We start from the raw sequence: 44,027 nt of genomic DNA on the forward strand, positions 1-44,027 counted from the left end.
AGGCCAGGCCGGATCCGGCCACCAGGTCCGACCCCGTCGCCGCCGTGCTCCTCTGCGCCGCCCTGCTCGCCCTGCTGTGGGCCGTGGTCGGGGCCCCCGCCGCCGGCTGGGGTGACACCCGGACGGTGGCGACCCTGCTGGGCGCGGCAGTGTTGGGCGCCGGCTTCTGCCTGTGGGAGCAGCGGGCGGCCGAACCGATGGTGCCCCTGTCGCTCTTCCGCTCGCCCACGTTCACGGCGGGGGTCGTCCTCATGACCCTGGTGTCCTTCATCCTGTTCGGGGTGCCGCTGGTCCTGGTGTTCTTCCTCCAGAACGTCCTCGGCATGTCCCCGATGGAGTCGGGCGTCGAGGTGCTGTGGCTGACCCTGGGGATGACCCTCGCCGGAACCGTCGCCGGACTGGTGATGCGGCGCACCGGTCCGCGCATCCCCGCCGTCCTGGGGATGGCGGCGACCACCGCGGGCGTGCTGGGCGTGTGGCACGCGGATGCCACGAGCACGATGTCGGCGCAACTGCGGCTGTCGTTCGCACTGCTGGGCCTCGGTTTCAGCTCCGTCATCGTGGCCTCGACCCACCTCATCGTCGGCGGTGCGCCGCTGCGCCACTCAGGTCTCGCCGGCGGGATCCAGCAGACCGCCATGCAGATCGGCGGCAGCCTCGGCAGTGCCGTGCTGGGGGCGGTCGTCGCGGCCCGCGTGGATCGCCTGCTGCCCGAACGGCTCTCCGACGACGGAGTTCCGCTGTCCGGAGCGGCACTCGCCGACGCGGTGCGCTCCGTGTCGACGGGACTCACGCCTGACTCCTTCCAGACCGCCGAGCTGATCCGCCTCGGCCATCAAACCTATGCGGACGGCATGGACCTGGCACTGCTCGGCGCCGCCGCACTGGCCGCCCTGGGCACCGCCGTCGGCGCAGTGCCGCTCCTGCGCCGCACCGTCCCGGCCCCGGACGCCGCCCGCGGCCCGGCCACGCCCGAACCCGACGCCTTCGAGAATTCCGACGACAGGGGGACTTCATGACGCCCGACACCACCACCAGCCCCACGACCACGGGAGCCGCCCGGCTGCGGGAGCTCTTCGCGAGGCCGGGGGTCATCCGCCTGGCCGGCGCCCACAACCCCCTCGGGGCCCGCCTGGCGGAGCGGGCAGGGTTCGACGGCGTGTGGTCGAGCGGACTGGAGATATCCGCGTCGCAGGGGCTGCCCGACTGCGATCTGCTCACCATGTCGGACCTGCTGGCGGTCGCCGGCGCGATGGCCGGCGCCGTGAACGTCCCGCTGGTCGCGGACTGCGACGCGGGGTACGGCAACGCCCTCAACGTCATGCACATGGTCCGGCGGTACGAACGTGCGGGCATCGCCGCCGTCAGCATCGAGGACAAGGTCTTCCCCAAGGTCAACAGCTTCCTCCCCGGACGCCAGAACCTCACCCCCGTGGACGAGTTCTGCGGGAAGATCGAGGCGGCGAAAAGCGCCCAGCGCGACAGCGACCTCATGGTCATCGCCCGCATCGAGGCCCTCATCGCCGGACGCGGCATGGACGAGGCGCTGGCGCGGGGCGAGGCGTACGCGGAAGCCGGGGCGGACGCCGTCCTCATCCACGCCAAGGGCGACTCCCCCGAACCCGTGCTGGAATTCCTGCGGCGCCGGCGCCCGGACGTCCCGGTGGTCGTGGTTCCCACCACCTACCACACCATCAGCGCGGACGAACTGGGAGCGGCCGGCGCGAAGATGGTCATCTACGCCAACCACGGCCTGCGGGCGGCCATCAACGCGGTCACCCAGGTCTTCGACTCGATTCTCCGGGAAGGCCGCAGCACGGCCGTCGAGGAGCGGATCGCCCCGCTCTCCACGGTCTTCTCCCTTCAGGGACTGGCCGAGCTGAAGAAGGACGAGGAGCGCTTCGTCCGCGACGACGTGCCCGTTGCCGGGCAGGTGGCGTCATGACGCAGGCCCTCACCACCGGGCTGGACGCCGAGAAGGTCGTCGCGGCCTTCCGCACGGCGGGTTTCGGGCCGTTCACCGGAGTCCCCTGCTCCTACCTCGGCCCTGTGATCAGCTGCCTGGAGAGCCGGCACCCCGAGGACTACGTCATCGCGGCCAACGAGGGCGAGGCCGTGGCCGTCGCCGCCGGAGCCCGGCTGGCCGGGCGGCGTCCCGTCGTCATCCTCCAGAACTCGGGCCTCGGCAACGCCGTCAACCCGCTGACCTCGCTCTGCCACACGCTGCGGCTGCCCGTGCTGCTCCTCGTGACCTGGCGCGGCGAACCCGGCACTCCGGACGAGCCCCAGCACGAACTGATGGGCCGGATCACGCCCGAGTTGCTCACCGCCATGGACGTGCGGAACGAACTCCTCCCGGACACCGGGGAGATGCTGGTGGAGCGCCTGCGGGCCGCCGCGGCCCACATGGACGCCACCGGTCTGCCCTTCGCCTTCATCGTGCCCAAGGGCGCCATCGCCCCCCTCCACCGCACCCCACGGCAGCCGTCCGGCGACGGCGGTCCCCTGCTGCGCAGCGAGGCGATCGGCCACGTGATGCGGGTCGTCGGTGACCGGGCGCTGGTCGTCGCCACGACCGGCAAGACCGCCCGGGAACTGGAGCGGGACCGGGACCGGGCCGGGAACCTGTACGTCGTCGGCTCGATGGGCTGCGCCTCCAGCGTGGCGCTCGGCGTCGCGCTGCACGCGCCGTCGAAGCAGGTGGTCGTGCTGGACGGTGACGGCGCGGCACTCATGCGCCTGGAGGCGATGGCGACGATCGGACGGACGGCCCCGCCGAACCTGCTGCACATCGTCTTCGACAACGGCGCGTACGAATCGACGGGCGGTCAGCCCACGGGTTCGACCCATGTGGACTTCGCCGGGGTGGCCACGGCCTGCGGCTACCGCCACACGGCCGAGGCGAGCACCGCCGAGGGCCTCGCCGAGGCCCTGTCAGGGCAGCACGCCGGAGGCGGACCGTCGCTGCTGCGGGTGCACGTCACGCCCTACTCCGACCCCGGCCTCGGCCGCCCCGCCCTGCCCCCGCCGGCCTCGGCCGCACGCTTCTCCGCGGAGGTCACCGCATGACGGCCCGCTTCGCCACCGACCCGAACGGCTCCGCGTCCCGCCGGACCGTCCTGATGAACCCGGGGCCCGTGAACACCGACGAGACCGTCCGGGCCGCGCTCGGCGGGCCCGACATGTGCCATCGCGAGCCGGAGTTCGGCGCGCTGATGACCAGGGTGCGCGGGAAGATCACCACCGTGTGCGGGGGCGGCGAAGACCACACGTCGGTGGTCCTGACCGGCTCGGGCACCTCAGCCCTCGAAGCCACCGTCGTGTCCGCCGTGCCCGGCGACGGGGCGCTGCTGGTCGTGGACAACGGCCACTACGGAAAGCGGCTCCACGACATCGCCCGTGCCCACGGCATCCGCTGCGTGCGCCTCGGCCTCGGCTGGGGCACCCCGGTCGACACGGCCCGCGTCGGCCGGGAACTCGCCGCGGATCCAGGCCTCACCCATGTCGCGGTCGTGCACCACGAGACGAGCACCGGCATGCTCAACGACGTGGCCGCGCTCGCCTCGGTGGCCCGCGCCCACGGCCGCAAGATCATCGTCGACGCCGTCAGCAGCGTGGGCGCGGAGTCCCTCGACGTCGCGCGCGACGGAATCGACTGGCTCGCCGGCACGGCCAACAAGTGTCTGGAGGGCATGCCGGGTCTCGCGTTCGTCTGCGCCTCCCGGGACGCCTTCGAAGACCTCGCGAGCCACCCCCCGCGGAGCTACTACCTCGACCTGCACAGGCACTACGCGACGCAGGAAAAGGCCCGGACACCCGCCTTCACCCCCGCGGTCCCACTGTTCTACGCCTTCGAGACGGCACTGGACCTGGCCCTCGCCGAGGGCGTGGCGGCCCGCGGCCGGCGTTACGGCGGACTCGCCGGCAGGTTGCGGGCCGGGCTCACGGAGCTCGGGCTGCACATCCCGCTCGAACCACGGCACCGGGCCGTGAGCCTCACGGTCGTCCGCCTCCCCGAAGGCGTGCGCTACGCGGATCTGCACCGGTCCCTCAAGGACGAGGGCTTCGTGGTGTACGCGGCTCAGGAGGAGTTGTCGGCCGGTTTCTTCCGGCTCTCCACCATGGGCACCATGGATGAGCGAGACATCGACCGGTTCCTCGCCGTCCTCGGCCGGATCCTGCCCCGGCTCCAGGCACGAACGGCCGACGGGGAAGCCGCGTGAACCCGGCGCACGGCACGGTGCCGGCTGTCCACCGGCTGGCCGTCGTGGGCGGCGGCCCCCGGGCCACGTACGCGCTGGAACGCCTGTCGGCACAGATCGGCCGGCTGGGCCGCGACGAGCGTCTGGAAGTTCGGGTCTTCGAGCGTTCCGGGGAGTTCGGATCCGGCGAGGCCCACAGCCCGTCGCAGCCCAGGACCAGCTATCTGAACCGGATCAGCAGCCAAGTGTCCTTCGCCGCGGACGAGTCCGTGAAGGACGCCGGGCCGCTGCGGCCCGCCCCGCTGCGGCCCACGCTCCACGCGTGGTGCCGACGGCGTTTCACCGAAACCGGCCACGCCGACCTCGACCTCGCCCCCGGGGACTGGCCCAGGCGCTACGTCCACGGAATGGCGTTGCAGGACATGTTCCGCACCTTCGTGCGCGAGTTGCGCGCCCATCCCGGCGTCGACGTGCGACTGCACCACACCGAGGTGGTGGACATCGCGCCGGACGCCGGTGGATTCACGGTGCGCACCGCCGACGGCGAGGCCTTCCCCGCGGACCAGGTCCTCCTGGTGACCGGGCACACCCACCACGATCCGCGGCGCACGGCGCGCACACGCGGCCTGGCGGACTTCGCCGACCGTGCCGGGTGCGCGTACGTCCCGTACGCCTACCCGCTGGACAGGGCGCTGCCGCTGCGGATCACCGGGCCCGGCCGGGTCGTCGGCATCGCCGGCATGGGGCTGACGGCGATCGACGAGATCCTGTACCTGACCGAGGGTCGGGGCGGGAGCTTCGTCCCCGCCCAGGGCGGCGGGCTGCGCTACCTGCCCAGCGGTGCCGAGCCGGCGAAACTCCTTGCCTTCAGCGAGACGGGCGTGTTCACCTTCGCCCGCCCCGACAACCGCAAGGACGCCGACCCCGACCGCCTGGAGCACCGTGGTGTGTTCCTCACCGGTGAAGCGGTCGACCGGCTGAGGGCGAGCGTCGGCTCCCCGCGCGGCGACGGCGGGCCCGGTCAGCTCGACTTCGAGCGGGACATCCTGCCCCTGGTCGTGCTGGAGATGGCATGGCTCCACTACGCCACGCTGTTCGGCCGGCGGGCGGGTGACTTCCTGCGCGACCGGGCGAGCGCGGTGTACCACGCGTTCCTCGTCGGCGGGTCGCCCCACGGCGAACAACCCGGCGACCCGACGCGGCTCCTGGGCCCGCTCGAAGCGGCAGTCGGCGAGATCACCACGGTGCTCGAAGCGATCCTGGACGGCGGTGACCGGCCGACGGACGCGGTGCCGCGCACACCCGGCTGGTCGGCCGAGGAGGCGATGGTGCGCTGGATCGAGGTCGTCTTCGGCACCGGGCCGGGCGTCCGGACGCGGGCGGCGTGGCACCGGGGTCCGGACGCCCTGCGCCGTGCCGTGGCGGCGTGGACGTCGCCGTGGCGTCTCGATGAACGGCCGTCCGGCAACCGCTTCGATTGGGAGCGCACCGTCAGGCCGCTGGCCGCGACGGACCTCGGTACGCCCGGGCGCTACCGGGAGGCGGTGCTCGACTTCATGGACCGCGACCAACGGTGGGCCACCCAGGGCAATCTGGACAACCCCCACAAGGCCGCCGCGGACGGCGTCTGGCGGGACCTGCGCTCAGTGATCTCCCGGGCGGTGGACGACGGCGGGCTGACACCCGCCTCCCAGCGCGTCTTCCTCACCCGCTACGTCCGGCTGCACAACCGCCTCGCCAACGGCGCGGCACCCGAGGTGATGGAGCGGATCCGCGCCCTCGTCCGGCATGGCCTGCTCGACGTCGGCACCGGCCCCGGTGCCGAGCTGCACCCGGACGAGGAGACGGGACGATTCCGCGTGGACGGTCCGGCCACTGGCGCGTCCTGCCAGGTGGACACCCTTCTCGATGCCCGGGTGCACGCCTTCGACCCGCACCGGGATGCCTCGCCCCTGTTCCGCAATCTGCTGGACCACGGAACGGTACGGCTGTGGCGCAACGTCTCCGGGACTGGTGACGTGTTCGAGCCGGGCGGACTCGACCTCACGGACCGTCTCCAACCCGTCCGGCGTGACGGGGCAGCCGAGGAACGCATCACCATCCTGGGTCCCCCGGCCGAGGGACAGAAGTCGTTCCTGCTCTCCGCGCTCCGGCCCGACGCCGACCACTACGTGATGCAGGACACCGTGACCTGGCTGAACGGCTTCTGGCAACTCCTGGAGCGAAGCCGCGCCACAGAGCCTGTCAGCCGCGAGGCACGCGGATGACCCACCGCAGCAGGTCCTGCAGCGCGTCGAGGACCTGGTAGAGGCTCAGGCTGTCGTGCGGACTTTGGGGTCGTAACGCCGCATGGTGAGGAAGGCCTGCAGGGCCGGCGGTCGACATCATCGAATGTTGACAATTCCACGTCACGGACGCGTCAGCCGTGCCACGGTGGGGCATACACCCATTCCAACTCCTGTCCCCCCACCGGCGTTCCAGGGAGTCCCCTCATGCTGCGCGGCATCGACGTAAGCGCGTATCAGTCGTCTACATACGACACGGACGGCATCTCCTTCGTCTTCATCAAGGCGACGGAGGGCCGCTCCTACGTCAACCCCAAACTCACCGCCCAGACCAAGCGCGCCCGCGATGCCGGCCTCGTCGTCGGGTTCTACCACTTCCTGTGGCCCGGCAACCTCTCGGCCCAGGCGGAGTACTTCGTCAGCAAGGCCCCCGAGAGAGCGGGCGACATCCTCGCCGTCGACTGGGAGACGACGAGCGCGGGGACGCATGCGAGCAACGCGGAGAAGGATCTCTTCATCCGGAAGGTGAAGGAGAAGCGGCCGAACAACCCGGTCATTCTCTATGCAAACCGGCACTATTGGCTCAACGTCGACACGACGTCATACGCCGGCGACGGCCTCTGGATCGCCGACTACGTGACCGCGGGCAAGCCCCGCATCAAGGCCAAGTGGCGCTTTCACCAGTACACCGACGACCCGGTGGACAAGAACGTCGCGGACTTCTCCAGCAAGGCCGCCCTGCGTGAATGGGCCGCGAACGCATAGGCTCCCACCTGCGGCGAAGCAGTCGCCGTACAGACAAGGGGAGTGTCTCGGCATGAGTGGGACCGTCGCTGCGGTCAGCAGCAACAGCACGTACTCGTTCACCAAGCCCAACCGCGACAGCATCACGCTGATCGCCGGGCTCGGAGTGGAGGGTGATGTGCACGCGGGGGTGACCGTGAAGCATCGGTCCCGGGTGCAGCGGGATCCTTCGCAGCCCAACCTCCGGCAAGTGCACTTCATACACGAGGAGTTGTTCGACGAGGTGCGGGCGGCCGGGTTCGAGGTGGCCAGCGGGGAGCTCGGGGAGAACGTCACGACGCGCGGGATCGATCTGCTCGGCCTGCCGCAGGGCACCCGGCTGCGGCTCGGGGACGAGGCGGTCGTGGAGGTGACCGGGCTGCGGAACCCCTGTGCGCAGATCGACGGGTTTCAGAAGGGGCTGCTCAAGCAGGTCGTCGGGCGGGACGGCGACGGGAGCCTGCGGTTCAAGGCGGGGATCATGAGTGTGGTCCTCGTCGGGGGTGTGGTGCGCCCCGGGGACGCGGTCAAGGTCGAGCTGCCGGACGGGCCCCACGTGCCCCTCGAGATCGTGTGAGCCGAGGCCGGAGTGCCGGGGACATGGACGTTCTCATCCGCTTCGATTCCTCCGACGGGGCCGGGTTCCGTGTGCTGCTGCGCGGGTCGGCATGACTGATCCCGGCGGAGGGCGGCCCGGTGGCTCCGGAAGCCGGGGACGTGGTTCTCCTCCCGCACGAGCGCGGGCACGCCCTGGCCGGCGGGCTCGACGCGCCGCTGGAGGAGGTACGGCCGCTTCCCGACGACACACAGTGACGTCCGAGCCCGGCTGAGGCTCCTCCAGCTCCGCGCCCAGCAGCTCGACCTCGCTGCTGGACACCCTGCTGCTCTACATCCTGCGTGCCCGGTGGCTGCGCGAGCGGCACGGCTCGGGGCATCCGACGGGCTGGGCGGCTGCTGCGCGAGGACGCCACTCCCCTGCGCGTGATCGCCCAGCGCCGAAGGGGCGCCCGTTCCGGTTCTCCGGTGAACGGGCGCCCCTGTCGTGGGCGTCACTTGTTCAGGAAGGCCCAGAACTCGTCGAACGACAGGAGCTTGTCGCCGTTCAGGTCGCGGCTCTTGATGATCGCCTCGGCGACCGACTCGGTCACGTTCCAGTCGCCTCCCTGGGCCAGGGCGGCCTTGAACTCAGCGGCGGTGATGGTGCCGTCACCGTCCGCATCGATGCGCTCGAACTGCTTGCGTGCTTCCTCGATGTCGATATGCGCCACCGATCCGCCCCTTTTCGTCGTACCTTGATGTCTTACTGACTGGGCTCAGATTAACGGCCTGTCCTGGCCCGCAGCGCATCGACCACCCAGGCGTGCTCCGCCGTGGAACCCTTCGTCCACGAAGTCCTCCGTGATCCGCCTGCGCGATCCGTCCGGTGGCCCGGGCCGGCTCGCTCGAGGAGGGCGGATGGAGACCTTGCGGGACATCCTCGACGCGGTCGCCGGCGGTGTCTTCCCACCCGCGGACGGCCGTACGACAGTCGTGCCCCAGCCCTCCCACCGGGACGCCGGCGTCCTCGCTTTCACCGCCCACTCCGTGGTCTTCACCGACGCGGATCCCGACTGGGTGTACGACAAGGTGCGCCAGATGGACTGCGACGCCCTGGCCGCACCGATGAACCCGCGCTTCCTGGCGGCCCTCATGGAGTGGACGGGGCGCACGGCCGAGACCGTCGACGCGGTTCTGGTCGGCACCCCGCTGTCCGGCGAGCCGCCGCTCGCCCTGAAGGAGATCGAGGACGCGGGTCATCCCCGGATCGGCTATGCGCGCCGACGGCGCGACGATGTGCGCGCGTGGACGACGCAGGGCGGGGTGCTGGTGATGGGACGCGGGGTCGCCGGTCGGCTGGAGGTCTCGGTCGAGGTCGACGAGCACGTACGGCGACGGGGACTGGGGCGGGCGCTGGTGACCGCCGCCCGGCATCTCGTCGCGGAGCCGCTGTGGGCGCAGGTCTCGCCGGGGAACGCCCGCAGCATGCGGGCGTTCCAGGCGGCCGGGTACCGGCCGGTGGGCGCGGAGCTGCTGCTGCACGCCCGGTAGGGGCGTCAGTGCCAGGCCTCGTAGTGCGGGTTGCTCTGGCAGCCGCTCATGATCTCGACCTTGGTCGTCTTGTTCACCGGGCAGACGCCGATGATGTACTTGCGGGCGATGCCGCCCGGGAAGGCGACCTCCACCTGGTCGGCCCACTGGTGGGTGTCGCCGATGGTCTTGTTGACGTCGATGCCGCCGGGGGCGTCGATGTAGTAGTTCCAGCCCGACTTCCACCACTTCTTGTACAGGTCGTGGTCGTACGTCGTGGACACGAACGGGGAGGGCTGGTTGACCAGGACGTACTGTTCCAGGTCGTACTGGCCGTGCTCGACGTCCTTGGGCTTGAAGCCCTCCTGGAAGACGATCTCCGGGCCACGGCCGTCGGCCCGGTAGAGCGTGCCGCAGGTGGTGCGCCACGCCGGGTCGGGGGTGATGCGGTCGACGTCGACGCGGCGGTCGGCGGCGGCCTTGATCTTGTCGTCGTACTGGACGGGACAGGCGGCCGGGGTGGGCGCGGCGGCCTTGGGGAGGGGCGCGGCGGGCAGTGCGGTGACCGAGGTGGGGAGCCCGGTCGCCGAGGTGCGTGCGGTCTCGGGAGCCGTGGCGGCCGTCGTCGCGAGGACGGCCGAGAGGGACAGGACGGCGGCAGCGGCCCGCCGCCGCAGGCGAGTTGTGATCATGGGAGTACCATTCCGGGCCCGTGGGGGCGGGCCATGGAGCGTCACTCGTACGGCGGCGTGTCCACTGACTGCCGGTCAACTGGCGCTCGGCTAGCGGAAGATGCCGGTGTGGCCCAGGGAGTAGCGGCCCGGCTGGGGGTAGACGGCGAGGCCGTGCGGGCCGCTGCCTACGGGGATGCGGGCCAGCTGTTCGCCGGTGCGGGTGTCGATGGCGTACACCTCGGCGTCGTAACGTCCCGACAGCCACAGCACCTTGCCGTCGGCGGAGACGCCGCCCATGTCGGGGCTGCCGCCGTCGGGGAGGTGCCACTTCTTGGTGAGCCTGTTCTTCCGGAAGTCGAAGACGGAGACGGTGCCTTCGCCGCGGTTGGAGACATACATCTCGCGGGAGTCGCGGCTGACGTAGAGGCCGTGGCAGCCCTTGCCGGTGGGCAGGAGGGTGGGCTCGGTGAACTTGTCGCCGTCCAGGACCCACATGCCGTGGGCCATCATGTCGGCGACGTAGAACCGCTTGCCGTCCGGGGAGACCTTCACGTCCTGCGGCATCGCGCCGTCGAAGGGGAGCTTCTGCTGACCGACGACCTTCATCCGCTCCGTGTCCACCTTCAGCAGTTCCCCGCTGAACTCGCAGGAGACGATGAAGTAGCGGCCGTCGAGGGAGAAGTCGGCGTGGTTGACGCCGTAGCAGCTGACCGGCTCGGTCCTGATCCGCTTCATGGTGTGGGGGTCGCGGAAGACGAGTTCGCGGTCGAGGGAGGCCATGACGACGGCGTACTTGCCGTTGGGGGTGAAGTAGAGGTTGTAGGGGTCGTGCACCTCGACCGGCTTGCCCGCCTTTCCCGTCTTCGGGTCGATGGGGGTGAGGGTGTGGCCGCGGTTGTTGTTGACCCAGAGGGTCTTCAGGTCCCAGGAGGGGACGACGTGCTGGGGCTGGCGTCCGACGGGGATGGTCTCCGTGATCTCGTACGTCTTCGGGTCGATGACGGAGACGGTGTCCGACTCGGTGTTGGGGACGTAGACGCGGGACGGGAAGTCCTTGACGACCGGGGAGAGCTTGTTCGGGCGGTCGGCGGCGTAGACGTCCTTCGGGTCGAGGACGGGGGGCATGCCGGGGAGGCCGTCGAGGGGCTTCTTCTTCGGTGGGGCGGGGATGGCGGCCGGGGTGCCGCCGCGGGACTCGACGGCCGCCCTGCCCCTGTCCTTGGCGGACTCCGTGCCGCAGGCGACGAGCGCGAGGAGGGCGAGGCCGGCGAGGAGGGTGCGGGGGATGAGGTTCATCGGCGGTTCTTCCGTGCGGCGGGGCGGTCGGCTGGGCGGAAGGTCAAGGTCATCGGACTATTTAATGAGGATTGCGTGGAAAAACGCATGATTCACCCGATGAGCGGCTCGTCCGGGTCGCCGTCCCGACCAGCGGTCTTCGCCCCCGCCGCCCCTACCCATTCCCGTCCCCCAGGGGCGCTGCCCCTTCCACCCCGCCAGGGGGCTCCGCCCCCTGGACCCCCGCTCCTCAAACGCCGGAGGGGCTGGTTTTTCAGCCCGTCCGGCGTTTGAGGACGAGGCCCTTTCAGGGCCGAAGCGGGGGTCTGGGGGCGGCAGCCCCCAGGGACGGGACGGGTAGGGGCGGCGGGGGCGAGGAAGAGGGGAAGACCCCGGACTGAACGACGCCGGACGGCGGCGAGATGTGCGGCGCCGTAGGCTTTGACGTCAGCCTCTTCCGGGGCCGCCGGGCTAGCGGTCCGTCACCCTCATCTCGAACCACGTCGTCTTGCCCCGCGGCAGCAGATCCACGCCCCAGCGGTCGGCGAGTTTGTCCACCAGGAACAGGCCCCGCCCGCTGACGTCCATCTCCTGGACCGGCATCAGGCAGGGCAGTCCACGGGAGGGGTCCCGGACCTCGATGCGGATCCAGCCTCGCCGGCGGCGCATGCGGAGGCCGAAGACGCGGGCGCCCGTGTGGCGGACGGCGTTGCCGACCAGTTCCGAGACGAGCAAGACCGCGTCCTCCGTCATCTTGGGGGTCAGCCCCCACTGGCGCAGGATCACGACCTGGGCCAGACGGCGTGCGGTGGCGGCGGACTCGGGGCGGGACGGGAGCGGAACCTCCGCCTCCGTGGGATTGCCGAACAGTTCCAGCGCCTTTGAAGCAGCTTCGTCCTCGACCCCCGGCGACCAGCGCGCCGCAATCACACGGCCGTGTCCCCGCGGCTGTTCGACACCCTCCAGCCCCGCCATACCCCCATCATGGCCGCCGACAGCGCCCTCCGGGGGCGTTCCCGTGGAATACACCCCCCGGAACAACCCATTCCGGAGGGCTCTGTTGGCATATGACAGGGGCAGTTCGGAGTCGCCTACAGCCCGTCCTGCCTGCGGCGATGGGTCTGCTGGCGGCAATCGACGGGCTCCCTCGACAAGACACGCTTAAGGTTGCCTTAAGGCTGCCATAAACCGCCCCTTCGAGGGACCCGGATCAGACACGCCGTCAACTGCAAGTGAATTGACGGGTTTTCGGAGTGGAATTCGCCTCCCCCAAGTGCGGCCCCTGCACCCCTGCATCCCCGCACCCGTCAGAGGAACTTCGCCTTGCCCGGACCCTCCTCCACGAAGCTCCGCATGCCCCGCTCCCGGTCCTCCGTCGCGAACAGCCCCGCGAACCAGTTCCGTTCCACCGCGAGGCCCGTCTCGATGTCCGTCTCCAGGCCCGTGTCGATCGACTCCTTCGCCGCGCGGAGCGCGATCGCCGGGCCCTGCGCCAGCTTCGCCGCCCACGCGTGCGCCTCCGCGTAGACCTGGTCCGGCGCCACCACGCGGTCCACCAGGCCCAACTCCCGCGCCTCGCCCGCCTTCACCATACGGCCCGTGAAGATCAGGTCCTTCGCCTTCGACGGACCGATCAGGCGGGACAGCCGCTGGGTGCCGCCCGCGCCGGGGATCAGGCCCAGCAGGATCTCCGGCTGGCCCAGCTTGGCGTTGTCCGCGGCGATCCGGTAGTCCGCGCAGAGTGCCAACTCACAGCCACCGCCGAGCGCGTACCCCGTCACCGCCGCCACCACCGGCTTGGGGATCCGGGCCACCGCCGTGAACGACTCCTGCAGGGCCCGCGCGCGCAGGACCATCGCCGTGTGGTCCATGGCCTGCATCTCCTTGATGTCCGCGCCGGCCGCGAACACCTTCTCCCCGCCGTAGATCACCACGGCCCGTACGTCATCGCGACGGCCCGCCTCCTCGGCGAGCTCCTTGAGCCTGTCCTGCGTGGCGACGTCCAGCGCGTTCATGGGCGGGCGGTCGAGGCGGAGGGTGCCGACGCCTTCGGCGACTTCGAGATTCACGGTCATGCCAGCAGGTTAACGGGGACTAACGGGAACCGGGTCGGTGCGGTCGATCACACTCGGCCGGGGGGCTGGGGGTTGTCCCCCAGGCAAGCACAGCACGGGGACTAACGGGAACCGGGCCGGTGCGGTCGATCACACTCGGCCGGGGGTCTGGGGGTTGTCCCCAGGCAAGCACAGCACGGGGACCAACGGCTGCGGCCCCGGTGCCGTACCTCACATCGGAGGCCGGGCGCCGGGGCCGCAGATCAGCGCAGACCTACGCCTTCCACTTCTCCCACGACATGTTCCACCCGTTCAGGCCGTTCTCGGGAGCGACGGTCGCGTCCTTGGAGTTCTTCACGACCACCACGTCACCGATCATCGAGTGGTTGAAGAACCACGCCGCCGGCGTACCGCCGTCGTACGCCCCCTTGACATCGCGCAGGCCGACGCAGCCATGGCTGGCGTTGTAGTTGCCGAAGGCGTCGCCGCCCCAGTAGTTGCCGTGGATGAAGGTGCCGGAGTCGGTGAGGCGGATGGCGTGGGGGACGTCGTCGATGTCGTACTCGCCGTCGTAGCCGACCGTGTCGCCGTTCATGCGGGTCTCGACGAACTTCTCGGTCATGACCATCTGGCCGTTCCAGGTGTCGTACCCGGGCTTGCCGGTGGTGACGGGGAGGGTCTTGACGACCTTGCCGTCCTGCATGACCTTCATCTTCTTGGTCTTCACGTCGACGACCGAGACCTGGTCGCGGCCGATGGTGAAGGAGACCGTCTTGGTCTGCTCGCCGTAGACACCGGGACGGCCCTCGACTCCGTCGAGGTTGAGGGCGACGGTGACCTTGGTGCCTTCCTTCCAGTACTTCTCGGGACGGAAGTCGAGGCGGTCGTTGCCGAACCAGTGGCCCGCGACCTCGACGGCCGGCTCCGTCTTGATCGTGATCGCCTTCTCGACGTCCTCGGGGTTGGTGATGCCCCGGGTGAAGCGGAGGGAGAACGGCATTCCGACGCCGACCTTGGAGCCGTCCTCGGGCCTGAAGTTGCCGATGAAGGTGTTCTTCGGGGTCAGGGTGGTGAAGTCGGCCTCCTTGGTGGCCTCCAGCCCCTCGGAGTCCTTGGCGACCGCGTGCACGCTGTACTTCGTGGCGGCGGCGAGGTGCGTGGACGGCGTCCAGGTGGCGCCGTCGCCGGATATCTTTCCGGCTATCGCCTTGCCCTTGGTGTCCTTGACCTCGACGGCCGTCAGCCGGCCCTTGGCCGCAGTGACCTTCAGCGCGCCGCTGGTGTCGACGGACTTGGCGCCGTCCCCCGGGGCTATGGTCACGACGGCCTGCGACTTCTTGGCCTCCGCGGTGGAGGAGTCGTCGCCCTTCCCGCCACCGGCCCCCGAGCCCGCTCCGCCGCCCCCGCCGCACGCGGCGACGCCGAGCAGCAGAACGGCAGCCAGTGCCGACAGCCCCTTGGTCCTGCGCCCCCGCGCGTCAACCGACGCCCCCGATATCGGCCGCACGTTCAAGTTGTTCTCCCCTCCCCGGGTCCCGGCCTCCGTCGGCCTGGTCGGACCCGCTCCCCCGCGCGTTCACCACGCGCACCGGCGCATATTAACCACAAGGTCACCTGCGTCGGCCCGCGCGATTGTCACCGTTCCGTTCCAACATCGGCGGATAGCCGGTTGATCGGGTGACTCACCCCCCTGTCCGGCAACTCACTCCTCTGTCCAGTTACTTCACCGCACTCCCCGCCTTCCACTCCTTCCAGCCCATATTCCATCCTCCGAGGCCATTGTCGGGAGCGACCTTTTTGTCGTTGCTGCGGACGACTTCGACGACGTCCCCGATCAGGCTGCGGTCGAAGAACCAGCCCGCGGGCGTCTCGGAGCCGCCGCCCTTGACGTCCCGGAGTCCCACGCAGCCGTGGCTGACGTTGGTGTGGCCGAAGATGTCGCTGTCCGCCCAGTAGTTGCCGTGCAGGAAGGTGCCGGAGTCGGTGAGGCGCATGGCGTGCGGGACGTCGGGGATGTCGTACTCGCCCTTGCCGTCCTTCTTCCTGAAGCCGACCGTGGCGCCGTTCATCCGGGTCAGTTCGAGCATCTCGGTGACGACCATCTTCCCGTTGTAGGTGGTCATCTTCGGTGCTCCGGCCGTGATCGGCACGGTGGCGAGCAGCTCACCGTCGCGCCGGACCTGCATGGTGTGGCGGACCGCGTCGACGAGGGAGACCTGGTGGCGGCCGACGGTGAAGGAGAACGTCTTGTCCTGCAACCCGTACACCCCGGGCGCCCCTTCGAGGTCCCGCAGACGCAGCGCGACGGTGACCCGGGTGCCGGGCTTCCAGTAGTGCCGGGGGCGGAAGTCGAGGCGGGACCGGCCGAACCAGTGCGGGCGGATCTCCACGGCCGGCTCGGCGGTGACCCGGACGGCGCGTTCGACGGCGGCGCGGTGCTCGATCTCCCGGTTGAACTCCAGGGAGACGATCATTCCGGTGCCGACGGTGGAGCGGTGTTCGGGGGTGACGTATCCGATGAACCGCTTGTCGGGGACGTACGTGGTGAAGGTCGTGTGGCGTGCGCTGCGGCGCCCGTGCCCGTCGAGGGCCACGGCGTCGACCGTGTACCGGGCGGCCAGCGCGAGCCCGGGGTCGTCGGGCTCCCAGCGCAGGCCGTCCTCGGTGATGTGTCCGGGGACCGGGGATTCCTCCGCGTCCTGGGACTTGACGACCTTCACCGACTCCAGGCGCCCGCTGAGCACACGGACGAGCAGCCCGTCGTCCGGGCGTGCGCCCTTGGTGCCGTCGTCGGGAGTGACCCGGATGACGTCCTCGGGGGCCGGCCCTTTGCCCAGCATCTGGTCGATGCCGGCGCCGTCCGAAGTGCAGCCGGCCGCCCCGGCCAGCAGTCCTGCCCATGTCAGTACGGCGGCCAACACGGCCCCCGCGCGCCGCGCGCGCCCTTGTACGTGCCTCACGAAGACCCCAACGACCGGGGTGGCCCTGGGGAAACGTGAGTGCGAGCGTCGCGGTGGGCAGAACATGTGGGAGGACGACGCGACGGGGAGCCGCGGACCGGGACACCGTGGGCTCTGTTTCCCCATGCGTGTGGTCCCTGAGCCGTGGGAGGCCGACAGGTGTCGAGCGCAGCCGAGCAGGAGGCGGTGACCGCCGCGGTCGCCGCTGAGGAGGGGCGCCCGGCCGCCGTCGTGAACGGCGCGCAGCGCAAGGCCCCCGCGGTGCCCGTGTGGCCGGGTGCGCCCATGCCGCTGGGCGCCCGCTTCCGGGTCGGCCCGGACGGGGTGGCGGGCACCAACTTCGCGCTGTGGGCGGGCGGGGCCGAGGCGGTCGAGCTGTGCCTGTTCGACGAGCGGGGGAAAGAGACGCGGGCCAAGCTGACCGAACTGACGCACGAGATCTGGCACGGGTTCGTGCCGGGTGTGATGCCGGGTCAGCGCTACGGCTACCGGGTGCACGGCCGCTGGGACCCGTGGACCGGCGGCCGCTGGAACCCGGCGAAGCTGCTCCTCGACCCGTACGCGCGCGCGGTGGACGGCGACTTCAGCCTGCCGCCCGAGGTGTACGGCCATGTCCGCGACTGGCCCCAGCAGCACGTCGCGGACACCGTGCGCGACGACCGTGACTCGGCGCCGTACGTCCCGAAGGGCGTGGTCGTCCACGACGACGCCCCGGACGACGAGTGGATGGACGACCGCCGGCCGAAGACGCCGTGGGCCGACTCGGTGATCTACGAGGTGCATGTACGGGGCTTCACCAAGCTGCACCCGGGGATTCCGGAGGAACTGCGCGGGACGTACGCCGGTCTCGCGCATCCCGCGGCGATCGAGCACCTAGTCGAGCTGGGTGTGACGGCCGTGGAGCTGCTCCCGGTCCATCAGTTCGCCCACGAGGACCATCTGCTGCGCAAGGGCCTGCGCAACTACTGGGGCTACAACTCCATCGGCTACTTCGCCCCGCACGCCGCCTACTCCGCCTCCGGTACGACCGGTCAGCAGGTCGGCGAGTTCAAGCGCATGGTCCACGCGCTGCACGCGGCCGGGATCGAGGTCATCCTCGACGTCGTCTACAACCACACGGCGGAGGCGGGCGAGCTGGGCCCGACGCTGTCGCTGAAGGGCATCGACAACCGGGGGTACTACCGGTTGCAGTCGGACGCACGCCGGTACGCGGACTACACGGGCTGCGGCAACACGCTGCACGTCGTCCAGCCGCACGTCCTGCGGCTCATCACCGACTCGCTGCGCTACTGGGTGACGGAGATGGGCGTGGACGGCTTCCGCTTCGACCTGGCGGCGGCGCTGGCCCGCTCCATGCACGACGTCGACATGTTGTCGCCGTTCCTGGCGGTGATCGCGCAGGATCCGGTGTTGCGGCGGGTGAAGCTGATCGCCGAGCCGTGGGACGTGGGGTCGGGCGGCTATCAGGTGGGCGCCTTCCCGCCGCTGTGGACGGAGTGGAACGACCGCTACCGCAACGCCATACGGGACTACTGGCGGGGCGCGCTGCCGGACGTCCGGGATCTGGGGTACCGGCTGTCAGGGTCCAGCGACCTGTACGCGTGGGGAGGCCGCCGCCCGTACGCCTCGGTCAACTTCGTGACCGCGCACGACGGTTTCACACTGCGGGACCTGGTGTCGTACGAGCGCAAGCACAACGAGGCGAACGGCGAGGGCAACCGGGACGGCTCGAACGACAACCGGTCGTGGAACTGCGGCACCGAGGGAGAGACGGACGACGAGCGTGTACGGGCCCTCAGGCGCCGCCAGCTGCGGAACCTGCTGACCACCTTGTTGCTGTCGACGGGCGTGCCGATGCTGGTCGCGGGCGACGAACTGGGGCGGACGCAGCGCGGCAACAACAACGCGTACTGCCAGGACAACGAGATCAGCTGGCTGGACTGGGGGCTGCTGGAGGAGCCCGGCTGGAAGGCGCTGTTCGACCTGACGTCCCGGCTGATCGAGCTGCGGCACCGGCACCCGGTGCTGCGCCGCCGTGCCTTCTTCTCCGGGCGGGCGCACTCGGCCGACGGGCTGCGGGACCTGGCCTGGTTCACCGCGCGGGGCACGGAGATGACCGAAGGGGACTGGTACGCGCCGGCCGCCACGCTCGGCATGTATCTGTCCGGGCGGGACATCCCGGGCCGCGACGAGCGCGGGGCGCCGATCCTCGACGACAGCTTCCTGGCCGTACTGCACGCCGGGGACGAGCCGGTGAGCTTCGAGCTGCCGGGGCCGCCGTGGGCGGAGCGGTACGAGGTGGTCGTCGACACGTCGCGGGAGGAGCAGGGGGAGGCGCCGGGCGTGCGGCACGACGCGGGGGCGGCGATCACGGTGCCGGCGCGGGCGGTGCTGTTGCTGAGGGTGGCCGGCTGACGGGCGTCCTGGCCGGACCGCTCAGCCGAGGATGCCCCGCTCGTACGCCGTCGCGACCGCCGCCGCCCGGTCGTTGACGCCCAACTTGGCGTACAGATGGGTGAGGTGGGTCTTGACGGTCGCCTCGCTGATGAAGAGCTCGCGGGCGATCTCGCGGTTGGACGTGCCCTTGGCGACCAGGGCCAGGACCTCGCGCTCGCGGGCGGAGAGGGGCTCGTTGCCGGTGGCCCGGGGCGCGCGTACGGCGGAGACCAGGCGCGAGGCGACGGCCGGGGAGAGAACCGTGCGCCCCTGGGCCGCGGCGCGGACCGCGGTGAACAACTCGTCGCGGTGGGCGTCTTTGAGCAGGTAGCCCGTGGCACCCGCCTCGATCGCGGGAAGCGTCTCGGAGTCGGTGTCGTAGGTGGTCAGGACGAGGACCTTGGCGCGGGCTCCACGGCGGGTGAGCTCCGCGATCGCGGCCACGCCGCCGCCACCCGGCATGCGCAGGTCCATGAGGATCACATCGGGGTCGAGGGCCGCGGCCCGCTCCAGGGCCTCCTCGCCGTTCGACGCCTCGCCGAGCACCTCGAATCCGGGCGCGGACTCGAACATGCCGCGCAGGCCGTCCCGAACGACGGGATGGTCGTCGACGATCAGCAGGGAGACGGACACCTCGTCACTCATGGCGTACCAACGGTACGCGAGCCGACAGGGCCGTGCCGCGTCCCGGTTCGGACTCGACGGTGAGGCAGCCCGCGATGCGCTCGGCGCGGGCGCGCATGCCCGGGAGGCCGAAGCCGCCGGTGCGGGAGCGTTCGGGGACGGCGAGCGCGTCGAAACCCCGGCCGTCGTCGCGGATGTCGAGGATCACGTCGTCGCCGAGGAAGGAGAGGGTGACGCCCACGCGGGTCGCCCGGGCGTGGCGGGAGGCGTTGGAGAGGGCCTCCTGGGCGATCCGCAGCAGCGTCGCCGAGACCTCGTCGTGGAGGTGTTCCGCCGTTCCCGTGACCGTGAACTCGGCACGTACGCCGGTCCGCCCGGCCCATTCGGCGACCGTGCTCTTCAGGGCCTCGGGCAGTCCGTCGTGCTCCAGGGCCACGGGGGCGAGGTTGTGCACCGAGCGGCGGGCCTCGCCGAGGCTGTGGCGGGCGAGGTCGGCGGCGCGGTCGAGGTGGGTGCGGGCCGTGGGCAGATCGGGGGCGTTCGCGACGACCTGGAGCTGGGCGATGATCCCGGTCAGGCCCTGGGCGATCGTGTCGTGGATCTCGGCGGCGAGCCGCCGGCGCTCGTCGGCGACGCCCGCTTCCCGTGCCTGGACGAGGAGTTGGGCGTGAAGGGCGGCATTCTCGTCGAGCGCCTGCTGCAACGCCGTGTTGGTGCGCTCGAGTTCGGCGATGGTTTCGGCGCGGGCGCGAGAGCGTGCCTCTTGCTGCGCCATGACGTGGCTGACGACAAGCAGGATCGCGTTGTTGACCACCAGCAGCCCGGCGAACACCGCCCACTGCACGGGGTCCTTGAACGGCAGCCCGCCGGCCTGCGAGGCCGAGACGGGGATCGAGCAGGCGAACGGGCCGAGCCGCCAAAGGCGCTTCCCGGGGAGCAACTCGTCGGCGTCGAAGTAGCCGGTGACCGCGTAGAAGGCGAAGAACCCGTTCAGCCAGGTGAGCGCGAAGCCGATCGCCCAGCGTACGGCGAAGTACACCGCGCCGGCGGTGGACGGGCCCGGGCGCGCGCGACGCGCCCGGCCCCAACCCAGCTGGAGTCCGAAACCCGCAGCGACCAGGACCGCGACCGCGTTCCGCTCCGCCACGGTCGGCGTCAGTTCAGCCGTGACGGCCGCCATCAGCGTGGCGAACGCGAGCAGCACGTACGGCCCTCGGCTGTGGATCAGTTCCCAGCGCCGCTCGACGTCCATTTCCCCCGCGGTCATGTCCCCAGTCTGCACGGCCGCTCGCCTACTCCCAACGGAACCAGCGCGACGCTGCGGCCGTCAGCAGGACCGTCCAGACGGCGAGGACGGCCAGGTGGTCGCCACCGGGCCAGTCGCCCGACGCCGCCTGGTTCAGCGCCTGTGCGGCCGCCCCGAACGGCGTCCAGCCGACGATCCTGGCCAGCACGTCCGGCATGGCCTGCACCGGAATCCACACCCCCGCGCAGAACATCGCCGGGAAGAACACGGCGGATCCGACGGCCCCGGCGATCTTCGTCGTCCGGGACAGCGCACAGACCACGGCGCCCAGCGCGAGGGCGGCGAGGACGGTCAGGACCAGGGCGAGGAGGTAGCCGAGGGGCTGCTCGGGCAGTCGTACGTCGAAGGCGAGCCGGCCGACGGCGAGGGCCAGCAGTGCGGAGACCACGGCGGCGCCGCCGTACACCAGCATCTGGGCGGTCAGCAGCGCCGACGGACGGACCGGCGTGGTGGACATCCGGCGCAGGATGCCGCGCTCGCGGTAGCCGGTGAGGGTCTGCGGCATGGCTTGGAGGCCGCTCACGATCAGGCCGAGCAGGACGGCCACGGGGACGTAGATGTCGATGGTCCGCAGGCCGCCGAGGTCCGCCTCGTGGTCCCGGAAGGACGGAATCGAGCCGAGGATCACCAGCAGCAGGGTCGGGAACAGCAGGATCCAGAACAGGCTGCCGGGTTCGCGGCGGAAGAGCCGCAGCTCGGTCTTCAGCACGGCGGTGTTCATGCGGTCGCCTCCTCGGTCAGGTCCAGGAACGCGTCGTCGAGGGTGGCGTCCGTGACGCGGAGCTGGCGGGCGGTGACGTGGGTGCGGGCCAGCAGCGTGATCACGGCGTTGACGGTCTCGTCGGTGCCGGAGAGGGTGACGCGGCCTTCCTTGTGCTCCACGGAGGCGAGCGCGGGCAGGGCGTTCAGGTCACGGTCGTCCAGCGGGGCGGACGGCGTGAAGCTGATGACGGTGGCGCCCGCGGAGCGGCGGATCAGTCCGGCCGGGGTGTCCAGGGCGGCGACCCGTCCCTTGTCGATCACCGCGATCCGGTCGCACAGCCGCTGCGCCTCCTCCATGAAGTGGGTGACGAGCAGGACGGTGACACCGCCCGCCCGGACGTCCTCGATGAGTTCCCAGGTGTCGCGGCGGGCGCGTGGATCGAGGCCGGTGGTCAGCTCGTCGAGTACGACGATACGGGGGTTGCCGATGAGGGCGAGGGCGATGAACAGGCGCTGTTTCTGCCCGCCGGACAGCTTCGCGAACCTGGTGGTGAGCTTGGCGGTCAGGCCCAGGCGCTCGGCGAGCGGACGCCAGTCCGGCGCGCCGGGGTAGAAGGCGGCGTACAGCTGCAGGGCCTCGCGGACGGTGAGTTTGGGTTGCAGCTCGCTCTGCTGGAGCTGGGCGCCGAGCACGCGTGACACGCGCGCGTGGTCGGCGACCGGGTCAAGGCCGGCGATGCGGACGCGGCCGGCGTCGGGGACGCGCAGACCCTCGACGCACTCGACGGTGGTGGTCTTGCCGGCGCCGTTCGGGCCGAGGATGCCGAAGATCTCGCCCTCGTCGACGGTGAAGGAGACACCGCCGACGACGGTGCGGCCGCCGTAGGACTTACGCAGGTCGGTGACTTCGATGACGGACATGACAGCAGGGTCGCGGCGGGGCCGGGGCCGGCACATCGGCCGTTGCGCTCGAAGGCACATCGACCGATCGGTCGATGGCGCCGTACGACCCCTCGAACACGCAGGTCGTAGGACCAGCGCCCGACCGCGGACCGGCCAAAACTCGGTGGGCAGTGTCAGTGGCGATCCGTAGGCTCGCTGCTGATGGTGACGACACGTGCAACCGCCGAGGACAGGTCCGACCGATCCGCCGTGGTGACGCTGCTGCGTCTGTGGCCGTATGTGCGGCCGGTGCGTTTGCGGTTGTTCACCGCCGCGTTCGTGGCGATCGTCGCCTCGTGTCTGTCGCTGGTCATTCCGCTCGTGCTGAAGTGGATGGTGGACGGGCCCGTCGCCGACCGGGATCCGGCCGGGGTGTGGCTCGGGGCGCTGTTCCTGCTGCTGTTCGGGGTCGCGGAGGCGCTGCTGTTCGGGCTGCGGCGGTGGCTGGTGGCGCGGCCGCTGGCGGGGGTCGAGGCGGCGATGCGGGCGGATCTGTACGGTCGTCTGCAGCGGCTGCCGGTGGCGTTCCACGACCGGTGGGCGTCGGGGCAGTTGCTGTCGCGGGGCACGACCGATCTGATGCTGCTGCGCATGTTCCTCGCCTTTCCGCTGACGTTCCTGCTGGTCAACGGGGTGACGATCCTTGTCGGCGTCATCATCATGCTGCTCCAGGACTGGACGCTGGGGCTGGTGATCCTGGTCCCGGCCGTGCCCGTGATCGTCACCTGCGTGATCTTCGAGAAGCGGTACGCCACGGTGGCGCGCCGCGCGCAGGACCAGGTGGGCGATCTGACGACGGTCGTCGAGGAGAGCGTGCTCGGCATCCGGATCATCAAGGGGTTCGGGCGGCACCGCAGTCAGGCACGGGCGTTCCGGGACCTGTCACGGACGCTGCGGGGGACCGAACTGCGCAAGGCCCGGCTGCTGGCGACCATCTGGGGCGTCATCGTGGCGCTGCCGGAGATGGCGATCGGGGCGGCGCTGGTGCTGGGTGCGGTGCAGGTGGCGGACGGGGGTCTGTCGGCGGGGACGCTGGTGGCGTTCCTGTCGACGGCGCTCGCCCTTCGGTGGCCGGTGGACTCGATCGGCTTCCTGCTGGCGATGAGCCAGGAGGCGGCGACGGCCACGGAGCGGTACTTCGAGGTGATGGATGCGGTTCCTGAGGAGCCGTCGGGGTCGGGTGCGGGGGCGTTGGTGCGGGCCGGGGGTGGGTCGCGCGACTCGGCGCTACGAGGTGCCGCCCTTCTGTGGGTCGGGAGCCGCCCCAGCGGCACGACTGCCCGCGGCTTGACGGAGTCGGCTGCCGCAGCGAGCGGGTCGCAGGGCAGCGGGCTTCGGTTTCACGGCGTCTCGTTCCGGTATCCCGATGCCCCCGACGACTCACCCCCGATCCTCAACCACATAGACCTCCACATCCGCCCCGGCGAATCCATGGCCCTCGTAGGAGCGACCGGCAGCGGCAAGACGACCCTCACCGCCCTCGTCCCCCGCCTCCACGAGGTGACGTCCGGGAGGATCACGCTGGACGGCGAGGACATCGCCGAGATGCCCAGAGACTCGCTGCGCGAACTCGTCGCTGTCGCCTTCGAGGAACCCACCCTGTTCTCGGCCAGCGTCGCGGACAACGTTCTGATGGGGGCCGCGGAGGGCGCGGGAGAGCCCGAGTTGGAGCGGGCGCTCGCCGTCGCGCAGGCCGGCTTCGCGCACTCCCTGCCGCACGGGACCGGGACGCAGGTCGGCGAGCAGGGGCTCAGCCTCTCCGGCGGGCAGCGGCAGCGGCTGGCGCTCGCGCGGGCCGTGGTCGGCCGGCCGAGGTTCCTCGTGCTGGACGACCCCCTGTCCGCCCTCGACGTGCACACCGAGGCCGCCGTCGAGGCCGCCCTGCGGGAGGTGCTCGCGGAGACCACCGCGCTCATCGTGGCCCACCGCCCGTCCACGGTGCTGCTCGCGGATCGCGTCGCCCTGCTCTCCGGCGGCCGTATCGCGGCCGTCGGCACGCATCACGAACTGCTGCGCACGAACACCGAGTACGCCCACCTCATGGCCGGAACCGAGGAGGCCGACCGATGACGGCGACCACCACCACCGCACCGGACAAGGCGCAGCCGGCCGAGGAACCCCCCACGCCGGGTGACCCCTTCGACCGCGACGTCCTGCCCACTCCCCCGGGCGCCACCACGGCCCTCCTGCGCTCCCTGCTCGCCCCGATGAAGGCCCGCGTCGCCCTGACCACCCTCCTGCTGCTCCTCCAGCAGGCGGCCGTGCAGACGGGCCCGCTGCTGGTGGCGTACGCCATCGACACGGCCGTACCGGCGTTCCGGCGCGACGACCTCGGCCCGCTGATCGCCGTGGCCGCCGGCTATCTGCTGTGCGCGCTGGCCTCCGGCGGCCTGCAGTACGGGTTCATCCTCGTCTCCGCCCGCGTCAACCAGGACGTGCTGCTCGACCTGCGCGGCCGTATCTTCCGCCATGCCCAGGCCCTGAGCATCGACTTCCACGAGCGCTACACCTCGGGCCGGCTGATCTCCCGCTCCACCACGGACGTGGAGTCCCTGCGCGAGCTGCTCGACGAGGGCCTGCAGGAACTCGTCACCGTCATCCTGTCCTTCGTCTCCATCTCGGCGATGCTGCTGTGGCTGGACCTCGGGCTCGGCGCGGTCGCCGTGGCCTCCTTCGGGCCGCTGTATCTCCTCGTACGGCTCTACCGGCGGCGTGCCGCGCGCGTGTACACCGTGCGGTCCACCGCCATCGCGGCCGTGATCGTCAAGTTCGTCGAGACGATGAACGGCATCCGCCCGGTGCGCGCCTTCCGGCGCGAGGCGGCCAACGACGCCGACTTCGCCGTACTCAACAAGCGGCACGAGCGGACGAACGGCGACGCGCTGCTGGAGATGGCCCGTTACGTCGTCGGCTCCCGCCTCGTCGCCAACACCGCCGTCGCGGGGATCGTGCTGTGGGGCGCCTACCGGGTCGCCGGCGGCACGCTGGCTCTCGGTGTGCTGGCGGCCGCGGTGCTGTATCTGCGGCGGCTGTACGACCCGATCGACCGGCTCGGCATGTTCCTCAACTCGTACCAGTCGGCGGCGGCCTCCCTGGAGAAGATCGCCGGGCTGCTGGCCCAGACGCCGTCCGTCCCCGAGCCGCGGGCCCCCCGGCAGCTGCCGCCGCTCGGGAGCGAGCACCCCGGCCGCGAGGTCGTCTTCGACGCCGTCCGGTTCGCTTACCGCACCGGCGGCGAGGTGCTGCCCCGCTTCGACCTCACGATCCCGGCCGGGCAGACGGTCGCGGTCGTCGGCTCGACCGGCGCGGGCAAGTCGACCCTGGCCAAGCTGCTCGCCCGCTTCTACGACCCCTCCGACGGCCGGGTCCTGCTGGACGGCGTCGACCTGCGCGAGCTGCCGGTGGCCGAACTGCGGCGCGGGGTGGTGATGGTGACGCAGGAGGCGTTCCTGTTCTCCGGCACGGTCGCCGAGAACATCGCCATCGGCCGGCCCGACGCCACCCGCGAGGAGATCGAGCAGGCGGCGAAGGCCATCGGCGCGCACGACTTCATCAGCTCGCTCCCCGACGGTTACGACACCGACGTACGCAAGCGGGGCGGCCGTATCTCCGCCGGGCAGCGCCAACTGGTCGCGTTCGCCCGGGCGTTGCTCGCCGACCCGGCCGTGCTCATCCTCGACGAGGCGACCAGCTCCCTCGACATCCCCGGCGAACGGGCCGTGCAGCGCGCGATGTCGACGGTGCTGCACGGGCGTACGGCCGTCGTCATCGCCCACCGGCTCTCCACGGTCGAGATCGCGGACCGGGTCCTGGTCATGGAGCACGGCCGGATCGTCGAGGACGGCACTCCGGCCGAACTCGTCGCGGGGACGGGCAGGTTCGCGGACCTGCACCGGGCGTGGCGGGACAGTCTGGCATGACCGTGACGTGACAGACCGGCGAGACCGTCCAGGGGGACGACAGGTGATCGACGCGTACGAGGATCCGGGCACGCCCGACTGCCGGGGTGGCTGGCGGTATCTGCTGTGGCTGGTGCTGCGGCAGCCGTGGCGGTCGGCCGCGGGCGCCCTGCTGGGCAGCGTGTGGATGGTGCTGCTCGCGGCGACGCCCCTGCTGATGGCCCGGGCCGTGGACGAGGGCCTGGAGAAGGACGACATGGGCGCCCTCGCCCTGTGGACGGGGCTGCTGGTCGTGGTCGGGGCGTTCAACGCGTGGCTGAGCATCATGCGGCACCGCACGATGACCCGGGTGCGGATGGACGCCAACTTCCGCACGGTCAAGGTCGTCGTCGGCCAGGCGGTACGGCTCGGGGCCGCGCTGCCACGGCAGGTCAAGGCCGGGGAGATCGTGACGATCGGCGTGGGCGACGTGCAGCAGATCGCCTCCGCGCTCACAGTGATCGGTCCGGGGGTCGGCGCGATCGCCGCCTACCTCGCGGTCTCCGGCCTGCTGCTGACCGTCTCCGTCGAGCTCACCGTGGTGGTGCTGCTCGGGATGCCCATGATCGCCCTGCTCGTCGGGCCGCTGATGCGCCGTCTGCAGGGCACGGAGGCGGAGTACCGGGAGCGCCAGGGCGTCCTGACGGCCCGGATCGGCGACCTCGCGGGCGGCCTGCGCGTCCTCAACGGCCTCGGCGGAAAGGGCCTGGTCGCCGACGCCTTCCGCCGCGACTCGGCCCGCCTGCGCGAGCAGGGCTACCGGGTCGGCTCGGTGACCAGCTGGATGCAGGCCGTCGGCGTGGGACTGCCGACGCTGTACCTCGCGGTGGTGACCTGGATGGCGGCCCGCATGGCGGCCCAGGGGACCATCACGGTAGGCGAGTTGGTGTCGGTCTACGGCTATGTCGCGGTCCTCGTCCGCCCGGTGTCGTACTTCGTGGACTGGGGCTACCAGCTCGGCCGGGGCGTGGTGGCCGCACGCCGCGTCGTACGGCTGCTGCGCCTGGAGCCGGAACCGGACACGGGCACGCGCGAGGCCCCCGCCGAGCCGTCGGTGCTGTACGACCCGGAGTCCGGCGTACGGCTGCTCCCGGGCCGCCTGACCGCACTGGCCGCCGCCGTGCCGACGGACGCCGTGGCCGTGGTGGACCGCCTCGGCCGCTACACCCCTTCAGCGGCGACCTGGGGCGGCGTACCCCTGGCCGACATCGCGTTGCCGCAGCTCAGGGCGCGCATCCTGGTCGCCGACCACGAGGCGGACCTGTTCGCGGGCACGCTGCGGGAGCTGGTCTGCGGGCACTGGGGCCCCGATGGCCGCAGCGAGGCGGAGATCGCCCGGGCCGTCCACACAGCGGTCGCCGAGGACATCGTCCGCGGCCTCCCCGACGGCCTCGACACCCCCATCGACGCCCAGGGCCGCAACCTCTCCGGGGGCCAGCGCCAGCGCATCCGCCTGGTCCGCGCCCTGCTGGCCGACCCCGAGGTCCTGCTGGCCGTGGAGCCGACGTCGGCCCTGGACGCGCACACGGAGGCAAGGGTCGCCGAACGCCTGCGCACAGCCCGCCGGGGCCGCACGACGGTCGTAACCACCACGTCCCCCCTGGTCCTGGACCAGGCGGACACAGTCCACTTCTTGGTCGACGGCAAGGTGGCGGCCACGGGCACCCACCGCGAACTGCTGGACGGGGAGCCCGGATACCGGTCTTTGGTGGCGCGGGACGAGGACGCCGAGGAGGTTGTGAGGTGACGGAAGTGCAGCCCACCCAGGGGCGCGGGGAACTGCGCGACAAGCCACAACGCACCCGCGGTCGGCGTACCGGGCGAAGTCCCGAGCCAGTGGCCGCAAGATCGAACGCGCCGGGCCACCTCCCCATCGCCGATCCACGAGACGTCCGACTGGCCACCACTCGCCTCATCCGAGCCGACGCCAAAGCCTTCACAGCCGTACTCGCCCTGAACTCCCTCGCAGCGATCGCCGGCCTCGCAGGCCCTTGGCTGGTGGGCCGCATCATCGACGAGGTCCGCGCCGGCCACGGCACAACCACCGTGGACAGACTCGCCCTGGCGATCCTGATCGCGGCAACAGCCCAGCTGTTGCTGGCCCGCTGGGCCCGCTACGAAGGCCACCGCTTCGGCGAACGCACCCTCGCCCGCATCCGCGAGGAGTTCGTCGACCGCACCCTCGCCCTGCACGCCTCCGTCGTGGAACGCGCCGGCACCGGCGACCTGACGGCCCGCGGCACCGCCGACGTGGCCACCGTCGGCACGACGCTTCGCGACGCCGGCCCCGAGATGCTGATCAACATCGTGCAGGCGCTGTTCCTGCTCGCCGCCGTCTTCGCGATCGACCCGCTGCTCGGCGCGCTGGGGGTGGTGGTCCTCACCCCCGTCTGGTTGGTGCTGCGCTGGTACCTGCGGCGGGCCCGGGACGCGTATCTCGCCGAGGGCGCGGCCAATTCGGAGGTCGCGGAGATCCTCGCGGCGACCGCGGCCGGCGCCCGCACGGTGGAGGCGTTCGGACTCCGGGACCACCGGGTCGCGGCCGGCCGTGAGGCGCTGGAGGAGTCCCGGCGCACCCGCTTCCACACCCTGTTCCTGCGCTCGGTGTTCTTCCCGGTGGTGGAGGTGTCGTACCTCTTCCCGGTGGCGGGCGTCCTGCTGATCGGCGGGGTCCTGCACGCGCACGGGGCGATCAGCGTCGGCGCGGTCGTGGCGGCCGGGCTGTACTTCCGGCAGTTCGAGGGGCCGCTCGACGAACTCCTGGTCCGGGTCGAGCAACTGCAGAGCAGCGGCGCGTCGTTCGCCCGCGTGGAGGGGCTGGCACGCGCCCCGCAGGCGACCGGGACGGATTCACCGGCCCCCGCGGACGACCGCATCGACGTGACCGGCGTGCGCTACGCCTATGACCGCGGCGGCGAGGTCCTCAGCGACGTCGACCTGACCGTCCGGCCGGGCGAGCGGCTCGCCGTCGTCGGCCCCTCGGGCGCCGGAAAGACGACCCTGAGCCGGCTCCTGGCCGGCGTCGACGCGCCGACCGCCGGCTCGGTGACGGTCGGCGGCGTACCGGTGGTCGCCCTCGGTCCCGAGGAGCTGCGCCGCCAGGTGGTGCTGGTCACCCAGGAGCACCACGTCTTCCTCGGCACGGTCCGCGACAACCTCCGTATCGCCGAGCCGTCCGCCACGGACGAGGAGCTGTGGGCGGCGCTCACGGCGGTCGGCGCGGACACCTGGGTACGCCGGCTGCCCGACGGCCTCGGCACGGCGCTCGGCGACGACGGCTGCCGTACGGACGGCTCACAGGCCCAGCAGCTCGCGCTGGCCCGTGTGGTGCTGGCCGACCCGCACACCCTGATCCTCGACGAGGCGACGGCCCTGCTCGACCCGACGACGGCCCGGCACACCGAGCGCGCCCTGGCCGCCGTACTCCAGGGCCGTACGGTCATCGCCATCGCGCACCGTCTGCACACCGCGCACGACGCGGACCGCGTGGCCGTCATGGAGAACGGCCGGCTCACCGAGCTCGGCACCCATGACGAGCTGGTCGCGGCGGGCGGGGCGTACGCGGCGCTGTGGCGGTCCTGGCACGGGGAGCGGGCGGGGTCCGATCACCCGTGAGAGCGGAGATCTATGCTTCTCGGAGCAGCAGATCCGTTCCACCGCACACGTCATGTCCGTTTCTCCTGGGGAAGCCCCGTTGAACTTCTGGTCGATCTACCAGCACGGCTTCGCGCGCGTCGCCGCGTGCACGGGCCACACCGTCATCGCCGACCCGCGCGCCAACGCGGAAGCGGTTCTGCGGCAGGCGCGCCGGTGCGCGCAGGAGGGCGTCGCCGTCGCCGTCTTCCCCGAGCTGGGCCTGACCGGGTACTCGATCGAGGACCTGCTGCTCCAGGACGCCGTGCTCGACGACGTCGAGGAGGCGCTCGCCACGGTGGTGGCCGGGTCGGCCGACCTGCTTCCGGTGCTGGTCGTCGGCGCCCCGCTGCGCCACCGCCACCGGATCTACAACTGCGCGGTGGTCGTGCACCGCGGCCGGGTCCTCGGCGTCGCGCCGAAGTCGTACCCGCCGAACTACCGGGAGTTCTACGAGCGGCGCCAGATCGCCTCGGGCGAGGACGAGCGCGGCGGGACGATCCGGGTGGGCGGCGAGGAGGTGCCGTTCGGGGTGGACCTGCTGTTCGAGGCGGCGGACGTCCCCGGCCTCGTGCTGCACGCGGAGATCTGCGAGGACATGTGGGTGCCGGTGCCGCCGAGCGCCGAGGCGGCGCTGGCCGGCGCGACCGTGCTCGCCAACCTCTCCGGCAGCCCGATCACGGTCGGCCGGGCCGAGGACCGGCGGCTGCTGTGCCGGGCGGCGTCCTCGCGGTGCCTCGCGGCGTACGTCTACTCGGCGGCCGGTCTGGGCGAGTCGACGACCGACCTGTCGTGGGACGGCCAGACCATGATCTACGAGAACGGCGTCCTGCTGGCCGAGACGGACCGCTTCCCGCTCGACGACCAGTTCGCCGTGGCCGACGTCGACCTCGACCTGCTGCGGCAGGAGCGGCAGCGGATGGGCACGTTCGACGACAACCGCCGTGCTCACGCGGCCCGCACCGGCGACTTCCGGAGCATCACGTTCCAGCTGGACCCGCCCACGACCGACCTGGGGCTGAAGCGCCGGGTCGAGCGCCTCCCGTTCGTGCCCGCCGACGCCGAGCGTCTCGCGCTGGACTGCTACGAGGCGTACAACATCCAGGTCGCGGGCCTCCAGCAGCGGCTGGCCGCGATCGGGAGTCCGAAGGTGGTCATCGGGGTGTCCGGCGGCCTCGACTCCACGCATGCGCTGATCGTCGCCGCCCGGGCGATGGACCGCGCGGGCCGCCCGCGCAGCGACATCCTCGCCTTCACCCTGCCCGGCTTCGCCACCAGCGACCACACCAAGGACAACGCCCACAAGCTGATGAACTCGCTCGGCGTCACCGCGGCCGAGCTCGACATCACGCCGACGGCGCGGCTGATGCTGCACGAGATGGGCCACCCGTTCGCGTCCGGCGAGCCGGTGTACGACGTCACCTTCGAGAACGTGCAGGCCGGCCTGCGCACCGACTACCTGTTCCGCCTCGCCAACCAGCGCGGCGGCATCGTGCTCGGCACCGGCGACCTGTCGGAGCTGGCGCTCGGCTGGTCCACGTACGGCGTGGGCGACCAGATGAGCCACTACAACGTCAACGGCGGGGTGCCGAAGACCCTGATCCAGCATCTGATCCGCTGGGTCATCGGCAGCGGCCAGTTCGACGAGGAGACCGGCAAGACGCTCGCCGCGATCCTCGACACGGAGATCAGCCCCGAGCTGGTGCCGGGCGAGGAGATGCAGTCCACCGAGTCCAAGATCGGCCCGTACAACCTGCACGACTTCACGCTCTTCCACGTCCTGCGGTACGGCTTCCGGCCGTCGAAGATCGCCTTCCTGGCTTGGCACGCCTGGCACGACGCGGAGGCCGGTGCCTGGCCGCCGGGGTTCCCCGAGGCCAAGCGGGTGGCGTACGACCTGGCGGAGATCCGGCGCTGGCTGGAGGTCTTCTGCCGGCGCTTCTTCGCGTTCGCACAGTTCAAGCGCTCGGCGATGCCGAACGGGCCGAAGGTCTCGGCCGGCGGTTCCCTCTCCCCGCGCGGCGACTGGCGCGCGCCCTCGGACGGCAACGCGGCGGCCTGGCTGCGGGACCTCGCCCGTATCGACGGGTGAGTCGCCCGTTCCGCCCTCGTCTGTTCTGTCCGTTCCGTTTATCGAACGTGAACTCCCGGACAACGAACGATTTCCGGCCAACTTCCTGACGCGGTCCTGACAGAAACCGCAGTCAGCTGCCACTCTTCCCACGGCCGCGACACAGCAACCCCACAGCGCCGTCACACGGCGGTGCCCGCGGCCGAGCTCCCGCACGCGCACGTCCATCACCGCACGCGCACGTCGTTCTGCGTACCACCCCGCTCTGCCCGGACGGCCCACCCGCCGGCCGGTCTCCCCTGGCCGCGTGATCCGCGGCCGCGCAGAAGGAGTCAGTGTTGAGAGACAGTTCCTCCCACAGACGCACCCCCCACGCAAGCCAGCGCCCCACGGCGCACCGCCAGGCCGCCGCCGTCGCCCTCGTCGGCGTGGCCGCCCTGATCGCCGCGGCCGTCCAGTCGGGCGCCGCCACCGCAGCCCCGGAGAAGGCACCGTCGGCCGCGGGCAAGGTCATACCGGGCGCCGAGTCGGTCAAGCTCTCCCCCGCCCAGCGCGCCGAGCTGATCCGCGAGGCCAACGCCACCAAGGCGGACACCGCGAAGGACCTGGGCCTCGGCGCCAAGGAGAAGCTGGTCGTGCGTGACGTCCTCAAGGACGGCAACGGCACGGTCCACACCCGCTACGAGCGGACGTACGACGGACTGCCCGTCCTCGGCGGCGACCTGGTCGTCGAGACCGCGAAGTCCGGCGAGACCGAGGCGGTCGTGAAGGCCACCCGCGCCGCCATCAAGCCGGCCACCACCACGGCCGCCGTACCCGCCGCCAAGGCGGAGAAGCAGGCGCTGGCCGCGGCGAAGGCGGACGACGCCACGAGCCCCGACGTCAACCGGGCGCCGCGCAAGGTGATCTGGGCCGCGAAGGGCAAGCCGGTCCTGGCGTACGAGACGGTCGTCGGCGGCCTCCAGGAGGACGGCACCCCGAACGAGCTGCACGTCATCACCGACGCCGCCACGGGCGCCAAGCTCTACGAGTACCAGGGCATCGAGACCGGCACCGGCAACACGATGTACAGCGGCACGGTCACGCTCGGCACCACGCAGTCCGGGTCGACGTACAACCTGACCGACGGGGCGCGCGGCGGCCACAAGACGTACAACCTCAACCGCGGCACCTCCGGCACCGGCACGCTGTTCTCGGGCTCCGACGACGTGTGGGGCAACGGCAGCGCGTCCAACACGGAGACCGCGGGCGCGGACGCGCACTACGGCGCGGCGCTCACCTGGGACTACTACAAGAACGTCCAGGGGCGCAGCGGCATCCGCGGTGACGGCGTGGGTGCCTACTCCCGGGTCCACTACGGCAACGCGTACGTCAACGCGTTCTGGTCCGACAGCTGCTTCTGCATGACGTACGGCGACGGCTCGGGCAACACCCACCCGCTGACGTCCATCGACGTGGCCGGGCACGAGATGACGCACGGCGTCACCTCCAACACCGCGGGCCTCAACTACAGCGGCGAGTCCGGCGGCCTCAACGAGGCGACCTCCGACATCTTCGGCACGGCCGTCGAGTTCTACGCCAACAACTCCTCCGACGTCGGTGACTACCTCATCGGCGAGGAGATCGACATCAACGGCGACGGCAGCCCGCTGCGCTACATGGACAAGCCGAGCAAGGACGGCTCGTCCAAGGACGCCTGGTACTCGGGCATCGGCTCGATCGACGTGCACTACTCGTCGGGTCCCGCCAACCACTTCTTCTACCTGCTGAGCGAGGGCAGCGGCACCAAGGTCATCAACGGTGTCACCTACAACTCGCCCACCTCGGACGGCCTTCCGGTCACCGGCATCGGCCGCGACAAGGCGGAGAAGATCTGGTTCCGCGCGCTGACCACCAAGTTCACCTCGACCACCAACTACGCGGCCGCCCGCACCGGCAGCCTCGCGGCGGCCGGTGAGCTGTACGGCACCACGAGCGCCGAGTACAAGGCGGTGCAGGACGCCTGGGCGGGCGTCAACGTGGGCACGCGGTCCGACGGAGGCGGCGGCGGTGGCACGTCCTTCGAGAACGGCACCGACGTATCGATTCCGGACAACGGCGCGGCCGTGACGTCCTCGATCACCGTGTCCGGCCGCACCGGCAACGCGCCCTCCAACCTCCAGGTCGCCGTGGACATCGTCCACACCTACATCGGTGACCTCAAGGTGGACCTGGTCGCCCCCGACGGCACGGCGTACACGCTGAAGGGCTACGGCACGGGCGGCAGCTCGGACAACCTCAACACCACGTACACGGTGAACGCGTCCTCCGAAGTCGCCAACGGCGTGTGGCAGCTGCGGGTCCAGGACAACGCGGACATCGACACCGGTTACATCAACAGCTGGAAGCTCACCTTCCCGTAGGCCGGTTCGCGGTCTGCCGGAGCAGGGCGTCGTCTCGGCGGGTTCAACTCCCGCCGGGACGGCGCCCGTTCACATTTCTGAAACATTTACCGGACAGTCAACTTTCGGTCAACATCACCGCGCCCTCCTGACATGTACGCGCCCCAGGTGTCACTCTTCGTGCACCCGCCGCACAAGCACCACTGCACCTCCCCCACAAAAGGAGCTCGTGTGACCCCCCTCTACGCGCGTCGCAAGCGCACCACTCTGGCCATCGCCACCGCTGTGGCGGCCGGAGCCCTCCTCACCACCGGTCTGACCGCCGGCAGTTCGGCCGCCGAGGACCGGGCGGACAGCGGCAGAACGGCGGCCCCTCTCGCCGCCCCGGTCGCGCTGGCCCCCGCGGCCCGCACCGCCCTCATCAAGGACCAGCAGGCCGAGGCGGCCGAGACCGCCGACGCGATAGGCCTCGGCGCCCAGGAGAAGCTGGTCGTCAAGGACGTCGTCAAGGACGCCGACGGCACGGTCCACACCCGCTACGAGCGCACCTACGCCGGTCTCCCCGTCCTCGGCGGCGACCTGGTCGTCCACGAGTCGGCGTCCGGCGCGCACAAGAGCGTCACCAAGGCGACGAAGGCCGCCATCAAGGTCGCCTCGCTCAAGCCGGAGATCAGCGCCGCCAAGGCCGAGGGCCAGGCCGTGAAGCTCGCCAAGGCGGCCGGATCGAAGAAGACCGAGGCGGACAACGCGCCCCGCAAGGTGATCTGGGCGGCGGACGGCAAGCCGGTCCTCGCCTACGAAACGGTCGTCGGCGGCCTCCAGGAGGACGGCACCCCGAACGAGCTGCACGTCATCACCGACGCCGCCACCGGCAAGAAGCTGTACGAGTACCAGGGCATCGAGACCGGCAGCGGCAAGAGCCTCTACTCGGGCACGGTCACCCTCGGCACGACCCTGTCGGGTTCGACGTACCAGCTGTACGACACCTCGCGCGGCGGCCACAAGACGTACAACAAGGCCCGCAGCACCAGTTCCTCCACCGGCACGCTGTTCACCGACGCGGACGACACCTGGGGCACCGGCGCCGCCTCCAGCTCCTCCAGCGACCAGACGGCCGCCGTCGACGCCGCCTATGGCGCCCAGGTCACCTGGGACTACTACAAGAACACCTTCGGCCGCAGCGGCATCAAGAACGACGGCAAGGCCGCCTACTCCCGCGTCCACTACGGCAACGCGTACGTCAACGCCTTCTGGGACGACAGCTGCTTCTGCATGACGTACGGCGACGGCGAGGGCAACACCAAGCCGCTCACCTCGCTCGACGTGGCCGGCCACGAGATGACCCACGGCGTCACCTCCAACACCGCGGGCCTCAACTACAGCGGCGAGTCCGGCGGCCTGAACGAGGCCACCTCCGACATCTTCGGCACGGCGGTGGAGTTCTACGCGGCGAACTCCAAGGACGTCGGCGACTACCTCATCGGCGAGAAGATCGACATCAACGGCGACGGCACCCCGCTGCGCTACATGGACAAGCCCAGCAAGGACGGCAACTCCGCCGACGCCTGGTCGTCGTCGCTGGGCGGCCTGGACGTCCACTACTCCTCGGGTCCCGCGAACCACTTCTTCTACCTCCTCTCCGAGGGCAGCGGCGCCAAGACGATCAACGGGGTGAGCTACAACTCGCCGACGTCCAACGGCTCGACGGTCACCGGGATCGGCCGGACCAAGGCCGCCGCGATCTGGTACAAGGCCCTGACCGAGTACATGACGTCGACGACGAACTACAAGGCCGCCCGTACGGCGACCCTGAGCGCGGCGTCCGCCCTGTACGGCGGCACCGGCAGCACGGAGTACAAGGCGGTGGCGGCCGCGTGGTCGGCGGTCAACGTCAGCTGAACACAGGCCTGTTGACGTCCGGCTGACGCAGGACCGACGCAGGACCGACAGGGCGGCACCCGGGACGAAGGCATTCCCGGGTGCCGCCCTACTCTTGTCTCCCATGTCCTTCACGTACGACGCCGTCGGCGCGACCCGGGAGAACGGCTTCTGCCCGCCCGGCTTCCACCCCCTGCATGTGCGCACCCGCATCGGCGAGGGCGAGGAGGTCTTCCGCAGAGCCGCCGAGGCGGTCATGACCTGGGAGATGCACCGCGCCATGGGCGTCGGCATCGACGCCTCGGCCCCCCGGGCGGCCCCCGAGGTGGACGTCACGGTCACTCTCGCCGGCATGATCAAGGCTCCGTGCCGGGTGGTGTGGACGGTGGAGGAGCACCGGCGGGTCGGCTGGGCGTACGGCACGCTTTCCGGCCATCCGGAGTGCGGCGAGGAGGCGTTCGTCGTGGAACGCACGGGCGACGGCACCGTCTGGCTGACGGTGAACGCATTCAGCCGTGGGGCGAAGTGGTACGCGCGGGCAGGGGGACCGGCGACGCGCGGACTCCAGCACGCGTATGCGCGGCGGTGCGGTGCGGTGCTGCGGCGATTGTGCGCACCGGTCCAAGAGGACTGACCGGGCGATACCGCGTTATCGGAATTACCCCGCAATGGGGACAATCAGCCGGAACTCCTTGCCCGCAGAAAACCCCTTGACCCGGCAAACGCTTCCATGATTCCGTTTGCCTCAACGGGGGGAGTGATTCTGTGAGTTTCGCGAGCATTCCTTGGGGACAAACGCGCCGCGTCCTGGCGGGCTCAGCAGCCGCTCTGGCAATTCTGGGAAGTGCCACGGCATGCGGCCATCAAGGGACGACGGGCGAAGAGCGCACCGAGAGCACTGAAGTGCGCGCCACCGACGAGGCTTCCGTTCGCCGAGTCGACCTCCCGCTCGATACGGCCATGAAAGCGGCAGCGGACCAGGGGAAAGGTTTCTCCCTCCGCGATGCGACCAGCCTGGGCAGGTACATCAGCCCCGCCTACGCAAGCCGCTTCAAGGCGTGTTTCGAGAGGCAGAAGCCGAACCTCAAAGCCGTGGATTTCTTTGTGGTCCGGCGTTCCGAGAAATGCCCGCTTCGCGTCGGTGACGACATGCCGCCCGGCACTACGCCGAAGGTACTCGGCGTGACCTTGCGCAAGGCGGTCCACCAGCTCGTCGAAGCGGGATTCGCCCCGGACCACATCAGCGTCGACACATTGGACGCGAAGGGGCACAAGACCAACGAGCGCCATTGGTCATGGGAAGTCTGCACGCAGAACCCCACTGCCGGTACGCCTTTCTCGGCAGCTCTCAAACCAAAACTCGTGGTCAAGGCCTCTTGCTCCGGGAATTGAACCGGCACGTATCACTGCGAGAGAAGGAGGACGTAATGAAAAAGCGTTTGTTCGGGCGCACGGCAGCGATTCTTCCGATCGTGGCGGCACTCACTCTGGGAGTGTCGGCGAACGCCCACGCCGAGACGGACTGCACCGACTACTCCGACAACGGCGGCGGCAAGGCGACCTTCAAGGCGTACGGCGAACACCTCCTGGTGGACGACATCTTCGCCGACGGTCACTCCGCCATCGGGTTCATCGAGATCTACGGCGACGGTCAGTACTGGTACTGGAACCGGATGGGCGCGGACGGCGGTGTCCGCGACGTCGACCTCTCCCTCGCGGAGGGGACGGCCGTCCACGTCGGTGCGTACCTCGGGAACTGGGACGGCACCGTGACCGGCGGCATCGACTTCAACTCCAACGTCGTCATTCCGTCCTGCATCGGCACGGCCTGAGCCCGCTCAAGGGGGAGGAGAGGACATCATGCGCACGTTTCTCAGGGTGGGGACCGTCGTGGCCACCGCGGCATTGACCTTCGGTGCCATGGCGGGGGTGTCGTCGGCCGACACGTACGACAAGGGCTGCGGGGACGGGTGGAACGACCCGGGCGGCAGGGACTGCTGGGCCGAGTGGCGCAACAGCAGCGGCGTGCAGGTCTCGTGGGCCGGTTTCACGGCCTATGACGAGATCCTCTATGCGGTGGACGCCGAGGCCGACGGTCGCGGGGTGTACATCAAGGCCACCTGGTCCGGCGGCTCGGCCGAGATCAAGCACACACAGGGCGCCGACGCCGGAAGACTCGAAAAGGACCTCGACATAGCGGAAGGAGCCTCCGTCTCCTTGACGATGTGCCAGACCAACAACGGTGCGCTGGTGAACTGCGCGTACGCGACCGCCATCGCCTGACGCGCGAGCGGTTCGGCATGGCGCTCGGCCGGGAGGGCCCGGCCGAGCGCCTCGCTCACCGCATCAGTACCCCGGCTCCCTCCCCCGTCTCCTCCGAGGGCACCGCCACCAGCCCCAGCTCCGCACCGGACGCCAGCAGCCGATGCGCCGGCAGGATCCGCACCGTGTAGCCGTACGGCCCCGTCCGGTCCAGGGAGAGCGGCCCCTCGTACACCCACCGCCCCTCCGCGTCCGGATTCCCCGTCGGCTTCAGCGGCACCGTCGACGCGTCCGCGATGCGGTCCTCGGAGTCGACGCGGCCCGAGACCACCTGCACCTCCACGTCGTCCGGACCCAGGTCGCCGAGGCCCACCCGCACCCGCAGACTGAGCGTCGAGCCGAGTTCCGCGGTGGCCGTCGCCTCCGATGTCTCGACGTGGTCGACCGTGACGCCGTGCCACGCCGACCGCACCCGCCCCTTCCACTGAGCGAGTTCGCGCGCCGCATCCGGCGTCATCGCGCGGTGCGCGTGAGCGGCCGGGGTGTACAGGCGCTCCACGTACTCGCGGACCATCCGGCCCGCCAGCACCTTCGGGCCCAGCAGCGTCAGGGTCTGGCGGACCATCTCGATCCAGCGGTCGGGCAACCCGCCCTGGCCCCGCTCGTAGAAGCGCGGGGTGACGCGCTGCTCCAGCAGGTCGTACAGCGCCGCCGCCTCTATGTCGTCCCGCCGGTCCGGATCTGTGCCGGTGCCGTCGGCCGTGGGGATCGCCCAGCCGAAGTCCGGCTGGAACCACTCGTCCCACCAGCCGTCCAGGACGGAAAGATTGAGACAGCCGTTCAGCGCCGCCTTCATGCCGGACGTACCGCAGGCCTCCAGGGGCCGCAGCGGGTTGTTCAGCCAGATGTCGCAGCCGGGGTACAGCTTCTGGGCCATCGCCATGCCGTAGTCCGGCAGGAACACGATCCGGTGCCGGACGCGCGGGTCGTCCGCGAACCTCACCAGCTCCTGGACCAGGCGTTTTCCGCCGTCGTCCGCCGGGTGCGCCTTGCCCGCCACCACGATCTGGACCGGCCGCTCCGGGTGCAGGAGCAGGTCCATCAGACGGTCGCGGTCGCGGAGCATCAGCGTGAGGCGTTTGTACGACGGGACACGGCGCGCGAATCCGATCGTCAGGACGTCGGGGTCGAGGACGCCGTCGATCCACCCCAACTCGGCGGTTCCGGCGCCGCGTTGCCGCCAGGAGGCGCGCAGGCGCTGCCGTACCTCCGCCACCAGTTGCTCGCGCAGGTTCCGGCGCAGCTCCCAGATGTCCTGGTCGGGGATGTCCCCGACCGCGTCCCAGCGGTCCGAGCCGCCGACGGTCAGCGCGTCCTCGGTGCGCCGGCCGCCGATCTGGCGGGCGCCGAGGCGGAAGACCTCGGGGGCGACCCAGGTCGGGGCGTGAACGCCGTTGGTGACCGAGGTGATGGGGACCTCGTCGGGGTCGAAACCCGGCCACAGACCCGAGAACATCTCGCGGCTGACGTGGCCGTGCAGCAGCGAGACGCCGTTCGCCCGCTGGCCCAGGCGCAGCCCCATCACGGCCATGTTGAAGAGGTTGGGTTCGCCGCCGGGGTAGGTCTCCATGCCGAGCTGCAGGATCCGCTCGAGCTCGATGCCCGGCAGTTCGGCGTCGGGGCCGAAGTGGTGGGCGACCAGTTCGCGGTCGAAGCGGTCGATGCCGGCCGGGACGGGAGTGTGGGTGGTGAAGACCGTCCCGGCGCGGACGGCTTCCAGCGCGGAGTCGAAGTCCAGGCCGTCGGCGCACAGTTCGGCGATGCGCTCCAGGCCGAGGAAACCGGCGTGGCCCTCGTTGGTGTGGAAGACCTCGGGTGCGGGGTGGCCGGTCAGTCGGCAGTACGTGCGCACCGCCCGCACACCTCCTATGCCCAGCAGCATCTCCTGCAGCAGCCGGTGCTCGCTGCCGCCGCCGTAGAGCCGGTCGGTCACGCCGCGTCCGCCGAGGTCGTTCTCCTCGACGTCGGAGTCCAGCATCAGCAGCGGCACGCGGCCGACCTGGGCGAGCCAGATGCGGGCGTGCAGCTGCTTGCCGCCGGGCAGGGCGAGGGAGACCTGGGCGGGGGTGCCGTCGCTTTCCTTCAGGAGCGCGAGCGGCAGCTCGTGGGGGTCCAGGACCGGGTAGTGCTCCTGCTGCCAGCCGTCCCGGGACAGGCTCTGGCGGAAGTAGCCGTGGCGGTACAGCAGCCCGACCCCGATCAGGGGTACGCCGAGGTCGCTGGCCGCCTTGAGGTGGTCGCCGGCGAGGATGCCGAGGCCGCCGGAGTACTGGGGGAGGGCGGCCGTGATGCCGAACTCCGGGGAGAAGTAGGCGATGGCGGCGGGCAGTTCGGCGGACTGGCCCTGATACCAGCGCTCCCCCGTGACGTAGTCGCCCAGGTCACCGGCGACCGCGGTGAGGCGCCGCAGGAACCGGTGGTCCTCGGCCAGCTCCGCGAGCCGCCCGGGCGACACGCTGCCCAGCAGCCGTACGGGGTCGTTGCCCGAGGCGGCCCAGCACTCGGGGTCCACGGACTGGAACAGATCGCGGGTCTCGGCGTGCCAGGACCAGCGCAGATTGCGGGCCAGATCGCTCAGCGGCCGCAGGGGTTCGGGGAGGACGGGTCGGACGGTGAATCGACGGATCGCCTTCACGGTTCCACCTCGGGCAGCGCGTGGCAGGGGACGCACGGCGGTGTGCATCCCGTCATCCCTGCGAACGCTATCGGTATGCGGGGCTTCGTAACCACAGTGCGTTTTTGTGGCTGTCAAGCGGAGAGGACAGAGCACGTCCGTCCGAAAAGCGCCGCAACCTTTGCACTTCCCTCATGGCCGATATGGCCGATTCCGCCCCCGTAGGCGTTCTTGTGGCGACTTCTCACGTCAGGAGACGCTGATCCGTGGCGCACCGGTCCACCGCCGGGTACACCCGGCGAACCATGGCCGCAGTGCGCCGAGTTGAGGAGGGGAACTCACACCATGGCACGGACGCGCACACGGCGTCTGCGCCGGGCCGGTGGCCTGACCGCGGTGACCTGTGTCGCCGCGCTGTCGGCCGCCACCCTGCCCGCGCACGCCGTACCGGAGGGGCAGATACTCGGCGCCGGAGAACCCGGTTCCGTCAGCGGCAGTTACGTGGTGACACTCAAGGGAGGAACAAAGGCTCCGTCGGCGGCCGGAAAGAGCCTCGCCGAGAAGTACGGGGCGAAAATAAGCCACACCTACGGCACGGTCCTCAACGGATACGCGGTCCGGGCCGACGAGAGACAGGCCAAGCGGCTCGCGGCCGACTCCCGCGTCGCGTCGGTCGTCCAGGACACCCGCGTGAGACTCGACCACACCCAGAAGAACCCGCCGTCCTGGGGGCTCGACCGCATCGACCAGACCGGCCTGCCGCTGGACCACGGCTACACCTGGCCCGAGTCCGCGGGCGCCGGGGTGACCGTGTACGTGATCGACACCGGTATCCGCGTCTCGCACAAGGACTTCGGCGGCCGGGCGAGCTACGGCTGGGACTTCGTCGGCAACGACAGGACCGCGAGCGACGGCAACGGCCACGGCACCCATGTCGCCGGCACCATCGCGGGCAAGCGGTACGGCGTCGCCAAGAACGCGAAGGTCGTCGCCGTACGCGTCCTCGACAACGCCGGCAGTGGCACGACGGCCCAGGTCATCGCGGGCATCGACTGGGTGACCCGGCACGCGAGGAAGCCGGCGGTGGCCAACGTCAGCCTCGGCGGCCCCCGCAACGCGCAGCTGGACGCCGCCGTACGCAACTCGATCGCGTCCGGCGTCACCTACACGGTCGCGGCGGGCAACGACGGGCTGCCGGCCGGCCTCTACTCCCCCGCCGCGGTGAGGGAGGCCGTCACCGTCGGCGCCACCGACAAGAAGGACGCGCGGGCGGGCTTCTCCAACTTCGGCCCGACCCTGGACCTGTTCGCCCCGGGCGTCTCGATCACCTCGGCGTCGTACGCGAGCGACACCGGCAGGGCGACCTTCTCCGGTACGTCGATGGCGTCGCCGCACGTGGCGGGCGCGGCCGCGCTCTATCTGGCCGACCACCCCAAGGCCGGGCCCGCGCAGGTGTCCAGGGCGCTGGTGGACGGGGCGGTGTCCGGCAAGGTCTCCGGGCGCGGGCTCGGCTCGCCGGACGAACTCCTGCAGGTACCGGGCTCGTAGCGGCCTGTTCACGGCGAAATCCAGGCACCGGCCCCGTTCTTGCGAACGGGGCCGGTCTTGTGTGTAGACATACGCGTGAGTAGTTAACAAAGTGCCGGATTGCGTACCCGAATAGGGTGGGAAGGCTCCTCCGGTACACCCCGCCCGTGCGCCCCCGGGCGCACCCCCACGTGGCAGAGTCACACTGTCGACACAGCACCACCGCAGGACCCACCTCCCCACAGCCATCCGCCCACCCAAGTTGACGCGGACAGGAGCGGTCATGCCCGCCATGCACCACCAGTCGTCCTCACCCCCGACGTCCCGCACCGACGCACTTCCCGTGCAACGCGCCGTCACCGCCGACACCGGACCCCCCGCCGCGGAGCGACCCTCCGCGAGGGACACGTCCGGCGGCGTGGGGCGCATACCCGTCCTCGACGTGCGCCCGGTCGTCCAGCACGGGCGCAGGCCCGCGAAGGCCGTGACCGGCGAGGCCTTCGAGATCTCGGCCACCGTGTTCCGCGAGGGACATGACGCCGTGGCCGCCAATGTCGTCCTGACCGATCCGGACGGCCGCCCCGGCCCCTGGACACCGATGCGTGAACTGGCCCCCGGCACCGACCGCTGGGGCGCCACCGTCACCGCAGGCGAGCCAGGCCACTGGACCTACCTGGTCGAGGCCTGGGGCGATCCGGTCAGCACCTGGCGACACCACGCCCAGATCAAGATCCCGGCCGGGATGGACACGGAACTGGTGCTGGAGGAGGGCGCGCGGCTGTACGAGCGTGCGGCCGCCGGAGTGCCCGAGAGCGCGGGACGGCGTCAGGTGATCCTGGCGGCCGTCGAGGCGTTGCGGGACGAGAGCCGTCCGGCCGCCTGGCGGCTGGCGGCCGCGCTGACGCCCGAGGTGGATGCGGTGTTGGGGCGGTATCCGCTGCGGGACCTGGTCACCGCGTCGGATCCGCTGCCGCTGCTGGTGGAACGGGAGCGGGCCCTGTTCGGCTCCTGGTACGAGTTCTTCCCGCGGTCCGAGGGCACGCCCGAGCGCCCGCACGGCACGTTCGAGACGGCCGCGCGCCGGCTGCCCGCGATCGCCGCGATGGGCTTCGACGTGGTCTACCTCCCGCCGATCCACCCCATCGGCACGACCTTCCGCAAGGGCCCCAACAACACCCTGTCCGCCGGGCCGGACGATGTCGGCGTGCCCTGGGCGATCGGCTCCCCCGAGGGCGGCCACGACGCCGTCCACCCCGACCTGGGCACCCTCGAGGACTTCGACCGCTTCGTCGCCAGGGCCGCCGAACTCGGCCTGGAGATCGCCCTGGACTTCGCCCTGCAGTGCTCCCCGGA

At 70.9% G+C, this 44,027-nt stretch carries 34 protein-coding genes (1 of these 34 cut by a window edge); 22 read left to right on the forward strand and 12 right to left on the reverse strand.

Features of this window, described 5'->3' with window-relative positions; genetic code table 11:
- From ACIBU0_RS28135 to ACIBU0_RS28165, 7 genes are all read left to right on the forward strand, one after another.
- A protein-coding gene (locus ACIBU0_RS28135; RefSeq protein WP_398823715.1) for an MFS transporter crosses the window boundary here: on the forward strand, nt 1-1,019 show its 3' portion. 580 nt of this gene lie to the left of the window's left edge; 1,019 of the gene's 1,599 nt are visible here — the last part of the coding sequence; the start codon falls outside the window, past its left edge; the stop codon is at nt 1,017-1,019.
- Entirely contained in the window at nt 1,016-1,945 is a 930-nt protein-coding gene (locus ACIBU0_RS28140; RefSeq protein WP_398823718.1) for an isocitrate lyase/phosphoenolpyruvate mutase family protein, read from the forward strand. The genes ACIBU0_RS28135 and ACIBU0_RS28140 overlap by 4 nt, the downstream gene beginning before the upstream one ends.
- Nucleotides 1,942-3,069, forward strand: a complete 1,128-nt coding sequence (aepY, locus tag ACIBU0_RS28145) for a phosphonopyruvate decarboxylase (RefSeq protein WP_398823721.1) — start codon at nt 1,942-1,944, stop codon at nt 3,067-3,069. Before ACIBU0_RS28140 ends, aepY begins: the two co-directional genes overlap by 4 nt.
- Nucleotides 3,066-4,223: a 2-aminoethylphosphonate aminotransferase gene (locus tag ACIBU0_RS28150; RefSeq protein WP_398823724.1), complete on the forward strand. Its 1,158-nt coding sequence runs from the start codon at nt 3,066-3,068 to the stop codon at nt 4,221-4,223. The genes aepY and ACIBU0_RS28150 overlap by 4 nt, the downstream gene beginning before the upstream one ends.
- A complete protein-coding gene (locus ACIBU0_RS28155; RefSeq protein WP_398823727.1) occupies nt 4,220-6,469 on the forward strand; it encodes an FAD/NAD(P)-binding protein in 2,250 nt (749 codons plus the stop codon). The genes ACIBU0_RS28150 and ACIBU0_RS28155 overlap by 4 nt, the downstream gene beginning before the upstream one ends.
- Nucleotides 6,470-6,694: 225 nt before the next feature.
- On the forward strand, nt 6,695-7,252 hold the full coding sequence (locus ACIBU0_RS28160; protein ID WP_398823730.1) for a glycoside hydrolase family 25 protein: 558 nt from the start codon (nt 6,695-6,697) through the stop codon (nt 7,250-7,252).
- 52 nt (nt 7,253-7,304) lie between these two features.
- Entirely contained in the window at nt 7,305-7,847 is a 543-nt protein-coding gene (locus ACIBU0_RS28165) for an MOSC domain-containing protein (RefSeq protein ID WP_398823733.1), read from the forward strand.
- 472 nt (nt 7,848-8,319) lie between these two features.
- On the opposite strand, the gene ACIBU0_RS28170 is transcribed toward ACIBU0_RS28165, so the two are convergent.
- Nucleotides 8,320-8,538, reverse strand: a complete 219-nt coding sequence (locus tag ACIBU0_RS28170) for an EF-hand domain-containing protein (protein WP_398823736.1) — start codon at nt 8,536-8,538, stop codon at nt 8,320-8,322.
- Nucleotides 8,539-8,725: 187 nt separating this feature from the next.
- Here ACIBU0_RS28170 and ACIBU0_RS28175 point away from each other — a divergent pair, with 187 nt between their 5' ends.
- A complete protein-coding gene (locus ACIBU0_RS28175; RefSeq protein WP_398823739.1) occupies nt 8,726-9,358 on the forward strand; it encodes a GNAT family N-acetyltransferase in 633 nt (210 codons plus the stop codon).
- 5 nt (nt 9,359-9,363) lie between these two features.
- Here ACIBU0_RS28175 and ACIBU0_RS28180 read toward each other — a convergent pair whose 3' ends face one another.
- The 6 genes from ACIBU0_RS28180 to ACIBU0_RS28205 form a co-directional block, all read right to left on the reverse strand.
- The gene (locus ACIBU0_RS28180) at nt 9,364-10,029 is read right to left on the reverse strand and encodes an ADP-ribosyltransferase (protein WP_398823742.1); all 666 of its coding nucleotides are present in this window, start codon (nt 10,027-10,029) and stop codon (nt 9,364-9,366) included.
- 90 nt (nt 10,030-10,119) lie between these two features.
- Nucleotides 10,120-11,307, reverse strand: a complete 1,188-nt coding sequence (locus ACIBU0_RS28185) for a YncE family protein (protein WP_398823745.1) — start codon at nt 11,305-11,307, stop codon at nt 10,120-10,122.
- Nucleotides 11,308-11,757: 450 nt separating this feature from the next.
- Nucleotides 11,758-12,261 (reverse strand): ATP-binding protein, encoded by a 504-nt coding sequence (locus ACIBU0_RS28190; protein WP_398823748.1) that lies wholly within the window; start codon nt 12,259-12,261, stop codon nt 11,758-11,760.
- A gap of 332 nt (nt 12,262-12,593) precedes the next feature.
- A complete protein-coding gene (locus ACIBU0_RS28195; RefSeq protein WP_398823751.1) occupies nt 12,594-13,361 on the reverse strand; it encodes an enoyl-CoA hydratase/isomerase family protein in 768 nt (255 codons plus the stop codon).
- 253 nt (nt 13,362-13,614) lie between these two features.
- Nucleotides 13,615-14,853, reverse strand: a complete 1,239-nt coding sequence (locus ACIBU0_RS28200; RefSeq protein WP_398823754.1) for an Ig-like domain-containing protein — start codon at nt 14,851-14,853, stop codon at nt 13,615-13,617.
- A 205-nt stretch (nt 14,854-15,058) separates the two neighbouring features.
- Nucleotides 15,059-16,300: an Ig-like domain-containing protein gene (locus ACIBU0_RS28205; RefSeq protein ID WP_398823757.1), complete on the reverse strand. Its 1,242-nt coding sequence runs from the start codon at nt 16,298-16,300 to the stop codon at nt 15,059-15,061.
- A gap of 159 nt (nt 16,301-16,459) precedes the next feature.
- On the opposite strand from ACIBU0_RS28205, the gene glgX reads away from it, so the two are divergent.
- Nucleotides 16,460-18,715: a glycogen debranching protein GlgX gene (gene glgX / locus ACIBU0_RS28210; RefSeq protein ID WP_398823760.1), complete on the forward strand. Its 2,256-nt coding sequence runs from the start codon at nt 16,460-16,462 to the stop codon at nt 18,713-18,715.
- A 21-nt stretch (nt 18,716-18,736) separates the two neighbouring features.
- On the opposite strand, the gene ACIBU0_RS28215 is transcribed toward glgX, so the two are convergent.
- The 4 genes from ACIBU0_RS28215 to ACIBU0_RS28230 are packed head-to-tail and all read right to left on the reverse strand — an operon-like array spanning nt 18,737 to nt 22,289.
- Nucleotides 18,737-19,381 (reverse strand): response regulator, encoded by a 645-nt coding sequence (locus tag ACIBU0_RS28215; protein WP_398823764.1) that lies wholly within the window; start codon nt 19,379-19,381, stop codon nt 18,737-18,739.
- Nucleotides 19,374-20,627: a sensor histidine kinase gene (locus ACIBU0_RS28220; protein WP_398823767.1), complete on the reverse strand. Its 1,254-nt coding sequence runs from the start codon at nt 20,625-20,627 to the stop codon at nt 19,374-19,376. Before ACIBU0_RS28220 ends, ACIBU0_RS28215 begins: the two co-directional genes overlap by 8 nt.
- Before the next feature lie 25 nt (nt 20,628-20,652).
- On the reverse strand, nt 20,653-21,387 hold the full coding sequence (locus ACIBU0_RS28225; protein WP_398823771.1) for an ABC transporter permease: 735 nt from the start codon (nt 21,385-21,387) through the stop codon (nt 20,653-20,655).
- Nucleotides 21,384-22,289 (reverse strand): ABC transporter ATP-binding protein, encoded by a 906-nt coding sequence (locus tag ACIBU0_RS28230; protein WP_398823774.1) that lies wholly within the window; start codon nt 22,287-22,289, stop codon nt 21,384-21,386. Before ACIBU0_RS28230 ends, ACIBU0_RS28225 begins: the two co-directional genes overlap by 4 nt.
- Before the next feature lie 183 nt (nt 22,290-22,472).
- Here ACIBU0_RS28230 and ACIBU0_RS28235 point away from each other — a divergent pair, with 183 nt between their 5' ends.
- The 11 genes from ACIBU0_RS28235 (at nt 22,473) to ACIBU0_RS28285 (ending at nt 38,494) form a co-directional block, all read left to right on the forward strand.
- Nucleotides 22,473-24,380, forward strand: a complete 1,908-nt coding sequence (locus ACIBU0_RS28235) for an ABC transporter ATP-binding protein (protein ID WP_398823777.1) — start codon at nt 22,473-22,475, stop codon at nt 24,378-24,380.
- Entirely contained in the window at nt 24,377-26,230 is a 1,854-nt protein-coding gene (locus ACIBU0_RS28240) for an ABC transporter ATP-binding protein (RefSeq protein WP_398823780.1), read from the forward strand. The genes ACIBU0_RS28235 and ACIBU0_RS28240 overlap by 4 nt, the downstream gene beginning before the upstream one ends.
- Before the next feature lie 43 nt (nt 26,231-26,273).
- Nucleotides 26,274-27,995: an ABC transporter ATP-binding protein gene (locus ACIBU0_RS28245; protein ID WP_398823783.1), complete on the forward strand. Its 1,722-nt coding sequence runs from the start codon at nt 26,274-26,276 to the stop codon at nt 27,993-27,995.
- A gap of 89 nt (nt 27,996-28,084) precedes the next feature.
- Nucleotides 28,085-29,863, forward strand: coding sequence for an ABC transporter ATP-binding protein (locus tag ACIBU0_RS28250; RefSeq protein WP_398823786.1), 1,779 nt, complete (start codon nt 28,085-28,087; stop codon nt 29,861-29,863).
- A 52-nt stretch (nt 29,864-29,915) separates the two neighbouring features.
- Nucleotides 29,916-31,973 carry an NAD(+) synthase gene (locus ACIBU0_RS28255; RefSeq protein ID WP_398823789.1) on the forward strand — a complete coding sequence of 686 codons (2,058 nt, stop codon included), beginning with the start codon at nt 29,916-29,918 and terminating at the stop codon, nt 31,971-31,973.
- A 317-nt stretch (nt 31,974-32,290) separates the two neighbouring features.
- A complete protein-coding gene (locus ACIBU0_RS28260) occupies nt 32,291-34,354 on the forward strand; it encodes a M4 family metallopeptidase (RefSeq protein WP_398823792.1) in 2,064 nt (687 codons plus the stop codon).
- A 210-nt stretch (nt 34,355-34,564) separates the two neighbouring features.
- Nucleotides 34,565-36,232 (forward strand): M4 family metallopeptidase, encoded by a 1,668-nt coding sequence (locus tag ACIBU0_RS28265; RefSeq protein WP_398823795.1) that lies wholly within the window; start codon nt 34,565-34,567, stop codon nt 36,230-36,232.
- A 103-nt stretch (nt 36,233-36,335) separates the two neighbouring features.
- Nucleotides 36,336-36,845, forward strand: coding sequence for a DUF1990 family protein (locus tag ACIBU0_RS28270; protein ID WP_398823797.1), 510 nt, complete (start codon nt 36,336-36,338; stop codon nt 36,843-36,845).
- Between the two features lie 131 nt (nt 36,846-36,976).
- A complete protein-coding gene (locus tag ACIBU0_RS28275) occupies nt 36,977-37,603 on the forward strand; it encodes a hypothetical protein (protein WP_398823800.1) in 627 nt (208 codons plus the stop codon).
- Nucleotides 37,604-37,638: 35 nt separating this feature from the next.
- Complete coding sequence (locus ACIBU0_RS28280) at nt 37,639-38,043, forward strand: hypothetical protein (RefSeq protein ID WP_398823803.1); 405 nt, start codon at nt 37,639-37,641, stop codon at nt 38,041-38,043.
- Between the two features lie 28 nt (nt 38,044-38,071).
- Nucleotides 38,072-38,494, forward strand: coding sequence for a hypothetical protein (locus tag ACIBU0_RS28285; protein ID WP_398823805.1), 423 nt, complete (start codon nt 38,072-38,074; stop codon nt 38,492-38,494).
- Nucleotides 38,495-38,549: 55 nt separating this feature from the next.
- On the opposite strand, the gene ACIBU0_RS28290 is transcribed toward ACIBU0_RS28285, so the two are convergent.
- On the reverse strand, nt 38,550-41,168 hold the full coding sequence (locus ACIBU0_RS28290; RefSeq protein ID WP_398823808.1) for a glycosyltransferase family 1 protein: 2,619 nt from the start codon (nt 41,166-41,168) through the stop codon (nt 38,550-38,552).
- 324 nt (nt 41,169-41,492) lie between these two features.
- Between ACIBU0_RS28290 and ACIBU0_RS28295 the strand changes: the two genes are divergently transcribed.
- Both ACIBU0_RS28295 and ACIBU0_RS28300 read left to right on the forward strand, forming a co-directional pair.
- The gene (locus ACIBU0_RS28295) at nt 41,493-42,695 is read left to right on the forward strand and encodes a S8 family peptidase (protein WP_398823811.1); all 1,203 of its coding nucleotides are present in this window, start codon (nt 41,493-41,495) and stop codon (nt 42,693-42,695) included.
- 262 nt (nt 42,696-42,957) lie between these two features.
- Nucleotides 42,958-44,027 (forward strand): maltotransferase domain-containing protein (locus ACIBU0_RS28300; protein WP_398823814.1); only part of this gene is annotated, 1,070 nt, incomplete at its 3' end.

The sequence above is a fragment of the Streptomyces sp. NPDC049627 genome, from assembly GCF_044465645.1.
Classification (GTDB): Bacteria; Actinomycetota; Actinomycetes; order Streptomycetales; family Streptomycetaceae; genus Streptomyces.

Excerpts from the sequence above, each read along its gene's own strand:
- ACIBU0_RS28140 (WP_398823718.1), top strand. The coding sequence starts at position 1,016 with ATGACGCCCGACACCACCACCAGCCCCACGACCACGGGAGCCGCCCGG.
- aepY (WP_398823721.1), top strand. The coding sequence starts at position 1,942 with ATGACGCAGGCCCTCACCACCGGGCTGGACGCCGAGAAGGTCGTCGCG.
- ACIBU0_RS28150 (WP_398823724.1), top strand. The coding sequence starts at position 3,066 with ATGACGGCCCGCTTCGCCACCGACCCGAACGGCTCCGCGTCCCGCCGG.
- ACIBU0_RS28160 (WP_398823730.1), top strand. The coding sequence starts at position 6,695 with ATGCTGCGCGGCATCGACGTAAGCGCGTATCAGTCGTCTACATACGAC.
- ACIBU0_RS28165 (WP_398823733.1), top strand. The coding sequence starts at position 7,305 with ATGAGTGGGACCGTCGCTGCGGTCAGCAGCAACAGCACGTACTCGTTC.
- ACIBU0_RS28175 (WP_398823739.1), top strand. The coding sequence starts at position 8,726 with ATGGAGACCTTGCGGGACATCCTCGACGCGGTCGCCGGCGGTGTCTTC.
- ACIBU0_RS28180 (WP_398823742.1), bottom strand. The coding sequence starts at position 10,029 with ATGATCACAACTCGCCTGCGGCGGCGGGCCGCTGCCGCCGTCCTGTCC.
- ACIBU0_RS28185 (WP_398823745.1), bottom strand. The coding sequence starts at position 11,307 with ATGAACCTCATCCCCCGCACCCTCCTCGCCGGCCTCGCCCTCCTCGCG.
- ACIBU0_RS28190 (WP_398823748.1), bottom strand. The coding sequence starts at position 12,261 with ATGGCGGGGCTGGAGGGTGTCGAACAGCCGCGGGGACACGGCCGTGTG.
- ACIBU0_RS28195 (WP_398823751.1), bottom strand. The coding sequence starts at position 13,361 with ATGACCGTGAATCTCGAAGTCGCCGAAGGCGTCGGCACCCTCCGCCTC.
- ACIBU0_RS28215 (WP_398823764.1), bottom strand. The coding sequence starts at position 19,381 with ATGAGTGACGAGGTGTCCGTCTCCCTGCTGATCGTCGACGACCATCCC.
- ACIBU0_RS28220 (WP_398823767.1), bottom strand. The coding sequence starts at position 20,627 with ATGACCGCGGGGGAAATGGACGTCGAGCGGCGCTGGGAACTGATCCAC.
- ACIBU0_RS28225 (WP_398823771.1), bottom strand. The coding sequence starts at position 21,387 with ATGAACACCGCCGTGCTGAAGACCGAGCTGCGGCTCTTCCGCCGCGAA.
- ACIBU0_RS28230 (WP_398823774.1), bottom strand. The coding sequence starts at position 22,289 with ATGTCCGTCATCGAAGTCACCGACCTGCGTAAGTCCTACGGCGGCCGC.
- ACIBU0_RS28235 (WP_398823777.1), top strand. The coding sequence starts at position 22,473 with ATGGTGACGACACGTGCAACCGCCGAGGACAGGTCCGACCGATCCGCC.
- ACIBU0_RS28240 (WP_398823780.1), top strand. The coding sequence starts at position 24,377 with ATGACGGCGACCACCACCACCGCACCGGACAAGGCGCAGCCGGCCGAG.
- ACIBU0_RS28255 (WP_398823789.1), top strand. The coding sequence starts at position 29,916 with ATGTCCGTTTCTCCTGGGGAAGCCCCGTTGAACTTCTGGTCGATCTAC.
- ACIBU0_RS28270 (WP_398823797.1), top strand. The coding sequence starts at position 36,336 with ATGTCCTTCACGTACGACGCCGTCGGCGCGACCCGGGAGAACGGCTTC.
- ACIBU0_RS28280 (WP_398823803.1), top strand. The coding sequence starts at position 37,639 with ATGAAAAAGCGTTTGTTCGGGCGCACGGCAGCGATTCTTCCGATCGTG.
- ACIBU0_RS28285 (WP_398823805.1), top strand. The coding sequence starts at position 38,072 with ATGCGCACGTTTCTCAGGGTGGGGACCGTCGTGGCCACCGCGGCATTG.
- ACIBU0_RS28295 (WP_398823811.1), top strand. The coding sequence starts at position 41,493 with ATGGCACGGACGCGCACACGGCGTCTGCGCCGGGCCGGTGGCCTGACC.